44 protein-coding genes and 1 other RNA gene (2 of these 45 running past the window's edge) are annotated in these 57,671 nt (G+C 36.8%); 21 read left to right on the top strand and 24 right to left on the bottom strand.

Translation table 11 applies throughout. The features are described from left to right. From amyA to BAZ10_RS04720, 6 genes are all read left to right on the top strand, one after another. Window positions 1–1,471 carry the 3' portion of an alpha-amylase gene (gene amyA / locus BAZ10_RS04745; RefSeq protein ID WP_078771078.1) on the top strand. 5 nt of this gene lie to the left of the window's left edge, so the window shows 1,471 of its 1,476 coding nt (coding positions 6–1,476); the start codon falls outside the window, past its left edge; its stop codon occupies window positions 1,469–1,471. A gap of 179 nt (window positions 1,472–1,650) precedes the next feature. Next, a complete protein-coding gene (locus BAZ10_RS04740; protein WP_245803751.1) occupies window positions 1,651–2,502 on the top strand; it encodes a helix-turn-helix domain-containing protein in 852 nt (283 codons plus the stop codon). Between the two features lie 254 nt (window positions 2,503–2,756). Further along, window positions 2,757–3,305, top strand: coding sequence for a hypothetical protein (locus BAZ10_RS04735; RefSeq protein ID WP_009091284.1), 549 nt, complete (start codon window positions 2,757–2,759; stop codon window positions 3,303–3,305). A 68-nt stretch (window positions 3,306–3,373) separates the two neighbouring features. Next, window positions 3,374–4,177: a fimbrial biogenesis chaperone gene (locus BAZ10_RS04730; RefSeq protein WP_078771077.1), complete on the top strand. Its 804-nt coding sequence runs from the start codon at window positions 3,374–3,376 to the stop codon at window positions 4,175–4,177. Next, on the top strand, window positions 4,170–5,195 hold the full coding sequence (locus BAZ10_RS04725) for a hypothetical protein (RefSeq protein ID WP_078771076.1): 1,026 nt from the start codon (window positions 4,170–4,172) through the stop codon (window positions 5,193–5,195). The genes BAZ10_RS04730 and BAZ10_RS04725 overlap by 8 nt, the downstream gene beginning before the upstream one ends. Window positions 5,196–5,236: 41 nt before the next feature. Next, a complete protein-coding gene (locus BAZ10_RS04720) occupies window positions 5,237–7,993 on the top strand; it encodes a COG1470 family protein (RefSeq protein ID WP_078771089.1) in 2,757 nt (918 codons plus the stop codon). Window positions 7,994–8,464: 471 nt separating this feature from the next. Here BAZ10_RS04720 and BAZ10_RS04715 read toward each other — a convergent pair whose 3' ends face one another. The 4 genes from BAZ10_RS04715 to rpoB form a co-directional block, all read right to left on the bottom strand. Next, window positions 8,465–9,739, bottom strand: coding sequence for an alkaline phosphatase family protein (locus BAZ10_RS04715; protein WP_078771075.1), 1,275 nt, complete (start codon window positions 9,737–9,739; stop codon window positions 8,465–8,467). Between the two features lie 127 nt (window positions 9,740–9,866). After that, complete coding sequence (locus tag BAZ10_RS04710; RefSeq protein ID WP_009091273.1) at window positions 9,867–10,172, bottom strand: DUF3467 domain-containing protein; 306 nt, start codon at window positions 10,170–10,172, stop codon at window positions 9,867–9,869. 89 nt (window positions 10,173–10,261) lie between these two features. Further along, window positions 10,262–14,524, bottom strand: coding sequence for a DNA-directed RNA polymerase subunit beta' (gene rpoC, locus BAZ10_RS04705; RefSeq protein ID WP_078771074.1), 4,263 nt, complete (start codon window positions 14,522–14,524; stop codon window positions 10,262–10,264). A 114-nt stretch (window positions 14,525–14,638) separates the two neighbouring features. Next, window positions 14,639–18,463, bottom strand: coding sequence for a DNA-directed RNA polymerase subunit beta (gene rpoB / locus BAZ10_RS04700; protein ID WP_078771073.1), 3,825 nt, complete (start codon window positions 18,461–18,463; stop codon window positions 14,639–14,641). A gap of 557 nt (window positions 18,464–19,020) precedes the next feature. On the opposite strand from rpoB, the gene BAZ10_RS04695 reads away from it, so the two are divergent. Next, window positions 19,021–20,604 carry a beta-N-acetylhexosaminidase gene (locus BAZ10_RS04695; RefSeq protein ID WP_078771088.1) on the top strand — a complete coding sequence of 528 codons (1,584 nt, stop codon included), beginning with the start codon at window positions 19,021–19,023 and terminating at the stop codon, window positions 20,602–20,604. 272 nt (window positions 20,605–20,876) lie between these two features. On the opposite strand, the gene BAZ10_RS04690 is transcribed toward BAZ10_RS04695, so the two are convergent. The 7 genes from BAZ10_RS04690 to BAZ10_RS04660 form a co-directional block, all read right to left on the bottom strand. Next, complete coding sequence (locus BAZ10_RS04690) at window positions 20,877–22,289, bottom strand: BT_3987 domain-containing protein (protein ID WP_078771072.1); 1,413 nt, start codon at window positions 22,287–22,289, stop codon at window positions 20,877–20,879. 84 nt (window positions 22,290–22,373) lie between these two features. Beyond that, entirely contained in the window at window positions 22,374–23,471 is a 1,098-nt protein-coding gene (locus BAZ10_RS04685) for a BT_3987 domain-containing protein (protein ID WP_078771071.1), read from the bottom strand. A gap of 33 nt (window positions 23,472–23,504) precedes the next feature. Continuing rightward, entirely contained in the window at window positions 23,505–24,608 is a 1,104-nt protein-coding gene (locus BAZ10_RS04680) for a BT_3987 domain-containing protein (RefSeq protein WP_078771070.1), read from the bottom strand. Between the two features lie 11 nt (window positions 24,609–24,619). After that, entirely contained in the window at window positions 24,620–25,750 is a 1,131-nt protein-coding gene (locus tag BAZ10_RS04675) for a DUF1735 and LamG domain-containing protein (RefSeq protein ID WP_078771069.1), read from the bottom strand. Between the two features lie 12 nt (window positions 25,751–25,762). Beyond that, a complete protein-coding gene (locus tag BAZ10_RS04670; RefSeq protein ID WP_078771068.1) occupies window positions 25,763–26,791 on the bottom strand; it encodes a glycoside hydrolase family 18 in 1,029 nt (342 codons plus the stop codon). Window positions 26,792–26,814: 23 nt separating this feature from the next. Then, window positions 26,815–28,413 (bottom strand): RagB/SusD family nutrient uptake outer membrane protein, encoded by a 1,599-nt coding sequence (locus tag BAZ10_RS04665; protein ID WP_078771067.1) that lies wholly within the window; start codon window positions 28,411–28,413, stop codon window positions 26,815–26,817. A gap of 19 nt (window positions 28,414–28,432) precedes the next feature. Then, window positions 28,433–31,465 carry a SusC/RagA family TonB-linked outer membrane protein gene (locus tag BAZ10_RS04660; protein ID WP_245803750.1) on the bottom strand — a complete coding sequence of 1,011 codons (3,033 nt, stop codon included), beginning with the start codon at window positions 31,463–31,465 and terminating at the stop codon, window positions 28,433–28,435. A gap of 340 nt (window positions 31,466–31,805) precedes the next feature. Between BAZ10_RS04660 and BAZ10_RS04655 the strand changes: the two genes are divergently transcribed. Beyond that, window positions 31,806–35,219 (top strand): glycoside hydrolase family 2 TIM barrel-domain containing protein, encoded by a 3,414-nt coding sequence (locus tag BAZ10_RS04655; protein WP_078771066.1) that lies wholly within the window; start codon window positions 31,806–31,808, stop codon window positions 35,217–35,219. On the opposite strand, the gene BAZ10_RS04650 is transcribed toward BAZ10_RS04655, so the two are convergent. After that, window positions 35,216–35,554, bottom strand: a complete 339-nt coding sequence (locus BAZ10_RS04650; RefSeq protein WP_078771065.1) for a helix-turn-helix transcriptional regulator — start codon at window positions 35,552–35,554, stop codon at window positions 35,216–35,218. The two genes, BAZ10_RS04655 and BAZ10_RS04650, sit on opposite strands and share 4 nt — an antisense overlap. Before the next feature lie 246 nt (window positions 35,555–35,800). Here BAZ10_RS04650 and BAZ10_RS04645 point away from each other — a divergent pair, with 246 nt between their 5' ends. Genes BAZ10_RS04645 through BAZ10_RS04630 form a run of 5 tightly spaced genes read left to right on the top strand, consistent with a single transcriptional unit; the run spans window position 35,801 to window position 37,089 of the window. Continuing rightward, window positions 35,801–36,190: a hypothetical protein gene (locus BAZ10_RS04645; RefSeq protein WP_245803749.1), complete on the top strand. Its 390-nt coding sequence runs from the start codon at window positions 35,801–35,803 to the stop codon at window positions 36,188–36,190. Next, complete coding sequence (locus BAZ10_RS18995; protein WP_165689677.1) at window positions 36,187–36,351, top strand: bacteriocin-like protein; 165 nt, start codon at window positions 36,187–36,189, stop codon at window positions 36,349–36,351. The genes BAZ10_RS04645 and BAZ10_RS18995 overlap by 4 nt, the downstream gene beginning before the upstream one ends. A 41-nt stretch (window positions 36,352–36,392) precedes the next feature. Then, window positions 36,393–36,581 carry a bacteriocin-like protein gene (locus tag BAZ10_RS04640; RefSeq protein WP_078771064.1) on the top strand — a complete coding sequence of 63 codons (189 nt, stop codon included), beginning with the start codon at window positions 36,393–36,395 and terminating at the stop codon, window positions 36,579–36,581. Between the two features lie 23 nt (window positions 36,582–36,604). After that, on the top strand, window positions 36,605–36,844 hold the full coding sequence (locus BAZ10_RS04635; protein WP_078771063.1) for a bacteriocin-like protein: 240 nt from the start codon (window positions 36,605–36,607) through the stop codon (window positions 36,842–36,844). 32 nt (window positions 36,845–36,876) lie between these two features. Then, window positions 36,877–37,089, top strand: a complete 213-nt coding sequence (locus tag BAZ10_RS04630; protein WP_078771062.1) for a bacteriocin-like protein — start codon at window positions 36,877–36,879, stop codon at window positions 37,087–37,089. 92 nt (window positions 37,090–37,181) lie between these two features. On the opposite strand, the gene BAZ10_RS04625 is transcribed toward BAZ10_RS04630, so the two are convergent. Further along, window positions 37,182–39,536, bottom strand: a complete 2,355-nt coding sequence (locus BAZ10_RS04625) for a PDZ domain-containing protein (protein ID WP_078771061.1) — start codon at window positions 39,534–39,536, stop codon at window positions 37,182–37,184. A 140-nt stretch (window positions 39,537–39,676) separates the two neighbouring features. Between BAZ10_RS04625 and BAZ10_RS04620 the strand changes: the two genes are divergently transcribed. Continuing rightward, window positions 39,677–42,004, top strand: a complete 2,328-nt coding sequence (locus tag BAZ10_RS04620) for a glycosyl hydrolase family 95 catalytic domain-containing protein (RefSeq protein WP_078771060.1) — start codon at window positions 39,677–39,679, stop codon at window positions 42,002–42,004. A 56-nt stretch (window positions 42,005–42,060) separates the two neighbouring features. On the opposite strand, the gene BAZ10_RS04615 is transcribed toward BAZ10_RS04620, so the two are convergent. From BAZ10_RS04615 to BAZ10_RS04605, 3 genes are all read right to left on the bottom strand, one after another. Beyond that, entirely contained in the window at window positions 42,061–42,255 is a 195-nt protein-coding gene (locus BAZ10_RS04615; RefSeq protein WP_034870634.1) for a hypothetical protein, read from the bottom strand. Between the two features lie 146 nt (window positions 42,256–42,401). Beyond that, window positions 42,402–43,313, bottom strand: a complete 912-nt coding sequence (locus BAZ10_RS04610) for a dihydrodipicolinate synthase family protein (protein ID WP_078771059.1) — start codon at window positions 43,311–43,313, stop codon at window positions 42,402–42,404. 19 nt (window positions 43,314–43,332) lie between these two features. After that, entirely contained in the window at window positions 43,333–43,800 is a 468-nt protein-coding gene (locus BAZ10_RS04605; protein WP_021347083.1) for a cupin domain-containing protein, read from the bottom strand. 101 nt (window positions 43,801–43,901) lie between these two features. On the opposite strand from BAZ10_RS04605, the gene pdxR reads away from it, so the two are divergent. The 6 genes from pdxR (at window position 43,902) to BAZ10_RS04575 (ending at window position 49,936) form a co-directional block, all read left to right on the top strand. Then, window positions 43,902–45,320: a MocR-like pyridoxine biosynthesis transcription factor PdxR gene (pdxR, locus tag BAZ10_RS04600; protein ID WP_078771058.1), complete on the top strand. Its 1,419-nt coding sequence runs from the start codon at window positions 43,902–43,904 to the stop codon at window positions 45,318–45,320. Window positions 45,321–45,370: 50 nt separating this feature from the next. After that, window positions 45,371–45,946 carry a Crp/Fnr family transcriptional regulator gene (locus tag BAZ10_RS04595; RefSeq protein ID WP_078771057.1) on the top strand — a complete coding sequence of 192 codons (576 nt, stop codon included), beginning with the start codon at window positions 45,371–45,373 and terminating at the stop codon, window positions 45,944–45,946. Window positions 45,947–46,012: 66 nt separating this feature from the next. Next, entirely contained in the window at window positions 46,013–46,957 is a 945-nt protein-coding gene (locus tag BAZ10_RS04590; protein ID WP_078771056.1) for a ketopantoate reductase family protein, read from the top strand. A gap of 239 nt (window positions 46,958–47,196) precedes the next feature. Beyond that, a complete protein-coding gene (locus BAZ10_RS04585) occupies window positions 47,197–47,790 on the top strand; it encodes a Crp/Fnr family transcriptional regulator (protein ID WP_078771055.1) in 594 nt (197 codons plus the stop codon). 66 nt (window positions 47,791–47,856) lie between these two features. Further along, entirely contained in the window at window positions 47,857–48,477 is a 621-nt protein-coding gene (locus BAZ10_RS04580; RefSeq protein WP_245803748.1) for a hypothetical protein, read from the top strand. A gap of 484 nt (window positions 48,478–48,961) precedes the next feature. Next, on the top strand, window positions 48,962–49,936 hold the full coding sequence (locus BAZ10_RS04575; RefSeq protein ID WP_078722329.1) for a ribonucleotide-diphosphate reductase subunit beta: 975 nt from the start codon (window positions 48,962–48,964) through the stop codon (window positions 49,934–49,936). Window positions 49,937–50,045: 109 nt separating this feature from the next. On the opposite strand, the gene BAZ10_RS04570 is transcribed toward BAZ10_RS04575, so the two are convergent. From BAZ10_RS04570 to BAZ10_RS04545, 6 genes are all read right to left on the bottom strand, one after another. Beyond that, window positions 50,046–50,708: an SMI1/KNR4 family protein gene (locus BAZ10_RS04570; protein WP_165690090.1), complete on the bottom strand. Its 663-nt coding sequence runs from the start codon at window positions 50,706–50,708 to the stop codon at window positions 50,046–50,048. 149 nt (window positions 50,709–50,857) lie between these two features. Continuing rightward, window positions 50,858–51,589 (bottom strand): SIMPL domain-containing protein, encoded by a 732-nt coding sequence (locus tag BAZ10_RS04565; protein ID WP_078771053.1) that lies wholly within the window; start codon window positions 51,587–51,589, stop codon window positions 50,858–50,860. Window positions 51,590–51,609: 20 nt separating this feature from the next. After that, window positions 51,610–52,395, bottom strand: coding sequence for a hypothetical protein (locus tag BAZ10_RS04560; RefSeq protein WP_078771052.1), 786 nt, complete (start codon window positions 52,393–52,395; stop codon window positions 51,610–51,612). A gap of 1 nt (window position 52,396) precedes the next feature. After that, entirely contained in the window at window positions 52,397–53,122 is a 726-nt protein-coding gene (locus tag BAZ10_RS04555) for a carboxypeptidase-like regulatory domain-containing protein (RefSeq protein ID WP_078771051.1), read from the bottom strand. Then, entirely contained in the window at window positions 53,119–53,862 is a 744-nt protein-coding gene (locus BAZ10_RS04550) for a hypothetical protein (RefSeq protein ID WP_245803747.1), read from the bottom strand. Before BAZ10_RS04550 ends, BAZ10_RS04555 begins: the two co-directional genes overlap by 4 nt. A 26-nt stretch (window positions 53,863–53,888) precedes the next feature. Continuing rightward, entirely contained in the window at window positions 53,889–54,653 is a 765-nt protein-coding gene (locus tag BAZ10_RS04545) for a hypothetical protein (protein ID WP_078771049.1), read from the bottom strand. A gap of 214 nt (window positions 54,654–54,867) precedes the next feature. Between BAZ10_RS04545 and ssrA the strand changes: the two genes are divergently transcribed. Then, window positions 54,868–55,267: a transfer-messenger RNA gene (ssrA, locus tag BAZ10_RS04540) on the top strand. Between the two features lie 180 nt (window positions 55,268–55,447). On the opposite strand, the gene BAZ10_RS04535 is transcribed toward ssrA, so the two are convergent. Both BAZ10_RS04535 and BAZ10_RS19215 read right to left on the bottom strand, forming a co-directional pair. Next, entirely contained in the window at window positions 55,448–55,987 is a 540-nt protein-coding gene (locus BAZ10_RS04535) for an antirestriction protein ArdA (protein WP_078771048.1), read from the bottom strand. Between the two features lie 1,290 nt (window positions 55,988–57,277). Then, window positions 57,278–57,671: the final stretch of a hypothetical protein gene (locus tag BAZ10_RS19215; protein WP_245803746.1), read on the bottom strand. 914 nt of this gene lie beyond the right edge of the window; the window shows 394 of its 1,308 coding nt (coding positions 915–1,308); the start codon falls outside the window, past its right edge; its stop codon occupies window positions 57,278–57,280.

Below are 57,671 nucleotides of genomic sequence, written 5' to 3'. Positions count from 1 at the left end.
TGGAACAATGCTTCAGTATTTTCACTGGTATACGGACGGAGACTCTTTTCTGTGGAAAAATCTTAAAGAAACATCAGAATATCTAAAGCATATAGGGATTACAGCAGTATGGCTTCCTCCTGCATATAAATGTGCTAGTGGAAATTATTCCGTGGGCTATGATCCTTACGATTTATTCGATTTAGGAGAGTTTAATCAGAAAGGGAGTGTAGCAACTAAATATGGAACCAAAGATGATTATTTGGCCGCTATAAATAGCCTTAAAAGCAAAGATATTCAGATCATTGCAGATATTGTACTAAATCATAAAGCTGGCGGCGATGAACTTGAAGAATTTCAAGTAGTGGAAGTAAATACCGAAAACCGAAATGAAGTAATATCGGAACCTTTTAATATTAAGTCATATACAAAGTTTAATTTTTCTGAAAGAAATAAACAGTATTCGGAATTTATCTGGGATTTCACCTGTTTTTCTGGTGTTGAATATGCTGAGGGGATTGATGGTATGCATGTATATAGAGTTATCAATGAATTTGGAGATGGTTGGGATGACGTGTTGAGTGATGAAAAGGGTAACTATGATTATCTGATGAATAATGATATTAATTTCCGGAATCCAAATGTTATAGGCGAACTGGATTATTGGGGAAGATGGTATTATGAACAGATTGGTTACAGTGGTGTAAGACTGGATGCTATAAAGCATATTACACCGACTTTTTTTAAAGACTGGTTGTATAAACTTCGTGAAGCCACAGAAGAGAATATATTTGCTGTAGGCGAATACTGGGCTCCGAACGACCTGACTCTCCTTGAAAAATATATAGAAGTAACAGAGGGCTGTATGAATCTTTTTGATCCTGTATTACAATATCATTTTCATTTAGCATCTGTGCAGGGATCAGATTATGACCTTAGTAAAATATTCGACGGAACATTAGTACAAAGTCAGCCGGATAAGGCTGTAACACTAGTAGACAATCACGATACCCAGCCGTTACAACAATTGGAAGCTCCGGTTGAACATTGGTTTAAACCTTTAGCTTATGCATTGATTTTATTACGTACAGAAGGATATCCCTGTATATTCTATCCGGACTTATTCGGAGCACATTATGTGGATAAAGATAAAGAAGGTAATGACTGTGAAATTTTTCTTGAGAAGGTAGAAGAGTTGGAAATTTTACTAAATATTCGTCAGAATAATGTCTGTGGTGTACAGCGTGATTATTTTGATCATCCGGATTGTATAGGCTGGACGTTTGAAGGGACTGATGATCTACCAGGCTGTGCTGTTGTAATCAGTAATAATGGTCCGGGGGAGAAAATAATGGAAATTGGTACAAAATATACCGGAAAATTCTTTTGTGATGCTCTGGGAACAGTAAATGATCATATTGAAATTGATAAAAATGGGCACGGAAAATTTTCAGTATCGGAAAATGGTATTAGTGTATGGATTATGCTGTAAAAAATGTTATGTACTAAATATATAGCGGTTTTATGCCCCCTTTTGTATACTAGTTTTTAGTATATTTTCTTCTAAAAAAAATAAATAATCTTCAAAAATTGTTAAAAATTAATCATATATATATAATTATTATATGAAATAAATAAATACGGTTATATTTGCATCTGTATTTGGCTTTTATGAATGGGGAAATGCAAAAGGACTGGGGTATTTATCGACTAAAAGATGCTGATGACCTGGATGTTAGTATTCATCCATTGGCATACTCCATTCTGTATACTGCGACAGATCATTTAAACATCATTATTAAGGATAAAAGTATAAGCATAGATCCGGAAACTTTCTATTTCCTACCTCCCAAAAGTTCTTTTTCCGTTATAGAGAAATATAAGAAAGCTGTCCTCATCTGGTTTAAACCCGAAGTCTTTATGGACCGGCTAAAATTTCTTTATTATATTACAAATTGTTTTTTCTTTCAGAATCCTTTGGGGGTCGCAGCTAAAAATAGCTTTATACCGTACAAGTTCATTGTTAAAAACTACGCAAGACCACTTCAGACGCCGGGAGCTAATCCTTTGATTAAAAGAAATTTGCTGGCTAATTTTATAGAATTTATTCTCATAAGAGCACAGCTGGACTTTGATCCGGGTTTTGAAAACGGTTCCAAAAATGTTTATGATCAGGAAATAGCGAATAAATTTAGTAAACTGCTTGATGAGCAGGTAACCTTCAATCTTGTGGTAAGCTACTATGCGGATAAACTTAATATTACAAAACGAAGGTTAGACAAAGCAACACAAATTATTTATGGTTGCTCTGCTAAGAGTCTTATTACGGGAAGAGCCTTGGATAAGGCGAAATCAATGTTAAGGTCGACTTCAATACCTGTTAAAAATATCAGCCTGGAATTAGGATTTTCACAAGAGTCAAATTTCAATAATTTCTTTAAACTTCATATCGGGATGACACCTATGCAATACAGAATAAATGCCAATGCAATTATTTTTGGGGAAAATACGGCCCTGAGCTAAGTGTTATATTTTCAGTACATACACTTTTATTAATGCCTCATAAAACTAGAAAATATACTATAACTACCTCGTAAGTAGGCTTATAGGCAGTATTAATAAAAATTAATTTTTGTCGTTTTACATAGTTTTTTTGTTGTTTTTCATAACTAATAGATAGGATTTCCACTCTAATTTTGCACCCGCTATCAAAGGTAGTATGAATGCGTTTGCATAAAATGCATTTTTTTTAAAAAGAAGAAGATTTTATTAAAAGTATGAGAAAATTTTATTACCTGTTAGGCCTTACTTTCGGCCTTACATCAATTAACGTAGCTGCACAGAAAACTGGCGATGCAACAGTTAATGTTAGACTTTATCCAATCCAGACGATTGTGGTAAATGGTTCACAAAAAAATGTAAACCTTGACTACAGAACATCAGACGATTACAAGAAAGGTGTAGCTTTAGATGAAGCAGATCACCTTACGGTATACAGTACCGGTGCATTCGCTGTAAATGTACAGTCAAAAGATGCTCAGTTATCCAGTGTAAACACAAGCATCACAGAAAAAATTAATGCAGCGGATATTAAACTAACGCCGACTGCAGGTACAACGAATCCATTATCAGGTTCAAAACTTAGTACTGTAACATTATCTACAACCCCGACTGAATTAATTTCCAGTAACATCGGTGGTGTTGACAAGACCTTTAACGTAAAATACTCTGCTGCTGGTGCAGACAGCTATCTGAACAAGTATTTTAATGTGGAAAATCCTACGACTTATACGACTGTTGTAACCTACACTATTGTAGCTAAATAACATTATTTTTTTTATAACAATATTTAAGGCACTTAGGATATTAATCCTAGGTTGCCTTTTTACACGATATGAAAAGAATTCTGGCAAGTTTAAGCTTTTTATTATTTTTCCTGGCTGGTATTATTGCAAAGGGACAAGCAGGAATTACTGTGAGCCCGCCGCGCAATTATTTTACCTCTAATGCAGGAGAGAGTAGTACGAAAAAAGTTCTGGTAACTAATCCGAGCAAAACAACCACATTGGAGTTAACGGTCTCTCTGAATGACTGGACATACGACGAGAAAGGTAATAATGTTATATCGGAGCCCGGAACTTTAGAAAATTCGGCAGTAAATTGGGTTAGCATAAAGCCCCAGTCGTATTTTAGTCTGAATCCCGGAGAAACAAAAGAACTGGAAATTACCGTTACACCTCCGGCAGTACGGAAAGATACATTAGCTGTTCATACCTGTCTTATGTATATTACCCAAACCAATCCCGTTGATGCTATTAACGAGAAAGGAGCCTTGGTAAAAGTAAGTGTAAGAACAGGAATCAAGATCTATCATCGTTATTCTTCTCAGCGTGAACCTAATATGGATTTCACAGATTATAAATATGAAAAGGATAGTAAAAGTCTGGTTTTAGAAATTGTAAACCAGGGAAATGTATGGACAGATGGTACCATTCATACAGAGATGATTAATCAGCAAAACGGAGCAAAATATAATCTGGAAGATGAAATTATCTATACACTTCCGTCTGATAAGCGTATTGTAAACATTCCGTTACCGAAAGGTCTGGAACGTGGAAAGTATATTGTGACCTCTACATTTACTTATGGTGATGATAATGTAATTAAAATGGCAGAGCTAACCTTCATCAATGAATAGACTTTTTATCTGTATATTTTTTCTGCTCAACTTTATGCAAGTCTCTGCTCAGAGATTGTGGATAACTCCGTTTAATACCGGATATGCTCCGGTGAGAAGCTATAATGGGGCTATAATTAGTAATCTTGTTCAGATTCAGGTTCATGCCAATGGTAGTCAGGGACTTCAGATGCAGAACTGGTCTATGAGTTACAGAGTTGTAGGTACTATTAGCAATGGGGGGCCTAAATATTTTCCTGTTGAGCGACTGAAGTTCCGCTTTAACAGTGTGTCCAGCAATGGTGTGAACGACCAGGGAAGTAGTCCTAATGCCGGGAACTTAGGATTGAATACCAATCCTATTCCTTTTCAGTACACCAATTCGTATTTTGTCAACAATTCGCCCTATAACCTGCAAATTGTTAACAGGTATTTTATGATGACGCTTGGGTATGATGTGATGATAGACGGAGGTGCTTATCTGGAGGAATATTCTTCATGGAATAATTATACGGTAAATATTATCATAGAGATAAGGAACAGTAAAGGAGAAATCATAGACTCCGAGCCAGTATCTTTTCAGATGCAGGTTCACCCGGACGATTCACCACCGAAACCAGCAGAAGAATATGCTATTTTGCTGGATCCATCTGCTAAAAATGTTCTTTTGGAATTTAAAACTCCCGGCGATTATGCCAATGGAGTATCAAAAACATACAGCAGAGCATTGTCTGTAATCTCTACTACAGGTTATGCAGTACAGGTGAATAGTCTGAATAATGACCTTACCAGTACATCTAACCAGAGCCTTCCGGTAAATGCAATAAACCTAAATATAAAGGATAGCCAATCGCAGACAGTAACGGGTAGTGTAAAATTATCCAGCAGTAAGCAGAATATTATTACAAGTATGATTCCTGCGAAGACAGAAAAGTATTTTGATCTTACCTATTCTACACAGGCAGGGGACATCAGATTTTTTAATCAATCTCAGGAACAGTATTCGGGAACCCTTATTTTCAGTCTTATTCCACAGTAAAAATTTTGAACTTTTTCAAAAAAATTATATTAACCATATTTGTGGCGGGGATAACCATGTGTTATGCCCAGAAAAGTGCTGTCAGTATAGAAACAGATCAGAAACTTAGTGTCTTCAATGAAGATATGGTAAGTGTACTCCTTAAGATCAGTAATAATACAGAGATCGAAAGAAATCTTGATGTAGATATACAGACGGTAAAGGGACTGAGAGTTATTAACAATATATCCTCTATACATCTAAAGGCTAATGAAAAAGCTTTTTTACCTGTAAAAATATTTGTAGAAAAGAACCAGCCTGCAGGAACAGCAACTATAAAATATGCTATAACAGAGAGCAGTCTAACTTTAGCAACTGCTGAAACCAGTATGACGGTACAGTCTAAACGCGGGTTGAAAATTGTAGCTAAAGAACCTCAGGTACTGATGTATAAAGTGGGCGATTCTATAAAGATTTCCACACAGGTTTATAACAGCGGAAACAGAGAGGAGAATGTAGAAGTAATTGCCAGTTTTCCGCAAGCAGACGGGCGCGATCTTAGTTTTAGCAAAAAAATAAAACTGGAGCCGTTTGTTAATAAAGAAGTCAGTTTCTCTAAAATAGTGGATAAAGATCTCCTGAAAATGGAGCTTTTTACAGTAAATGTAGCAGGGCTAAATACGGATAAAGAATTCTTTGGTAATGCTATTATTATCGTACAGAATGCCTTGGGGAACAGAAAATATGTAGATCCTGCTTTTATCAATTTTTACAGACCAGCATATCAGGTCAATCATATCAGCCTCAGTAGTCGGAATGCTTTTCTTAATTATGATTCCTCTTATAATCTCGATTTGCATACCGAATTTTATGCCGGTGGTATAAAAGGAATTGTTAATGTAAACGGAACTTATTGGAGCAATAATAGTACAAAACCTCTATTTACAAATACCTGGGTAAGATTAGAAGGAAAAGGTGTAGGTGTACAATTGGGTAACCTGAATGCAAGTGATCTGGAAATAAACCTTGTGGGGCGTGGGGCTGAAGTTTCTGTTAATCCATTCACCAACAAAAGATCCGTGATTCGTGTTGGAGCTGTTGAAAAAAGCTATAACCTGATTGATCCATTGGATCTTAATAATTCTTCGAGAGGATACTCTACCTATGCAAAATCATCCATTAGCCTCAATGAGAAAGAGTCTCTGGATAATTCTGTTATTCTGGATAATGACCCGTATCAGCGGAGCTTTATCCTGATGAATGAATACCATTACAATAATAACAAACAGACGTATTATGATCTCAGATTGGGATATGGTTACACATCTACAAAAGGTGAAGTATCACATACGGCATCTTCTGTAGCTGCGGGGCTAAATCTGAATACATCATTCAATAAATATACATTTAGTTCTAACAATTATTATAGTAGCTGTTATTATCCGGGAATTCGAAAAGGAAACACAGTTTTTGAGGAACGCTTGTTCAGGAATTTTGATAAATTCAATATTTGGGTAGGGTATAGCCTTAATAATTATAATCCCAAAAGCATAGATCCGCAATACCAATATAATACAGTTGCTAACCGAAGCAAGGTTGAAATGGGAACCAGCTTTACGATTGCCAGAAACACAAAACTTAGTATTATACCGCAATTGAGCACAGAACGATCCAATGTGTTTGTCAACAGCAGCTTTCAGAGTGTAAATGCGGACTTTAATACCGCTTTTATCAATACCGCATTCAACTATACCAGTCCGGATTATAAAAGCAGCATTAACCTTGTTCTTTCGAATGGTTATTCCAGATATGTTGGATTTACTTCTAATAGTTTTATTTACAGGTTACAGGCTAACTGGTATTATAAAAATTTTATGCTGAGTGCCAATTATCAGAAAGGTAACTTTATGCTATATGAAGGTAATTATAACAATAGCCTTAGTGACAATACAGAGAGAATTTCCGCCATTGCCAACTATAAAATAAGCCTGCTTAACAAACGTCTCAACTTGTTATTTGGCTCCATATTCAACTCTGATAAATTTATTGGAAAAAGTTTCTCTTTTAATACCAATCTCGATTACCGTATTTTATCAGGAACTAAACTGTTTGCCAGCTATAATCTGAATAAATACCTGAACGGAGTATACAGATCTGCTAATAATTACTATCAGGTGGGTATTATCCAGGATTTACCAAGTTTTGGAGAAGAGAAGAGTAGTGGTAAAACAGGAAATATAGAATTGTTTTTCTATTATGATCTTAATAATAACGGACAGTACGATCCTTCTGTAGATCTTCCGGCACAGGATCTGAAAACTAAAATTAACAATACCCTGTTTATCACGCCAAAGAACGGAAATATAAAGTACAAAAAAGTACCTTATGGAACGTATATGATAAAAGCAATGGAAGATAAATGGTATGCCGATGACATGAGGGTTACTGTTGACAGGAAAGATGTATTCCTAACAATTCCGCTGCAGAAAACAAGTATGGTAAAAGGAAAAGTACAATATCAGGAAACTACTAAAACACAATTTGAAGTAGTAGAAGTTTTATCGGGACTTCCTGTAGTATTCCAGAATAATCAGTTTAAAAACTTTGTTTTCTATACCAATGAAAGAGGTGAATATTCTGCATATTTACCAGTAGGCCATTATAAAGTATTTATAGATGGTAATGCATTGCAGAAGAATGTATATGTAGAAGCTAATCAGACCGCTGATATCACTGAGGGAAATACATCGGAACTGAATCCTTTTATCCTAAAAGTTAAAGAAAGAAAGGTAGAAGTGAAGCGGTTCGGAATCAAGTAATAATTTGCTTTATAGATGTTAGTATACTAATGCGAGTAGAAATCTTGATCAAGGGATATTTTTAATACATATCAACATTTAATGTATTTATGATTGAGATCCGAGCGGGACGCTCGAACCAACGAGGGATAGTTCTTATAGATATTAATGCTGGCGCGAGGATCCTGCTCGTGCCAAATATTGTTACACTACATATCAACCTTTAAAGTATTTATGATTGGGATCCGAGCGATATGCTCGAACCAACGAGAGAATTTACTTTTTACAAATTTCTAGGTTTTAAAAACGTATGAGCTGTCAGGCTGAGCGAAGTCGAAGCCTAATTATTCAGGCATTGCTTCTTAATACTGGGACGATGATCCTGCTCGTGCTATATATGGTAAATTATCAATACAATTATTATTACAAAAAATTGAACTCCGTTTAGCCTGATAAAATAGATAAACAAAAAACCGGCATAAGCCGGTTTTGTTATTTTTTATTGAGTGTTTTTCCCAGTACTTTGATGTTTCCATCTATAGGTGCTGTAATTTTCAGATCCAGAATCTCAGCGATAGCAGGATAGATATTTATATTTACAAAAGGTCTTATCTGCTGGTGTTGTTTAAATGCAGGACCCCAGGCAAAGTAAGTAGCCTTCATTTCCGGCACTTTATACGGATTGTAACCATGTTTTCCTACCGGAGGATTTCTACCCGGATCTACCATAGCTTTTGTTCCGTTAGGTACCAGGATAATATCACCGATTCTTCTGTTTTTATTATCCGATTTGCTGTAGTGTAATCTTCCCGGGAAGTTTTTCGCCAGATATATTTTATAGCCTTCGTGCTTTTCTTTTCTTAGCGCTTTATAAAGAGGCAGGATATCTGCTTCGTTTTTTGCAGTAATTCTTACAAAGGTGTTACTGTTCACTACTACAAATTTATTTCTGTCGATAATGGAAGGAACTGTAATATAATCTTTAGGATCTACTTTTATCATTCCGTGATCGGAAACAAATACAAAATTGATAGGAAGATTAAGTGGCTTCAATCCATCTACCAGCTTCTGAATAGCACCATCTATATAATGTACAGCATCTTCCGTTTGTTTTGCATCCGGTCCGTAATGATGACCTTCATGATCTACTTCAGGGAAATATAAAGTAATGAAGTGAGGTCTTTTCTCTTCAGAAAGCTGTAACCAGTTTTTAATAATTCTTACTTTATCATCATCCGAAAATTTTTCGTGATATGGATAGTAATAAGAAGGTCTTGTACCTCCGGCTTCACTCTCGGAGCCCACCCAGAATAAACTGGCAGCTACCATTCCTTGCTTTTCGGCCAATCCCCATAGTGGCAATCCTCCGTACCAGCTACCATCTGTAACTGTTTTACTGCCTATCTTGTACATTTCTTTTCTGTTCGGATCATAGAAAATGTTATCCACAAGACCATGGTGAGAAGGGTACAAACCTGTTATAATGCTATAGTGGTTTGGAAAAGTAATGGAAGGGTAGGACGGATACATTCCGTTTTTTGCCCATATCCCATTTTCAGCCAGGTTTAATAAGTTTTTAGTATTATACTTCTGCATATAATCGTATCTGAATCCGTCTGCAGAAATAAGAATTACATAAGGTTTTTGCAGGGTTTCAGGAGCATTTGTTCTTCCGGATATTACAACCTGTGTTGTATCCACTGCAGGCTTTTGTGAGTAGCCTAGGACAGCTAACACTAAAGAGCCTATAACAAGAAACTTCTTCATTAACATAAAATTTTATCAAAGGTAAAACATATAAAAGCTTTGCCAAAGGCTTAGGGGGATTAAATTTTCGTCAAATAAAAATCCCCGTCGAAAGACGGGGACTTATATATTAAAGTAGTTACTTTAATTAAGCTTGAGGAGTGTTTTGTCCTAATACGAAAGGCTCAACTTCTTTGATTTCTCCGAATTGTTGCTCGTAAGAAGCGATGTTTTGCTGAAGCGCATTAAGAACTCTCTTAGCGTGTAATGGAGCTAAGATAACTCTTGATCTAACTTTAGCTTGCTGTACACCTGGCATTAACTGGATGAAATCCAAGATAAATTCAGATGGAGAGTGGTTAACTAAAGCAAGATTTGCGTAAACACCAGCTGCTACCATTTCATTCAGTTCAATGTTGATGTTTCCGTCTTGTGGATTTTGGTTGTTGTCCATTTTTGTTAATTATTTTTGTTTAAAATTTAAAATTTGAGATTGTGAAAGTATAAAAATAAATTCAAATCTCAAATTTCAAATTATTAATTTTAATTTATATCCTCAAATTCCTTTGTAGAACCTACAATGATATTCTGATATTGCTTAAGACCTGTACCTGCAGGGATTCTGTGACCTACAATTACATTTTCTTTAAGACCATTCAGATCATCTACTTTACCAGACACTGCTGCCTCGTTAAGTACTTTTGTAGTTTCCTGGAAGGAAGCTGCAGACATGAAGGATTTAGTTTGAAGAGCTGCTCTCGTAATACCTTGTAATACAGGCTGTGCTGTTGCAGGTAAAGCTTCTCTTACTTCAACTAATTCCTGATCTTCACGCTTCAACTTAGAGTTTTCGTCTCTTAGTTCTCTTGCAGTAATCATCTGACCCGCTTTGAATTCTTTAGAATCTCCTGGGTTAATAACTACTTTAAGGCCGAATACTCTTTCATTTTCTTCGATGAAGTCATTCTTGTGTTCAAGGCTACCTTCAAGGAACTGAGTATCACCACCATCAACGATTTCTACTTTAGTCATCATCTGACGAACGATGATCTCGAAGTGCTTATCATCAATTTTTACCCCCTGTAGACGGTAAACTTCCTGAATCTCATTTACTAAGTATTCCTGTACCGCAGTTGGTCCTTTAATGCTTAGGATATCATCCGGAGTAACGGATCCGTCAGAAAGTGGAGAACCTGCACGTACGAAGTCATTTTCCTGAACAAGGATCTGGTTAGATAATTTTACAAGATATTTCTTGATCTCACCAGTTTTAGCTTCAACAACAAGTTCACGGTTACCTCTCTTGATTTTACCATAAGATACTACACCATCGATTTCAGTAACAACCGCTGGGTTAGATGGGTTACGAGCTTCGAATAATTCGGTAACTCTTGGAAGACCCCCGGTGATATCCCCTGCTTTCGCAGATTTTCTTGGGATTTTGATTAAGACTTTACCAGCCTTAATTTTCTCACCATCGTTAACCATCAAGTGGGCACCAACCGGAAGGTTGTATGATTTCTGCTCAACACCTTTAGCATCTACCACTCTAAGAGTAGGTACCGCTTTTTTGTTTCTGGAATCAGAGATTACTTTTTCCTCGAAACCGGTTTGTTCGTCAATTTCCAATTGGAAAGAAACCCCTTGAATAATATCTTCGTATTCAACCTTACCTGATGTCTCAGCAATGATTACCGCGTTATACGGATCCCACTTACAGATAAGATCTCCTTTTTTCACTTTATCACCAGGTTTTACAGCAAGCTCGGCACCATAAGGTACGTTTGCGTTCATAATTACTGTTCTGGTTTCGTTATCCATTACCAAACGGAATTCAGTAGAACGGGAAACAACGATATCAGTTGTGTTACCATCCTCACCTTCACTCTTAATGGTTCTTACTTCGTCCATTTCTACAATACCATCACGTTTTGCAACAATAGATGGATTTTCAGAAATGTTACCCGCAGTACCCCCTTGGTGGAAGGTTCTCAATGTTAACTGTGTACCTGGTTCACCAATGGATTGTGCAGCGATTACTCCTACAGCTTCACCCATGTGGATCATCTTACCAGTTGCCAGGTTTCTACCATAACACTTCGCACAGATACCTCTCTTAGTTTCACAAGTTAACGGAGAACGAGCTTCTACAGATTCAATACCTGCAACTTCAATTTTCTTCGCTAATTTCTCGTCAATAAGTTGATCTGCTTCTACCAATAATTCATCAGTCTCAGGATCATAGATATTGTGAAGAGAAACTCTACCTAATACTCTTTCAGAGATTTTCTCAACGATTTCGTCATTTTTCTTCAATGGCGTAATCTCCACACCTCTTAATGTACCACAGTCGTCAACAGTAACGATAACGTCCTGAGCAACGTCTACCAAACGACGAGTTAGATAACCCGCATCGGCAGTCTTAAGAGCGGTATCCGCAAGACCCTTACGTGCACCGTGGGTAGAGATAAAGTACTCCAAGATGGAAAGACCTTCCTTAAAGTTAGCTACAATCGGGTTTTCGATAATCTCCGCCCCAACTGAACCTGCTTTTTGTGGTTTTGCCATTAGACCTCTCATACCGGATAACTGACGAATCTGTTCCTTAGAACCCCTCGCCCCAGAGTCAAGCATCATAAATACTGAGTTGAAACCACCTTGGTCAGATTTCATTCTGTCCATAATCATTTCAGTAAGCTTCGCATTGGTATTTGTCCAAACGTCGATTACCTGGTTGTAACGTTCAGTATCGGTAATAAGACCCATGTTATAGTTAGCCTTAATCTCGTCCACATTTTCAACAGCATTGGCAATCATGGTTTTCTTTTCAACAGGAACCACGATATCTCCAAGGCTGAATGAAAGACCTCCTTTGAATGCGTTGGTGTAACCAAGATCTTTCATGTCATCAAGAAACTTCACAGTAGTAGGGAAATCAGTTTCATCCAAAATTCTACCGATAACGTTTCTTAATGACTTCTTAGTCAATAACTCATCAATATAACCTACTTGTTTTGGTACAATCTGGTTGAATAGAATTCTACCAACAGTTGTAGGAGTCAGTCTTGTTACTAATTCACCGTTTTCTTTAACTGGTAAACGGCATTTTACTTTAGCGTTCAATGATACTTGTCCTTCTGCATAAGCAATCTCTACCTCTTCAGGTGAGTAGAATGCTAAGCCTTCTCCTTTTACTTTGTTTGTATCTGTTGAATGCGCTTCTTTGGTCATGAAGTAAAGACCCAATACCATGTCCTGAGAAGGTACCGTAATTGGAGAACCATTCGCAGGGTTCAGGATATTTTGGGAACCTAACATCAATAACTGAGCTTCCAGGATCGCTTCAGGACCTAGTGGTAAGTGTACTGCCATCTGGTCACCATCGAAATCGGCGTTGAATGCCGTTGTTACTAATGGGTGAAGTTGGATAGCCTTACCTTCGATCATCTTAGGCTGGAATGCCTGGATACCTAAACGGTGAAGGGTAGGTGCCCTGTTCAGAAGAACCGGGTGTCCTTTCATTACGTTTTCTAAGATATCATAAACAACAGGTTCTTTTCTGTCAATGATTCTCTTAGCAGATTTTACAGTTTTTACAATACCTCTTTCAATTAGTTTTCTAATGATAAATGGTTTGTAAAGCTCAGCTGCCATATCTTTTGGAAGACCACACTCGTGTAGTTGCAAGCTTGGACCTACAACAATTACCGAACGAGCAGAGTAGTCAACCCTTTTACCTAATAAGTTCTGACGGAAACGACCTTGCTTACCTTTCAATGAATCAGAAAGAGATTTCAATGGTCTGTTAGATTCAGACTTAACAGCAGAAGATTTTCTGGTGTTATCGAATAATGAATCTACTGCTTCCTGAAGCATACGCTTCTCGTTTCTTAGGATTACTTCCGGAGCTTTGATCTCTAAAAGTCTCTTCAGACGGTTATTTCTGATGATAACTCTTCTGTAAAGGTCATTTAAATCGGAAGTAGCGAAACGTCCACCATCCAATGGAACTAGTGGTCTTAATTCTGGTGGTATAACCGGAAGAACACGCATTACCATCCACTCAGGACGGTTGATCATTCTTGTATTAGCACCTCTCAATGCTTCTACAACAGAAAGTCTCTTTAATGCTTCAGTTCTTCTTTGTTTTGATGATTCGTTGTGCGCTCTGTGTCTTAGGTCATAAGAAAGCGCATCAAGATCGATTCTTCTCAACATTTCCTCGATAGCCTCAGCACCCATCTTCGCAACGAATTTGTTAGGGTCTGAATCATCCAGGTATTGGTTTTCTTGTGGAAGAGTATCTAAAGTATCAAGATATTCTTCTTCAGTTAAGAATTCCATTTCGTCGAAATCGGAACCATCAGCTTTTCTAGCGATACCTTGTTGGATTACTACATATCTTTCGTAGTAGATAATCATATCCAATTTCTTGGAAGGTAAACCTAGTAAGTAACCAATTTTGTTTGGTAAAGAACGGAAATACCAGATGTGTGCAACAGGAACAACCAAACTGATGTGCCCGATACGCTCACGTCTTACTTTTTTCTCAGTTACTTCAACCCCACAACGGTCGCAAACGATACCCTTGTAACGGATTCTTTTATATTTACCACAAGCACATTCGTAATCCTTTACAGGACCGAATATTTTTTCGCAGAACAAACCATCTCTTTCAGGTTTGTGTGTACGATAGTTAATCGTTTCTGGTTTTAGAACCTCTCCTCTTGATTCCTGAAGAATAGACTCTGGAGAAGCTAAACCAATAGTGATTTTACTAAATCTACTTGTTTTATTTTTTGACATTGTTTTTTTTGATTTAAAGATTAAAAGATTGAAAGATTCAAAAATTAGTTTTGAAATAGCTTTCGCTCTCAAATTTGGAGTTACTTAATTTTTTAAATAATTAAATCTTTTAATTTACTCCTCCAATCTTACATCTAGTCCTAGACCTTGTAACTCGTGAAGTAATACGTTGAAAGATTCAGGGATACCTGGTTCAGGCATCGCTTCTCCTTTCGCGATAGCTTCATAAGTTTTTGCTCTACCGATTACGTCATCAGACTTCACAGTTAAGATTTCTCTCAAGATGTTAGATGCACCAAATGCTTCTAGTGCCCAAACCTCCATTTCTCCGAAACGCTGACCACCAAACTGAGCTTTACCTCCTAACGGCTGCTGCGTAATCAATGAGTATGGTCCGATTGAACGGGCGTGCATTTTATCATCAACCATGTGTCCTAGTTTCAACATGTAGATTACCCCAACTGTCGCAGGCTGTGTAAATCTTTCACCTGTACCACCGTCATATAAGTAGGTATTTCCGTAAGCCGGAAGTTCTGCTTTTTCAGTGTACTCAGTGATCTGATCTAGCTCGGCACCATCGAAGATTGGTGTAGCAAACTTCAATCCTAGTTTTTTACCAGCCCATCCTAATACGGTCTCGTAAATCTGACCGATGTTCATACGGGAAGGTACCCCTAGTGGGTTAAGAACGATGTCTACAGCTGTACCATCTTCAAGGAACGGCATATCTTCTTCACGAACGATTCTGGAAACAATACCCTTGTTACCGTGACGTCCTGCCATTTTATCCCCTACATTCAGTTTACGTTTCTTAGCGATGTAAACTTTTGCTAACTTCATGATACCTGCTGGTAATTCGTCACCGATAGAGATTGCAAATTTCTCACGGTTCTTAACACCCTGAAGGTCGTTGTACTTAATCTTGTAGTTGTGGATTAACTGTTTGATTAATTCATTTTTATCTGCATCAACCGTCCAATCAGACCCGCTTACGTTTACGTAATCTTCAACACTAGAAAGTAACTTTTGAGTAAACTTCACACCTTTACCGATAAGTTCTTCATCAAGGTCGTTTTTCACACCCTGAGATGTTTTACCGCTAACAAGAATGTTTAGTTTTTCAAGAAGTGTATTTCTCAGATCGTCGAATTTCTCTTTGTATCTGTTTTCAACTTCTTCAAGCTTAAGCTTCTCTTCAGTTCTTTTCTTTTTGTCTTTAATATTTCTGGAGAATAACTTCTTGTTGATAACTACACCTCTTAATGAAGAGTCTGCTTTCAATGAAGCATCTTTTACATCACCAGCTTTGTCACCAAAGATTGCACGTAAAAGTTTTTCCTCCGGAGTTGGATCAGATTCACCTTTTGGCGTGATTTTTCCGATAAGGATATCACCAGGCTTCACCTCAGCACCGATACGGATCATACCGTTCTCATCAAGATCTTTAGTAGCTTCTTCAGATACGTTTGGAATATCAGCTGTTAGTTCTTCCATACCTAATTTGGTATCACGAACTTCTAGTGAATATTCATCTACGTGGATAGAAGTAAACCAGTCTTCACGAACAACTTTCTCGTTGATTACAATCGCATCCTCGAAGTTGTACCCTTTCCAAGGCATGAAGGCTACTACTAAGTTTCTACCTAGTGCTAATTCTCCTTTTTCAGTTGCATAACCTTCACAAAGTACTTGTCCTTTCGCTACAGTGTCACCTACTCTTACGATAGGCTTCAATGTAATAGTTGTACTCTGGTTGGTTTTTCTGAACTTAGTTAGTTTATAAGACTTAGTCGCAGATTCGAAGTTTACTAAATCTTCATCCTCGCTTCTTTCGTACTTAATTGTAATTTTATCAGCATCCACATACTCTACAATACCAGTTCCTTCAGCATTAATCAAAATTCTGGAGTCAGTAGCTACTTGTTTTTCCAAACCTGTACCTACAATTGGAGCTTGTGGTCTTAATAATGGAACGGCCTGACGCATCATGTTAGATCCCATCAACGCACGGTTCGCATCATCATGCTCCAAGAATGGAATCAATGATGCAGAAATACCAGAAATCTGGTTTGGTGCAACGTCGATAAGGTCTACCTGACCCGGCTCTACTACAGGGTAGTCACCGTCCAGACGAGCAATAATTCTGTCTGTTTCGAAGTCTCCACTGTCGCTTAGTTCCACGTTCGCCTGAGCAATTACTTTAGCTTCTTCATCCTCTGCATTTAGGTAGATTGGATCAGCATTTAAGTCTACTTTACCGTTTTCTACTTTTCTATATGGAGTTTCGATGAAACCAAGGTTATTGATCTTAGCATAGATACCCAGAGAAGAAATCAAACCAATGTTTGGTCCTTCAGGAGTTTCGATAGGACAAATTCTACCATAGTGAGTATGGTGAACATCTCGAACCTCGAAACCTGCTCTTTCTCTTGATAAACCACCAGGCCCCAGTGCAGATAATCTTCTCTTGTGAGTGATCTCTGATAATGGGTTGGTTTGGTCCATGAACTGAGAAAGCTGGTTGGTACCAAAGAATGAGTTAATTACTGATGTTAATGTTTTTGCATTAACAAGATCTATCGGTGTAAAGATTTCGTTATCTCTAACGTTCATTCTTTCCTTAATTGTTCTTGCAATTCTGGAAAGACCTACACCAAACTGTCCGGCTAATTGCTCTCCAACAGTTTTAATTCTTCTGTTAGAAAGGTGGTCGATGTCATCAACCTCAGCTTTAGAGTTTACCAATTCGATAAGGTGTCTAACAATAGCAATGATATCTTCTTTTGTTAAAACTTCAGTATCGATTGGGATATTTAATCCTAATTTTTTGTTCAGACGGTAACGGCCTACTTCACCAAGAGAATAACGCTGCTCAGAGAAGAATAATTTCTCGATAATTCCTCTTGCAGTTTCCTCATCTGGTGGATCTGCGTTACGTAACTGTCTGTAGATATATTCTACCGCTTCTTTTTCGGAGTTGGTAGGGTCTTTTTGTAAAGTGTTCTGGATAATAGAGAATTCGTTTCCATTTTCTTTGTGGATAAGAATTGTTTTTACACCAGATTCAAGGATAAGATCCAGGTGCTCTTTTTCAAGAATAGTCTCTCTGTCCAGGATGATTTCGTTTCTTTCGATAGAAACTACTTCACCGGTATCCTCATCTACGAAGTCTTCGAACCATGTGTTCAAAACTCTCGCAGCTAATGTTCTTCCTTCTACTTTTTTAAGTGCAGCTTTAGAAACTTTTACTTCTTCAGCAAGGTCGAAGATCTGAAGGATATCCTTATCAGATTCATAACCGATAGCTCTTAAAAGTGTAGTTAAAGGTAATTTTTTCTTACGATCGATGTAAGCGTACATTACGCTGTTGATATCCGTTGTAAATTCCATCCAGGAACCTTTGAAAGGGATAATTCTGGAATAGTACAACTTGGTACCGTTTGCGTGGTAAGTTTGTCCGAAGAAAACCCCCGGTGAACGGTGTAACTGAGTTACGATAACACGCTCTGCTCCGTTGATGATAAATGAACCACTAGGAGTCATGTATGGTACCGGACCTAAATATACGTCTTGTACTACTGTTTGGAAATCTTCATGTTCCGGGTCAGTACAATACAATTTAAGTCTTGCTTTTAATGGTACACTGTAGGTGAGACCTCTTTCTACACACTCGTCGATAGAATAACGAGGTGCATCTACTAAATAGTCAAGGAATTCTAATACAAACTGGTTTCTTGAGTCTGTAATAGGAAAGTTTTCCTGGAAAGTTTTGTAAAGAGTTTCATCCAATCTAGCTTCCGGCAGTGTATCAAGCTGGAAAAACTCCTTGAAAGACTGGATCTGAATGTCCAGAAAATCAGGAGTTATAACTTTCCCTTTGGAAGAGGAGAAGTTAATTCTTTGGTTTTCCCGAGTTTTTGGCGTCTGTGTCTTGCTCATAAAACGTTTTAGAAAAGGGTTAAAAAATATTTTGATTTGTAAAAAATATCAGAAAGAAAGACAAAAGGATAGATTGAAGACGAAAGACTTTGATTTTTGGGCTCATCAGAATAGCCTCTCAACCTTTTCTTGTTCCGGATGTCTATTTTTCTAACTGCAACGCTGGTATATCTTTTCACAGCGTAATGCAAAATACTTTTTTGAGTTTTGAGAAATTAGAATATCGTATATAAACGCAGAAATCCCTCACGCGATAGCGCAAGAGTTATCAAAAATCTGATTTATAAAAAATAAAATAAGCCCAAAACGAAATGCAAATATACGATAATTTTTTGTAAATAAAACAATTACACTCTAATAAAAAAAGAAAAAATATTGTTTTTAAAAATTATATGAGATATTGAATTGTAATGAAGGTTGTTGATATAATGATAATGATGCTTAATTGTTAATATTTGAGTGTGTTAATCTTCTTTAATATTTATTTTATTTATTAGATTAACTTATTTGATTTATTATGTATGCCATTTTTTATTAACTTTAAAAAAAACAACACTATGAAAGCATTTAACAAATTAGTATTTTTTATAGAAATACTAACAATTGTATTAGCAGTAAAAGTAAAGGCTATTAATATAATCCCTCAGCCGGAATTTGTTTCAGAAAAACAAGGAAACTATATTCTTAAAAACAATGTTGGTATTTATACCAGTAAGGGAATGGATAATGAAGTCGCTTTTCTTATTGGAATATTGGAAAATGAACAGGCTTTAAAATCTTCAAAATTAAAATCATCCAAGACAGCTGATATTCGTCTTCTTATTAATAAAAAATTACAAAAAGATTTAGGCAAGGAAGGTTATAGGTTGCGGGCAGATGCAGCAGGAATTTTAATAGAAGCATCTAATTCTACAGGAATATTCTATGGTATCCAAACATTAAGACAATTGTTAAAAAAAGAAGCTAAGCATACCGAGCTGGGGTTTGTAATGATTAGTGATCGCCCTCGGTTTTCGTGGCGGAGCTACATGCTTGATGAGGGTAGAGCCTATAAAGGAAAAGCTGTAGTGAAAAAAATGCTGGATGAAATGGCATTATTAAAAATGAATGTTTTTCATTGGCATCTTACAGAAGATCAGGGCTGGCGTTTAGCGATTGAAAAATATCCTAACCTAACCAGAATAGGGGCGAAGAGAGATTCAACACAAATAGGAGGATGGAATAGTACTAAGTATGATGCTAAGCCATTGGAAGGTTATTATACAAAACAGGATATAAAAGAAATTGTGGCTTATGCTGAAAAATTACACATAAATATTGTACCAGAAATAGAAATGCCAGGGCATGCCAGTGCCGCGGTTGCATCATATCCCTGGTTAGGGGTAACAAAACTCCCTATTAAAGTACCTGTAAATTTTGGAGTAAAGTATGATATATTCGATGTTACAGACCCAAAGGTAATTGATTTTATTCATGATGTACTGAATGAAGTGATGAATTTGTTTCCTTCTGATGTGATCCATATTGGAGGTGATGAGGTAAAGTATGATCAATGGAATAAATCTCCTTCAGTACAAGCCTATATGAAAAAACATAAGTTAACTTCTCCAGCAGACCTTCAGTTGTCTTTTACCAACGATATATCCGGCTTCTTGGAGAAAAAAAATAAACGAATGATGGGGTGGAATGACATTATGGGAGCTAAGCTACATGATTATAATCTGGATGCACCTCCGGTAACAGGAATGCTTTCAAAGTCTGCTATTATTCAGTTTTGGAAAGGAGATCTGGTTATGATAAAAGAAGCCGTATATAATGGATATGATATTGTCAATTCTTATCATGAATTTACTTATTTGGATTACAGTAGTATTTCCCTGCAAAAAGCTTATGAATTTGATCCTGTTCCAAAAGATCTGGAGAAGAAGTATCATAAAAAGATACTAGGCTTTGGTTGTCAGATGTGGGGAGAATGGATTACATCTCTGGATGATATGTATCAGAGAACATTTCCCCGTCTGGCTGCTTATGCAGAAGTTGGTTGGACAAAGTTGGAGAATAAAAATTTTGAACGTTTTCAACAATCTTTGCCTTATTTTTATAATCAATGGAGTGGTAAGGGGATAAGCTTTCAGAAATAATTGGTTTAAAAAATTATAAAAATTTTGGTAAGGCTTTAATCTTTGCAAAGACTATTCTGGGATATAGTATGATAAAAATATTGATATCTTAAAAAAATAAACAAGATCTTAGAGTCTGTTATAATGTGATTTCATTTTAGTATACAAAGCCTCTATCTTCGACTTTAAAATAGTAAAGCCTTGTGTTGGTTTTACAAAAAAGTGCCGGAGCTATATTTGCTTTTTGCTCCGGCACAACCTTAATATAAAGATGAAAAAAGTGTAAACTGTTTTTACTCTATTGCATTGAGTTCTCCTATGCCTTTGAATGATGAAATATTATCAAATTTTACATAACGTGTCTTCACAGGCTCTATAAATGATACCCATCCGATGTAAGGGTTTTGTGGAGAGCCGCCTATATTTCCATCGTTTTCATAAGTGCCTTGTTTGGTCCAGTTGATTCCATCGTTACTGGTGTATATTGTGAAATATTGAGGAAATAATGCATATATACCATATAAATAAGTTGGTGTCAAAGAAAAGCCTTTTAAAGTACGAGAGGTACCCATATCTAAAGTAACTGATGATGAGTTGTTAAAGCTTGAAATCCATCCTGTACTGGCATCTCCGTCCAACATCATTGATGCATCTGACTCGTATTCTGAGTTTGCTGTTATAGACCAGTTACTGCGGTCTATAGTGTTGCCAATAACAGGTGTCCCGGAATTAACATTGTTTAGAAAAATACTTATTTTTAAATAAACCACATCGTTGGCGGTAGGTAGGCCAGATTGAGTGCTTGATTTTACTGGTAATAAATATTGTTTCTGAGCATCCAGCTGAGCCATAGCGTCTGTAAATTGTATTTCTAACTCATTAGAGGAGGTGTTGCCTTTTGCTATGTTTAGTGAAGTTGTACTTAGTTTATAGGTACTTTCCGGTAACATCTGGAACTGAGTTCCGTTGGTGCTGTTATAGACAGAGACAAGAGAATTATCTATACCTATTTTTATTGATGTGTCGGTATTTATGATACTATTTAATGAAGCCGATAGTTTTGGATTTGCACCACTGATTAAGACAGTATTTCCTGCTTTATTAAATAGTACATCATCTGTAGTTTTTCCTGTTGAGGTTTTAAAGCTATAGGATACTTCATTAAATTTTACTTCTACAAAAATGGTATTTCTGTTGGAAGTAAGTGTTGCATTTTTATTATCCATGCTTTTTATAGATACCGGAAGCAGATAGGTCGCATTTTTATCCTTTATTACAGAGGGATCCTTCCATGTTAATGCGAGCATTTTGTCTGACATACTTTTACCCGCAGGAATATTAATAATCTCCGGAATACTGTAAGAGCCTTTTGGCAATAACGGAAGTGTTTTTCCGTATTGTTTTTTATAGGCTTCGATAAAGGAGATGTCGGACTCAGCAGTGACGGTTAGTTGTGTGTTACTTGTAACTTCTCTGGTAGCAACAGCAAAAAACAAATCGTTGTTATCTGCAAGAAATTTTCCCTGTAGTATAGGAATAGGGGTACTTATTAATACCTGATCTTTGTTATTATTGGCTTGTAAATAGATTTGCAAGGCGTCTTTAGAAGATGCAACTGTAGTGTCATCTTCGCGACAGGAAAATAACAGAAAACTCCATAAGGATATGAAAATAATGCTGTATATATTTATGTTAAATGTTTTCATAGTGTGCTTTTTTATTGTTTTTTAATATTTGTTAGTTACAAAAATCTCATATTTATTATCTTTATAAGATACATGCAGATAGTGCTATTCAGCAGGCATTCGTACATCTGGTATCCATTTAAAATTATTTCCCGCTATCATATCATTTCCGTTTTTAGAATAGTCTTTAATCGTAGTGCCTTTTCCGTCATTACATTTCCAATAGCCTTCCAGTCCTGGTGTTGCAGGATCTACAGTATACATGTTATTTCTTATCTCCGCAGGTGATCTTACAACATTCCAAAAACGAATTTCATTCACCTGCTTTGTTCCATAGCTGCCTCCAAAGCCTATGGATTCAAAATCAAAAGAAGCTGATAATGCATTTGTCATTGTCGGGACTCCGTCAATATACCATATAACAGAACTGCCATTATATACAAGAGCAAAGTGATACCATCGATTGGCTGTAAGGCTTTGCTGAGGAGAGAATTGTGATCCTGCAATTTTTACCTGTAGCTGATTAGGTTGTATTACCACATCGCCAAATCTGGTATATACTTCAGTTGGGTAAGAATATATTAATGTTTGATTGTTACCTTTAAGGTCTTCAGCTTTAGCTCTCCATTCCATTGTCCATGCTCTCAAGCCTTTGTAGGTTTTTTTATATTTTGTATCAATAGAATTATTGAATCCAAGTTCTGCTACAGAAGTATATAATACGCGATCTATTAGTATATAATAGGTTTTTGCGGCGTCTAAAGCAGGAGAATTTCCTTCTGTGGCTGTAATCGTAATAGCAAGTGCATATTTGTTAATTTCAGGCAGATTGACAATATCTTTTACAGATAGCTGAGAGGGATCAGAAATGTATTTCCCTTTTTCTATTGTAAATGAGTTGTTGTTAAAGGTATAGTAGCTTGTGGGCAACATCTGGTAACTCGTGCCATTCTCCTTGTTGTACTGATCCAGGGCTTTGGAATCTATTTGTACGGTTATACTGGCTTTAGTATCCATAGGTTTGGCTGCTCTAACTGTAATGGGCATAATGACTCCGCCTTTGTCTATAGAGATATTAGTAATATTGGTTCCGGAAGCCCCTTCAAAGTATATTGCATTGGGGGATGTTGTCATTTCATCATTAGTACAAGCATAAATGATGAATAGCAATATTATACCAGTATATTTTATCAGATTTTTCATAGATAAATGTCATTTTTAATTAAATTATAATTATTATTCAGCGGGCATCCGTACATCTGGTATCCATTTAAAATTACTTCCCGCTATCATGTCATTTCCATTTTTAGAGTAGTCTTTAATTATGGTACCTTTTCCGTCATTACACTTCCAATAGCCTTCCAGTCCTGGTGTTGCCGGATCTACAGCATACATGTTATTTCTTATCTCCGCAGGTGATCTTACAATATTCCAGAAACGAATTTCATTCACCTGCTTTGTTCCATAATTACCTCCAAAGCCTATAGATTCAAAATCAAAAGAGGCAGATAATGCATTGGTCATTGAAGGGACACCATCAATATACCATATAACAGAACTCCCATTATAGACAAGAGCAAGGTGGTACCAGCGGTTTGGTTGTGAGCTTTGTTGTGGAGATAAAGCAAGTCCTCCTATTTTTACTTGTAAGAGATCGGGTTTTTCTATTACTTTTTCAAATCTGGTATATACTTCGGTCGGGTAGGAGTATATTAATGTTTGATTGTTACCTTTAAGGTCTGCAGCTTTAACTCTCCATTCCATTGTCCATGCTCTTAAACCTTTGTAAGGTTTTTTGTATTTTGTATCAATAGAATTGTTATATCCGAGTTCTGCTACAGAAGTATATAATACCCTGTCCATTAATATGTAATAGGTTTTTGCAGCGTTCAAGGCATGTGAATTTCCTTCTGTACCAGTAATCGTAATGGCAAGCGCATATTTGTTAATCTCAGGCAGATTAGCAATATCTTTTATGGATAATTGAGAAGGTTCGGAAATATATTTCCCCTTGTCTATAGTGAATGAGTTATTACTAAAAGTATAATAACTTGCTGGTAAGGATTGATAGCTTGTACCATTCTCCTTGTTATATTGCTCCAGAGCTTTGGGATCTATTTGTACAGTTACACTGGATTTGGTGTCCATAGGTTTCGCTGCACGGACCGTAATAGGTATTATAGTTCCGCTTTTGTCTATAGAAATATTAGCAATGTTGGTTCCTCCGGAACCTTCAAAATAAATAGCATTAGGGGATGTCGTCATTTCATCATTAGTACATGCGTAAATGATGAATAATAATAACAGCAGTATGCCAGTGTATTTTATCACATTTTTCATAAATATTATTCTTAATTACTGCATTTTACACCTTGTACCCATTCTATATTATTGGAGGCAATAGCGTCCCTTCCATTACCCGTAAGATCTTTAATTGTTCTGCCATCATTACTTTCGTTAAATTTCCAATAAGCTATTAGTCCTTCCGATTTTGGGTTTACGCCACAAGCTCCATTTGTCAGTTCATTACGGGATAAGGCACGAGACCATATCCTGGCTTCACTTATAGCACCATCTATGTATCTTCCACCTGCTGAAAATCCAAAATAGAATCCTGTAGGATCAGTTAGGTCTACAGTTCGGGCAGCATTTCTGGAAGAAGCAAGTTCTCCATTTACATAAATTCTTATTTGTGTTCCGTCATATACTGCAGCAACATGATACCATATACCTGTTGAAAATGCTGATGATGCAGTTGTAGCTGTATTGCCTCCGGCCATTTGTAACTGGTTAGGCTGTATTGTAACATCTCCAAAACGTAATAAAAAATTTTCCTCAATCCCCATCAAAGAACTGATAAAAGGCGAGTTTACCTGAAATCTGTTTACGAGTACTCTGGTTTCATATGTTATCGTTTTCATAGCATTTAAGCCCTGATTATTTTTAAAAAAGTCTACTTTGAAAGCATTTCTGGCAAGGGATGTAGCACGTGTAGTAATGGTACGATTGGTAATTACATATAATGATTTGGAAGCCTGGAGTAATGGAATACTGGTAGTATTTACTATTGTAACAGGGACTACATATTTCTTATCGGTTGGCAAGCCTGTAAGACTTTTTATTTTTAATATTCCTGTGTTGGAAATATACTTTCCCTTTTCGATAGTATATTTACTATCCTGAAGAGTATAATAATCTGCAGGCAATGCTGTGTACTGAGTGCCATTCTTCTTGTTATAGTCATCTACTGTACTTTCATCTATCCGAACAGACGCTTGAACCTCATTGTCTACAGGTTTTGCTGCCCGTACAGAAATTGGCACGCTTATATCACTGTCTTCTATATTAGCGGTAATAACATCTTTACCTAAATTGCCTTCAAAGTAAATAGCATTTTCAGAAACAGGTACTTCATTGTTGGTACATGCATAGCAGAAAAGAAGACATATGGCAATACTTATATTTTTAAGTGTATTTTTCATGATGAGTTTATTTTATTTGGGCTTTGGAGCCGGATTCATAATCTGTATCATTTTACGGGTATATTTATATCCCGGATAGTTTCCATAGTCATATTCTATATGATAAGACCCGGCACCGCCCTTTGATCCTTGTTTAGGATTCCAGTGTGCCAATCCGTACATTGCTGGTATTATGCCGTTTACAGGATCGTTAAAGTCAAAGCCTCCGGTTTTCCATAAGCTTTCAAAATTTTCAGTAACAATATATTGTTCTGGACGGGCCCAGGAAGAGATGGCATCATAACGGCTCTGTAGTATGCCTGAATTGGTAGTACCATAAGATTGTGTAACGGCATAGTTAACATGTCTGCCGGCTTTTGTAGGAACGAGGTCTATTTCTCCGTCAATTAGTAACATCTTTCCTGTTCCGGAAACCGGACCGAAATATTTTCCTAAAGCTTCTATGAAAAGTCCAAAGTCATCTCTGCTTTTAGTGATTTGCCAGGTATTGCAACCACAATAATTAGTCTCATGGTCAAAGTCTATCCCATCCAGTCCTTTGGCAGTAACATCGTCATAAACCATTTTGGCAATCTTATCAAAGCCTTCTTTTAGTTTATCCTTGCTTTGTCTATCAAAATAAGTTGCCTTAAAATCTTTTATTAATCCGTCAAAAAAGAAATCGTCTGTAAAATTTACTCTTACGATTTTAGTACCTTTCACCTCCTGTACAAATTTCATTTCTTTGTATCCGGGAGAATCTTTCTCTGGAAATCCACCCCACATGCTCACAATATCCAGACTGTCCGGGATTCCTGTCCATCTGTTTTGCATGGAAGCTTCCAGATTTGCAAGTCCCGAAGGTCCATACCAGCCAAATGCAACCTGGTGAGGTGATTTTTTATAGGCTCTGAGATTAGTATAGTATTCATCCGAGTTTTTTGGGACTGCATCTACATTTTCAGGTTCAGGTCTGTTTTCAGCCGTGCATCCAAACAGTATCAGAATACAACTGATCAATATTGTGAGAATTATAAGGGGTATAATACGAATGTCTTTCATTGTTTTAATTTTTTCAGGTTAGCTTAATTTTTTTTGTCCCACCATAATCGGGTTCCCCCATTGTCAGTGCCTCCCAAAGCGGTGACACCGGAGGCTACACCCTGCGGATTGTCTCGGTATTCCGAATTAGGAAAAGGCATTCTGCGAATTTGTTTCGATGTATCTATTGTTCCACCACTGTAGTTTACAACAACAGGGAAAATCTTTGGATAGCCAGTCCGGCGGAACTCACTCCAGGCCTCCTGTCCGTTAGGAAATACAGCAATCCATTTCTGGGTGATGATGCGCTCCAGTTTTTTTTCAAAACTATCGGTCTCATTCCATTTAACCGTTATAGTACTGAGAAGTGTACTTCCTGTATTAACGTTGTTCGATGAGCTTACAGGATCTCTGTATGCTGCTGCTGTACTGCTGCTGTCATTAAGGTAGTTATCCGCCCCACTGACTCCTGCTTGCTGGAAAGAGGTACGTACGCCGGTTTCATAGAGGTCTTTGGCAGTGCCGCCCATATTCCATCCTCTTAATGCACCTTCTGCTCTTGCAAAATAAGTTTCAGCTGCTGTTAACCAGGTTAAGGGACTGTTTTCCTCTAGTTTTATAGTAGAAAACGGAGTGTATAACGCTTTGTTGGAAATTTGGATTCCATTTCTTATTCCAAAATAGCCTGTTGTTCCTCCAATAGTTACCGGATTGAAGTAAGATGATATTCTGGGATCTTTGTAGCCTTTTAAGAAGGATTCCATATTCGCGCCCATCCGGACATCATCATACAAATAGCATATAGCTGAAATAGGATTTCTGATCAGGTTTGTTGGAGAAGATTTGATAGCAGCGCTTGCATCGGCAGTTTTTATAACTCCTATCGGATGATTGATTGCTGATTCCGCATACAGTTTTGCTTTTGCCGGGTCAGCATACACGATTCTTAAAGCAAGTCTTAGTTTCAGTGAATTGGCAAACTGAATCCACTTGCGGATGTCACCCTGATAAATTAAATCATAATTAGCGAGAATTTTTGAATTTGGAAAATTCTGAGAAAAAGTTGTTAATACACCAATCGCATTATCCAGTTCTTTGAAAAAAGAGTCATAAATCGCTTGTTGCGAATCGTATTTGGTACTGACAACACCTGCTTTTATACCTGAATAAGGAAGCGGACCGTAAGTGTCAGTAGCTCTGTGAAAGCCGGCTACTTTTATAATATCTGCCAATGCAACTGTTTCGGGGGTTGTTGCCCTGTTTTTTATTTCTGTCCATCCGGCAAGATTTCCGAGATAAGCGCGCTTAAACATTTCTTCGTACCATCCGGGAACCAGCCCGTAGTTAGAATTATTCTGCCCGCCATTCCAATTGTTGCTAACGCCCATATAGCCGGAATAAATATCTCCCTGAAGATTGTCGGTGAGTTGGTATTGGTTTATTTCATCCGTGCCATTACTTCCTGCTGGAAGTACATTCTTCTGCATCTGAAGAAAGAATGCTCCTAGCTGATAATAGTCGCGTTGCAGCATGTCTTCGGTTGGCTGTGTGGGATCGGTATTGAAGTCTGCATATCGATTGGTACAAGCGTATGCTATAGCTGTCAAACCCACTAAAATTATATTTTTTACAGGTAATTTCATCTTTAGTTTTGTTTTTGTATTAAAATTCTAGTTTTAGTGAGCAACTTATGCTTCTAAGGCTGGGCTGCATGAAATAATCTATCCCCTGATAATAAGTGCCCACGGATGCAGTGTTTTCAGGATCGAAAGGAGCTTTGTTGTAGAACATAAATAAATTTCGCCCACTTACATTTATAACAACATTGTTGACAAATTTTATCCAGGGTGTACGCAATCTGTATGAAAGAGATGCTTCAGCTAGTCTTACGTTAGTCATACTGTATACGTAATAAGCACCAACACCTGCCTGTGGACTGCCTGTTACCTGATAGAATTTCTGAGCGTCTACTTTGCTACTGTTTATCAAAACGCCGCCATTTTCCCGTGCCAGCGCGCTGGATTCGGATACCCCAAAGAAGTCCATAACTGCTTGTGTTTGTGATACTCCTACACCGCCAATTCTCGCGTTTACTAAAAATGCAAATGTGAAATCTTTATACTTGAATTCATTTCGCCATCCCAAACGGTAGTTTGCGAGTGAGCTACCTGCCTTGATAAAATTATCGGGGTCAGCTTCAATTTGTCCTGAATTAGGATCTACATATACATTTCCCTGGAAATCCTTTTTTAAGGTGTTCACATAAATATCTCCCATAGTGCCTCCTTCTGTAAGAACAGTACGGTAGCTTCCGGTGCCACCCATATTAAGTTTGTCCAGTGTTATTGTAGTGCCACTGTACGGGTCGTAATAATCTTTGAGCAAGCTCACAACTTTGTTTCTGTTTAATGAGAAGGTAGCTTGTGATCTCCATCTCAGATCTCTGTTAAATACAGGGCTTTCCCATGCTAAAGAAGCTTCAATACCTCTGTTGTCTACCTGGCCTGCGTTCACAAATATGGAACTGAAAAGTGAGGTTCCTGAAAAAGTAGGTCTGAATAGTTGATTGAATGTTGAAGAAGTATAAGCTGTAGCAGTAAGCTCCAGTTTATTTTTCAAAAATCGGGCATTGATTCCTACTTCTGAGGAACGGGTGCGCTCTGGTTGAATACTATTGGAAGGTCTTGTTCCTGTGGTTCCGATATTACTTCCCACAAATGGAAATGTAAGAACTGTGGTGCCTCCTGGTGGGCTGTTACCAACCTCACTATAAGATCCTCTTATTTTTAAATATGATAGAATGTCTGATTTAACTTTAAAAATATCGGTAACAATTGCAGAGAGACCTACAGCAGGATAGAAGTAGTAACTTTTAGTACTTCCATAGAGTCGGGAAGGCCAGTCGTATCTCCCGGTAAGGTCTAAGTAAACTAACTTGTTGTAGTCCACCGTGGCGCTTGCAAAAACGGATTGTGTCTGGTCGCGGGATTTTGCCTCGTATGGAGGAGTTGTCGTAACTATATTTTTTAATGTGAAAAGATTGGCTAATTGTGAAAGATTTCCAGTTATAGTAAAGGTTTCATACTGATTGTCCGTAATAGCCGTTCCTAAATTTGCGTTGATGCCAAATTTCCCGAAACGACGATCCATATTGGCAATAATATCACCATAGATTTGTTGATTATTTTGAGGGTTTCTCGTATAAGCACCTAGAAGTCCCGCAAATAAGCCGTATGTAGAAGCGTATAATTTGGTTTCGGAATTCATAGCAGAATTATCAAAATTCATCCGTCCTGTAACATTTATCCCTTCCGCAATATTGACTTTTAAAGCTCCTGTAATAATATAGCGGTTTATCTTATTGGTAAATATATTCCGGTTTACAGTCCAGTAAGGATTTTGTAAAGCCATTCCCTGGTCTCCGTAATCCCAGTATTGGGTTTCGAAGTTTCTTTCCGGATTGTAACGTTCGTATATTTTATACTTTTCTATATCTGTAGTTGCCGGCATCAGATAAATGGGAACTATCGGATTGTAATATAAACCCTGAGTCGTCATATTCTGGTCATTCTGATTGATATAATTGAATGATAAATCCAGTGTCGCCCTTTTGTTGAATAAGGATGCGGAGTTACTGGCTGTGAAATTATAGCGGCTGAATTTGTTCTCAGGAATAATTCCGTCTGCATCCTGTCTGGAGGCGGAAACGTAGAATGTATTGTTTTCTGATCCACCACTTATTCCAATTGCGGTAGTATAATTGGCTCCTGTCTGGAAAAAGTTAGCAGGATTATACATGGGAGTTGTCGTAAGCTTATCTCCCCAGCTGAACATGCTTCCACCTGCATTGGCTCTATAAGCTTTCTGAAAACGAGGTAATATAAAAGGATCCATAACACTTAGAGTATTGGTGAAAGATATTCTTGGCTTTCCGCTCTGCCCCTTTTTAGTCGTGATAAGGATTACCCCATTGGCAGCACTACTGCCATATAATGCTGCCGAAGCAGCTCCGGTAAGTACAGAAATATTTTCAACATCTTCGGGGTTTAGCATAGCAATTCCACCAAAAGATGCTCCACGACCACTGTAAAACCCTGAGGCTTGTGGAGCTGCAAAAGAAAGATTGGGCATAGGAATTCCATCTACAACATACAAGGCATTGTTGTTTTGTGTAATAGATGTTGTCCCCCTAAGGACAACTCTGGATTCAGCTCCAATACCTGATGCAGAAGATTTAATGTCTACACCGGCAACCTTGCCCGCAAGGCTGTTCAGAATGTTTCCTTGTCCGCCGTCGACAATTTCGGCCCCGCTTACTTTCTGTACATTGTAAGTAAGGGCTCTGGATTCTTTTTTGATTCCTAATGCAGTTATTACAACTTCATTAATTTGTTGTGCTTTTTCAGGAGTAGTTGAAAATAGTGTGATACTGATTGTTGTTTTTCCGCTTGTCGGAATCTCCTGAGATTTGAATCCAGACATAGAAATTGTAAGAACAGCATTTTCTCCCGAAGCTGAAATGCTGAATTTTCCTTCCTGATCGGAAGTACTTTTGTTGTTTGTCCCTTTTTCAGTGATTATTGCCCCGGATAGCGGAAGGTTATCCTCTCCTGTAACAGTACCTGTGACCGTTTTTTGAGCATAGATTAAAACTCCTGTAAGGAAACATAACAAAATGAAAAATGATTTTTTCATGGTTAGTGCTTTTTTTAGTTAATATATTTATCGCTTTCATCTCCTTTATGAATAAGATATTTTAACCTAGCTTTTAGCTTTTTTGTTAAAATATGTTCACAAGAAATGTGTGATATTTAATAAAAAACACCATTATTTGTTATTTATCCTTTATGGATTATTTGTTTTGTGTAAAGCTAATTTAAAAATTATTTCAATTAGTTTGATATATTTTCAAATATTTATTGATTTTGTTATGACATTTTTATCTTAGTTGTGTGCAATCGGTTGTATTCGTTAGCTTTACAGTAATTTGTATTAATTTAAAATTTAATACTTTAGCCTTTCAAATAACCATGTAATGAGACATTATTTTTTTTCTAGGGAACTCCTGGCTGGAGTCCTTACATTAGTTACGGTCGTTATTCAGGCTCAGGAACTACCTTACTGGAAGAATGCCAGTATTGTAAAAGTTAATAAAGAATATCCACGGACGCTCTTTATGACTTATGATTCCAAAAGCGAGGCTTTAAATACTAAATTCGAAAATAGTAAATATTATAAATCGCTTAATGGTACCTGGAAGTTCCATTTTGCGGATGCTTATAAACAATTACCTGAAAATATTACTGATTCTGCGACAAGTACTTCCGGATGGAAGGATATAAAAGTACCGGGAAACTGGGAGGTTCAGGGATTCGGAACGGCTATTTATGTTAATCACCCTTATGAATTTGTAGAAAGGGATCCTAAGACAAGACTGCCTAAACAAGCTCCACCTTATATGCCGGAAGAAAACCCTGTAGGAGTTTATCGTAGAGATATTGATATTCCTGCAGAATGGCTGAAGGACAGAACTGTTTTTCTGAATATTGGTGGTGCAAAGTCCGGTACTTATGTTTATATCAATGGTAAAGAAGTAGGTTATAGTGAGGATTCTAAAAATCCGGCAGAGTTCAGAATTAACGAATATGTGAAGCCCGGTATTAATAAACTTGCCGTTAAAATATTCAGATGGAGCACCGGTTCTTATTTGGAAGCACAGGATTTCTGGAGAATGAGTGGTATTGAAAGAGATGTTTACCTGTGGTCTCAACCGAATGTGTCTTTACGTGATTTCAGAGTGAAGTCTACTTTAGATGATACTTATAAGAACGGAATCTTCCAGTTGGAAATGTCAGTTGCGAATTACGGTAATGGAGATCTTATAGAGAAGGCAAACTATACACCGATTAAGCCAGCAAGTCCTGTGTTGGGTTATGAACTGCTTGATGCTAAAGGTAAGGTTATCGCTTCGGCTTCGGCAACAGTAAGTGTAAAAGGAAGAGGGGAGAATGATTATAAATTTCCTGAAATCAAAATTCCGGGAATTTCAACATGGACTTCAGAATCTCCAAACCTGTATAAGCTGGTAATGACGGTACAGAATCAGGCGAGTACACAAACCGAAGTAATTCCGTTTACCGTAGGATTCAGGAAATTTGAAATAAAGGAAGTAGAAGGTAACGGAAGAAAAGATCGCTTGTTTCTGGTGAACGGACAACCTATAAAATTTAAAGGTGTTAATATTCACGAACATAATCCGGCGACCGGACATTATGTAACCGAAGATATTATGCTGAAGGATTTCACATTGATGAAGCAAAATAACCTCAACTCTGTCCGCTTAGCCCATTATCCACAGTCCCGGAAGTTTTATGAATTGTGTGATGAATTAGGACTTTATGTATATGATGAAGCTAATATTGAAAGTCATGGAATGTATTATGGGAAAGAATCTCTGGCTAAACACCCGGAATGGCAGAACGCCCATCTGGACAGAACCATCAATATGTTCGAACGCAATAAAAATCATCCTTCAGTAAGTTTTTGGTCATTAGGAAATGAGGCCGGAAACGGAGTGAATTTCGATGTGACCTACAGATGGCTGAAAGAGCGTGAGAAAGATTTTATGAACCGTCCGGTAAATTATGAAAGAGCAATCTGGGGCTATAATTCGGATATGTATGTGCCACAATATCCAAGTGCAGCCTGGTTGGATAAAACCGGGAAAGAAGGATCTGACCGTCCGGTGATTCCTTCAGAGTATTCGCATGCAATGGGGAACTCCAGTGGTAATCTGGATTTGCAGTGGCAGGCAATTTACAAATACCCTAACCTTCAGGGAGGTTACATATGGGACTGGGTAGATCAGGGTATTGCACAGAAAGATAAAAACGGGAAAATGTTCTGGGCTTATGGCGGTGATTTCGGAAAAGATATGGCCAGCGATGGAAACTTCCTGATCAATGGTATTGTAAATCCGGACAGAACTCCTCATCCGGCAATGCAGGAAGTAAAGTACGTTCACCAGGATTTTGGTTTTGAGGCAAAAGATCTTTCTAAAGGATTGTTCAGTGTGAAAAATCGCTTCTATTTTACAAATACCCAGGATTATATCCTGAAATATAGTGTTATTGAAAACGGTAAAATTATAGCTGAAAAAGTAGTTCCGATGAATCTTGGAGCACAGCAGAGTATGGATGTGCAGATTCCGGTTAGTTCATTGAAGCAAGGGAGGGAATATTTTGTAAATTTTGATGTATATACAGCAAAAGCAACAACGCTGGTTCCTAATAACTTTAATATTGCCCATGGGCAATTCAAACTGCCTTCTGAAATTGTAAAAGAATCTTACAGACCGGCAACTGCATCGCAAAATATAAAAACGGACCAAAAAGGAAATATAACGATTATAACCACAGGGAAAGCTGTGTTGACTTTTGATAAAGCAAAAGGTATTCTAAGTTCTTATAATGTTAATGGTAAAGAATATTTTCAGGGGGGATTCGGAATTCAGCCCAACTTTTGGAGAGGCCCAAATGATAATGACTACGGAAGCTCGATGCCGAAACGTCTTCAGATCTGGAAAGAGTCGAGTAAAGATTTTAAAGTAACGGAAATTAATGCTGTAAAAGAAAATGATCATGCATTGCTAAATGCGACTTATCTGTTGCCTGCCGGTAATCTGTATAAGGTGCAGTATAAAATTTATCCGGATGGTGTGATGAAAGTAAATGCGGAGTTTACCTCCACTTCGATGGAAGCAAATAATGTTGAAGCTTCAGAAGCTACACAGATGGCAACCTTTACTCCGGAAATGAAAAAAGCCAGAGAAAATTCGTCCAAACTGGAAGTACCGAGAATTGGGATACGCTTCAGATTACCACAGTCTATGAATAAAATTCAGTACTATGGGAATGGCCCTGTGGAAAACTATACAGATCGTCAGTCCGGAGCCAGAATAGGTATTTATAATACAACAGCAGAGGATATGTATTTTCCTTATGTGCGTCCGCAGGAAAATGGTCACAGAACATTTAACCGCTGGTTCTCTCTTACAGATACCAAGAATGCTGGATTGTTAATTATTGCTGATGATACAGTAGGCTTTAATGCTTTAAGAAACTCTGTAGAAGATTTTGATTCCGAGGAGGCTAAAAACAGACCTTACCAATTCAATAACTTTAGTTCGGAAGAACGTGCCGCTAATTCTGATGAAAAAGCAAAAGATATGCGTCCGCGTCAGACCCATATAAACGATATTGCACCAAGAAATTTCGTAGAAGTATGTGTGGATATGAAACAGATGGGGGTTGCTGGTTATAATAGCTGGGGAGCTAAACCTCTTACGGAATACAGTATTCCGTCTGACAAAAATTATAAATGGGGTTTTACAATAGTTCCTGTTAAAAATACTCAGGAGATTGCTGAAAAAGCAAACCTGAAATATTAATTTAAGGCTTTTGAAAGTAGGATAAGTAATTCATTCTGCTGCCTGATAAGTCCGATTAGTTCGTTCTGATTCTGGATAATTGCCGAAATAGCCTCTTCCGTTATTCTGATTTCTTTTTCTGAATCAGCTGTACGGAGGGGGCTTTCGTCTATAAGTTCTTCAATATAGATATTGTAAAACTGTGACAGTTTCAGAATATTATCCAAAGACGGTTTCGTTGCACCTGATTCCCATTTGTTATAAGCTGTTTGTGATATTTGTAAAGCTTCAGCCAATTCTACCTGGCTTAACTTTCTGAAATTTCTTAATTTTCGCAATTTGGTGTTTAGTTTCATCTTATTTATATATTATAATGCTTGTGCTAATCATATGTTTAAATAGTTGTGTAAAACATTAGTTAATTAAAAATAAAACTAATGTACATTTTTTATCTCAAGAATAATTCACATATTTGGGAAAATATTATATATTTATTTAAAGCTATAATAGTATTTGTGTGTATAAATGGAAAAATAGTATCCTTTTTCTTATTATTTGTTGCTAACATCTGTTTTGCTCAGATAGCTAAAAAGCAGAATGAGATGAACGTGAAAAATAAGATGGAGGCAAGGCAACTTCAGGATCCTTCTGTGCCATCACCTCCGGTAAATAGTTTTCCGGCTCAGTATCCCAAAGGAAACAGAGTTTTTCTTCAGCTTGTGGAAAAAAATATAAATAAAGAATCTCTAAAGGGATTGCCCAAGAAGCTTGAGACTAAGATTATCATTAAGATTAATGATGATGGGACGGTATTAAATATTTCCACATATGGAGAGTACGAAGTTTTTAATAAGGAAGTTGAAAATGCAGCAAAGAAAATCGGAACAACAAAATGGACTGCAGGAAAGAGCAGACAGGGTGAAAATGTTAACGATCTTGTTAAACTACCTTTACGCTTGTTAATCAATAAAATACCAAATAAAACATTATGAAAAACCTTAAGAAAATTAAGAGAACAGAGCTTAAAGCTATTACCGGTGGAGGCGAGCCTTTACCAGACGGTTGGGGAGTTTGTTTTGTAAATGATGAACCAGTTTCTACTCCGTGCAATCAATTATGTCCGGACAGAACACAGCCTTTTTGTGCATGGTAAACCCGGGAGCAAATAATTAATAAAACACCAAATAAAATATTATGAACAATCTTAAAAAAATTAAAAGAACAGAGCTTAAAGCTATTATCGGAGGAGGAGAGCCTTTGCCAGATGGATGGGGAGTTTGCTATGTAAAAGGAGAGCAAGTTCCTACTCCATGTGATCAATTATGCCCTAACAAAATGCAGCCTACTTGTGCATGGACGGATCCGGGAACAAATAATCAATAAAACACCAAATAAAATAAAACATTATGAAAAATCTAAAAAAACTTTCAAGAACAAATCTTAAAGAAATTCAGGGCGGCGCCATTATTGGTGGTGGAGGAAGTGGTATAGGTGGTTGCGAAGCTCACTGGATTCCCGGAGATCAGCAACCAGAACCTGGTATGCCATATGATTGCGGATGCAGAGGATTGAAATGGTGTCCGGGAATGGGAGCTTGTGTTCACACAAATCAGATACCTAGATCACAATGCGAAACTGGTCTTTAATAAAATAATTTTTAACACCAAGCAAAAACATTATGAAGAATCTTAGAAAACTTTCAAGAAACAATCTTAAAGAAATTCAAGGCGGAACTTTTACAGGTGGGTGTAATTCTCATCTTGTTACAGTAGATGAAGCTCCTGGTGAAGGAATGCCTTATGACTGCGGGTGCAGAACACTGTTGTGGTGTGAAAAGTTAAGTGCATGTGTACAATCAGGACAATATGCTAAAAGCTGCAAATCATTGTAATAAGACATGTTGTACATAGATAATGGCCGGAAGAAATATCCGGCCATTTTATTTTTCAAAAAGTTAAGTATTACTTTTTTTACTTAATCAGCTTATTTTAATAATAATATAACCTGTATAGGTTGCTGATTTCGTATAGCTTCAATCTTTATCTGCCCTTTCCATTTAGAAAGCTGATATATATTTAATAAATCTTCTGCTTTTTTTATTTCGGTGCCGTCCATCATTCTTATGACATCTTTTTCCTGTAATCCTACTTTTTTTAACGGGCTATTCGAGTCCAGTTTTAAAATGATTCCGCCATTTTCATCAGGGAGTCCATAAGTGGACCTCTCCCCAAGACCTTCTACCGACTTTATTGTAGCATTTAGAAAATCAATAGTTGTTACTTTTCTATTGTTTTCTGTATTGTTTATCAGCACAGGAAATTCTGGTTTGGCAGCGATTTGCTTTAATCGTGGAATCTGTACACCAAATTGATCCATTGGAAAATTTTTAAAACCTATACGCAGAGCCGGGGAATTATTCTTTACTCTGTAATTGCCAATCTGAGGATTGATAAAATCAGGGTTTCCTGAGATACTGTGTTGATCAGTATTTCTTTTTTGTGCAGCTTGTAAAGCTTTTGTGTCCGGGAAAAGGTTATAATCTATATTCTTTCCCCAGTCTTTTATTTCATATGGGGCATAAGGTGCCATCACGATATTACGAGTAAAGTAATCGTCACTGTTTCTGAACCATGCGTGCGGGTGAAAACTATTGTTAACCATAATGTTGTTCTCGGCTTTACGTTTAAAGCCTTCGCGGAATTTGAGTCCGCCATTCAGCATCACATTGTTGTAAATATGATAATTGGAAGATCCGTCATCCAAATCGATATCCCAGCCATGATCACAGCGGAATCTGTTGTTGCGGATAACAGTGGTTTGATTGGCATCCAGTAAGATCAGCTCTGGGTGGGCAGTGGTAATGCTATCCATATATTTTCTGTCGGGACTCCAGAAACGATCCCTTCCCCAGGAATTAAAAGCGCCATGATCTCCGGTTTCCAATACTGTATTGAAGACATCATTGAATTCCAGAATATGTCCGCCAAAAGCGCCATCACCAATATTAATACCGGCTCTTGGTGTATTGTATATGCTGTTATGTCTTACTGTAATATTAGCTGCAATGTCAATTTGTATACCTGTAGCCTGTTTTTCAATCTTGCCTATATCATGAATAAGGTTATTTTCTGCAATACATTGCTGTGGGTAATGATTGGACTTAGGGCCGGGTGTTTTATCCAATTGTCCATAAGGTACATAATCCTCGTACCGGAAAGAAGGGGAACGTACAGCATCCGTTTCTCCTACAAAGGCAATTCCGCTGGCGCCGGCTCCACTAATATGGTTGCCACTGATGGTGTTGTTTTTATTATACCCGCTTAGCATAATAGCATTGCCACCTACATCTGTGAACTGACAGTCGGTTACTTTTACATTCCGGGTATTTTCCATGGATATAACTCCGCCTCTGTAGATGGTCCAGTCGCTTCGCAAAAGAGGCTCTTTGGTATCCATAAAGCTTCGTTCGTTATGCAAGAAGCCAATGTTCTTTATTTCTATATCTGATAGTGGTGAACCTTCTGTGCCTTTTATCTCGATGCTGTTTTTTAATCGGGAAACTGTTATGTTGGTTTGAGAAAGGTTTATTCCTTTTGGTGGATAATAATAGAGCAATCCTTTTTCTTTATCGGCGAACCATTCACCGGGAGCATTTAGCTCTTCGAATATATTTTCCACAAAACGGAATTGTTTGTGCAAAGGTGAAGGCCGGTTATTTTGCCAGCCGCCTTCCAGTTTTAGGTTACCTTTTTCATCAACATCGATTATACGATAATGAAATCCTCCCCATTCTCCTGAATGGAGTCCGTGAACATAACCTCCTGCAGGATTTTTCCATTGCTTCACGCGTTCTGGAGCTATAGCATCTGCTGAGGTTCCGTTGAATACTCTGGCATTGGCATCATAGTCAGGATAACGGGCCAATATCTGGAGCTTTTCATTTGCATAAAGCCTTTCAGAGCTTATATCTTGTGGAATAGAGGTGACATAAATATCATTTTTATAAGGCTTCCAGTCGGTCTTTAGTAATTGTCCCGCACTTATGAAAGCCTGCTCTCCGGGATAGGAACTTATTAAAAGAGACTTTGTTTTTAGTGTTTTATTATCCAGAACAATGGGCTTCTGAAGATAATAAATACCTTTTCTTAAATAAATAGTAAGCGCTTTTCCATCTGCTTTTTCAATTTCCTGTACAGCACGTTCCGGAGTTTTGAAAGGTTTGGTTAAAGTTCCGGGATTATTATCACTTCCGCTGGAAGAAACATACACTTTTGTCTGAGCATAGGGAAATAAAATCCCCAGCAGACAAAATAATAATAAGGTTAGTGTGTTTTTCATGGTTGGTTATATTGTTTTTTTGTAAATATAATTTAAAAAATTAATTTACAGGCATTTGTGTTTTTTTATTTGGTGTTTTAAAGCTTATTCGCTAAGAATAATTTCATAGTTTAGTAAAAACTTTTATACCATTATTAACCATGCGAAAATCACCCTCCGATTCCGGTGACAGAGTGTTGCTTTCTGTTACCGCAGAAAAGAGTCTTTTTCTGTTTAATACCCTCATTTTTATTTTTTTTATAGTTCTGGATCTCAGAGCTCAGTCTCTACCTCAGCATCGGCTTGAGTTTACAAAACTGGCGATCCGTTGGGACGAAGGTATCCCTTTAGGGAATGGAATACTGGGATCTCTGGCCTGGGAGAAAAATGGGAAACTAAGGCTTTCACTGGACAGAGCCGATTTATGGGATGAACGAGAGGCTCTGGATATTTCCAAGCTAAATTTTAAATGGGTTGAACAGCAGGTTCTGAAGAATGATTATAAGCCTGTTCAGGAGATAGGGGACTGGCCTTATGATAATACACCATATCCCACAAAATTACCTGCTGCAGCTTTACAATTTGATATAAAGAATTTAGGAACAGTGATCTCGAATCAGTTGGAGATTGCAACGGCATTGCATAGCGTGAAATTTAGTTCCGGAGTAGTTTTCCAGAGTTATATACACGCAACCCAGCAGGCAGGATATTTTAGTTTTGATCATATTACTGATGAAAACCTAATGAATGATCTGTTACCAAAACTGGATGTACATAATTATAATTCAGTTGCTACAGCTGAGAGTGACAATAGCCATGCGGGTGAAGGTCTCGAAAAGTTAGGCTATGCTAAAGGAAAGGTTAAGGAAGAAGAGCATACCATACGCTATCATCAGCCTACTTATAATGGTAGATTTTTTGAAGTTTTAGTAAAATGGAAGAAAATAGGAAAAGATAAACTGGCAGGGAGTTGGACAATTTCCGATAACCAGCCGGCCATACTTTCTTTACCTCAGCAATCAATAACGAATTCCGGTGAATGGAAAAGCCATGTGAAATGGTGGCAGGATTTCTGGAGTAAATCTTCGGTAAAACTTCCGGATGAATTGATTGAAAAACAATATTATCTGGAATTATACAAACTGGGAAGTGTAAGTCGTAAGGGAGCGCCGGCGATTACATTACAGGCGGTATGGACAGCGGACAACGGAAGTCTGCCACCATGGAAAGGCGATTTTCATAACGATTTGAATACTCAGCTTAGTTATTGGCCAGCTTTTACAGGAAATCATTTGCAGGAAGCAGTATCTTTTACAGACTGGTTATGGAAGATAAGGCCGGTAAGCCTACAGTATACCAAACAGTATTTCGGCGTAGACGGGCTGAACGTTCCGGGAGTTGTTACACTAAACGGTGATCCTATGGGTGGATGGATTCAGTACTCGCTTTCTCCCACGGTAAGTGCGTGGTGTGCTCAGTACTTTTACTGGCAGTGGAAATATTCTATGGACGATCGTTTTCTTCAGCAAAAAGCTTATCCCTATGTTCATGATGCAGCTGTTTATATGGAGAATATTACCCGTCTGAAAGATGGTGTGAGAAAATTACCGCTAAGCTCTAGCCCGGAGTACAATGATAATTCTGTTAATGCCTGGTTTAAAGACTGGACCAATTATGACCTTTCATTAGCGCGGTTCCTGTTTTCAGCAGCTTCGGAAATAGCGAAAGCTTCCGGGAAAGAGGATGAAGCCATGCATTGGAAAAAAATATTAGAGGAACTGCCTGATTATAATGTAAATGAAACAGGACTTACAGTAGCTCCTGGACAGATTATGGAATCATCTCACAGACATTTCTCTCCTTATATGGCTGTTTATCCTTTAGCATTACTGGACGTAAATCGGCCTAAGGACAAAGAAATTGTAGATAAGTCTATTCAGCATATAGAAAAGCTGGGAACCCGTGCCTGGGTAGGTTATTCTTTTACATGGATGTCTACATTGTATGCACGGGCTTATCAGGCAGAAAAAGCAGTAAAGCAATTACAGATATTTGCCTCTAACTTTTGCTCACCAAATAGTTTTCACCTGAATGGAGACCAGAAAGGAGGACAATATTCCGGATTTACGTACCGTCCGTTTACATTGGAAGGGAATTTTGCATTTGCTCAGGGAGTACACGAATTATTATTACAGAGCCGACAGGGATATATAGAAGTTTTTCCGGCAATCCCCAAAGACTGGAAAAATGTGAGTTTTACTAATCTGCGTGCGGAAGGAGCAGTGTTAGTAAGTGGTAAAATCGAGAATGAAAAGCTTATTACTGTGAAGTTATTTTCTGAAAAGGGTGGAGTATTGAATGTAAAGCTGCCTAATGGAAAAATACAACTGGTAGAAAGCAAAAATGCAAAAGCAGAGGTTCTGAATACAGACAAAACGGTAATCAACTTTAAACCCGGTGGTTGGGTTAGTTTACAGATCTACCGATAATATCCATAAAAAAAAAGTCCCGGAATATTCGGGACTTATCATTAATTAAACTGTTCTTACTTCTTTACGGGAGCTTTTTCCTGCTTCACAGGAGCTGTTTTTTCAGCCTTTTTCTCAACCTTTTTAGCAGTTTCATGTCCTTTCATTTCCTTTTTAGCAGGTTCAGACTTCTTCTGTGCTGGAGTTGTTTGTTGTGCAGTTGCATAACCTAGTCCAAGAACTAGTGATAATGCCATTAACGTGTTTTTCATTGTACTATTGTTTTAATGTTAGTACTGCGAACCTACAAAGAATTTTCATTACCTGTATGCGCTTAACCCGCTGTTTAACTGTAAATTAACACTTTTAAGAATAGTTTAGCGCTTCTTAAAAAATGATAAAAGGCCAAAAGTGCTTTCTATAAGGCTTTTTCAGCAGTTGTAACAGGAGTCTGGGTACGGGAAAGAATAAGTCTAAGTTCCTCTGTTTCTGCTTCTGTCAAAGGCTTTAGCGGACTTCTCAGGGTTCCGCCGTCTTCACCCAGAATATGAAGTCCGGCTTTAATAGCTCTAGGTAAACCTTTAGCTACTATAAACTTCAGTAAATCCAGCTGTTGATAGAAGAGCTGTTGGGCTGTTTCCAGATCATTGTTCTGTATTGCATTATATAGGCCAATATTAAGTTCGGGGATAAGATTCGGAGCAGCTGTACACCAACCATTGGCGCCTGCAGAAAATGCAGCCAGGGCTAGAGGATTGGAGCCATTGTAAAAAGCAACTTCCTCGCCCAGCTCTTTTCTTAAATAATGCATGCGTTGTACATCCCCCGTACTCTCTTTAATCATAGTAACGTTCGGGATTTCCAGTAACCGCTTTAATAAAGCAGGAGACATGTCGACACCACTTGTTGCAGGATTATTGTAAGCCATAATAGGAATAGATATCTTAGAGGCCACAGCATCGTAATGTTCTACAATTTCGTCATCAGTGAGTTTCCAGTAGCTCATAGGGATAATCATTACTGCCGTAGCTCCGGATTTTTCTGCAAATTGTGCATGATATACAGTTTTCTCTGTTGTCAGGTTAGATACACCGACCAAGGTAGGAACACGTCCGGCAACCTGCTGAATAGTAGCTTCAGTTACAGCTTCTTTCTCTTCATCGGACAAATAAGGTAATACTCCCGTGCTTCCTAATGGTGCAATAGCATGAGATCCTGATGTTACAAGGCGTTCGGTTAATTTTCTGAATAACGGAATATTCACCTTTTCATTTTCGTCAAACGGAGTTATAGGGTATGCTATAACACCTTTGAATAAAGTATTTTTCATTTCGTTTTTTTTATGTGGATTATAAATCTCTTCCTTCTTCCTCACGAAGGGCTACGCCCAGATTCTGTAGTTGTGGAGCGTTTTCACAAGCAATGTACTTTGCAGATTCTGTATCACTGGTATTTTGGTGTCTGTGCCACGCCCATGATGGGATATAGACTGCATCTCCCGCTTCCCATTCCACACGCTCGTCTTCTATTTCGGTCCATCCTTTTCCTTCTATTACATAAAGTACGGTTTCATAAGTATGGCGGTGACGATTGGTCAATTGTCCGGGTAGTAAACCGCCAATAGTCATGCTTACGTTTTTACTGGGAAGGTCTACAAAAAATACCGGATGTTTTCTTTCTGTGGAAAACTGATTGTGGACTCCTTCATTTTCCACATTCTTGTGGATAACATGGGTTGGCTTTACATAGACTGGCCTTGCAAAAGTCTGGTGAAAGTCTTTGGAACTGAATTGTTTTGTTTCTTCTGATTTTGACATGATTGATAATATTAATTGTGTTTTTGCATTATTGCTTAACAAAAGTATTGTAGATTTGGACTATTGAAATGATACAGTTTTTATAAAATAAGATAGTCCAGATGTTGAGACCGTGGAAATTAGAAATACAATTAGATTATCAGTCTGATAAAGCAATATATCTTCAGATTGCTGATGCTGTAATAGAAGATATACAATCCGGAAGGCTGAAGAAGGGAACGGCTTTGCCAGGCAGTCGTAAACTGGCACAGGATCTGAAAGTAAATCGGAATACAGTAGTAGAAGCCTTGAATGTTCTGTTAAATGAAGAATGGCTGGTTGCTAAAGAACGCCGGGGAACCTTTGTGTCAGATATTCTCCCGGTTTTATCTAAGACAACGAAACCAAAACATGATTCTGTAATTGAGAAAAATGAAAAAAGTGTATTCAGGATTAATTTTGATGACGGACATCCGGATAGTAAAATTGCTCCTGTTGCAGAATTAGCAAGAGCCTACAGACAGATTTTTAGCAGAAAGGGAAGATGGCAAATGATGGGCTATGGAGATGAGTTCGGGGATGCTGAATTTCGGAAGGCTATTGTACAAATGGCTAACCACCAGCGTGGCATGCAGGCTAGTGAACATGAAGTATGTATTACACGGGGAAGTCAGATGGCGATGTATCTTACTGCGCATTCATTATTTGAAAAAGGAGATTATGTAATTGTTGAAGAACCTGGATATAAGCCGGCATGGAAAGCTTTTGAAAGTGCGGGGGCCAGAATATTGCCTGTTAATGTGGATAAAGACGGACTTATTACCGATGAGGTAGCAAAGCATCTGCGGTCTGGCAAGAAGATTAAGGCTGTTTATACTACTCCGCATCACCAGTATCCTACAACAGTAACGCTAAGCTTGCAAAGAAGGCTGGAACTGATACATCTTTCCAATGAATTTGGATTTAGTATTATCGAAGACGATTATGATAATGAATTCCACTTTGGCTACCGTCCGGTTTTACCTTTGTCCAGTTATACAGAACTCAAAAACTATGTATATATAGGGACAATGAGTAAGGTTGTTGCGCCGGCATTAAGAATAGGCTATTTGATTAGTAATAATAAAGAACTTCTGGAGCGGGTGGGAACTCTGAGGAAAATTATAGATGTACAAGGAGATGCGATTATGGAGCAGGCTGTATTGCAATTGATTAATGATGGTACAATTAAGCGCCATTTGAAAAAGGCAACCCATTTTTATAAAGCTAAAAGGGATTTTGCAGCCGAATTGCTTGGAAAACATTTGAAAAGTAAAGTGGACTATCATATTCCGGAGGGCGGATTGGCATTCTGGATAATGCCTAAAAAGCAAATAGACTGGAATACCGTTTCGGAAGTACTGAAAAAGAAAGGTATTCGTATTGTAGCATTGGATCATTATCAACAGGAACCACATGACAGAGGTATACGCCTAAGCTACGGAGCGGTTTCGGAAGAACAGCTGGAAGAAGGTATAAAAGAGTTGGCAAAGTTTCTCTAATGTATTCCTAAAGGTATTTTATCCAAACTATTTTTATTTATTTGAAATTTATGAGTAAATCGGTTATCAATGATTATTTCCATTCATTGTTCACTATAAAAAAAGAAGTTGTTGAGAAGATAACAGAGACTTTCAATCATTTCGAGCTGGACAAAAATTTAATTTTACTGGACAAAGACAGTATCAGTACCAAGACTTATTTTCTGGAGAAGGGTTATGTGCGCTCTTATATCCTGAATGAGGATAATGAAGAAGTTACCACGAATATATATGAGGCACCTTGCTTTGTCAACGATTTTTTATCATTTTTCAGACAACAGCCTACAAAAGAAGTATACCAGACAGTGACACCATGTAGCTTCTGGGAAACGGGATTAGAAAATGTACAATCTAATTTTCATAATATTCCCGAATTCAGAGAGTTTAGCAGGCTTTTGTTTGTTATTAATTATTATGCTATTAATGACAGGCTTATTGCCATGTCCAGTCAGAAAGCAAAAACCAGATATATGAATTTATTACAGCAGAAACCTAGTGTATTTCAGCATGTTCCGTTGAAAATTATTGCTTCTTATCTGGGAATTAAAGATAGTTCGTTAAGCCGGATCAGGCGGGAAAGAGTGTAGCCTGTAATTTCTTTGCATTTGTCAAGTAATTGTATACTACTTAATACAGATATTTATCAAAAAAATATGAGCAAGAAAAATATTGTTGTAATAGGCTTGGGCGGTGTTGGAGGCTACTTTGGTTTTAAAATGAACCAGGTAAATGAAACAACGGAAAAATATGAAATAACGTTTGTCGCCAGAGGAGCAACATATGATGTTGTAAAAGAAAAAGGTCTTACATTACTTTCTCCTGAGCATGATAATGCTGTTACCAGACCAAATGTTGTATTGGAGAATATCGCTGATATCAAAAAACCGGATCTGATTTTTATTTGTGTAAAAGAATATGATCTGGAAAATATTTGTCAGCAGCTTATTCAGGTAATTACACCGGATACTATTCTGTTTCCTATGATGAATGGTGCGGATATATATGACAGAATACGAAAGATTATTCCGGATCACGTGATTTTGCCATCTTGTGTTTATGTAGTGTCGCACATTAAAGAAAAAGGAATTGTAGAGCATAAAGGTAAATCAGGTACTCTTATTTTTGGACGTGATCCTCAGTTAATATCTGCAGATATTGACTGGATAATTAGTCTATTGGAGGAAAGTAATATTAATTATAATTTTAAAGATAATCCACTGACAGACATTTGGGAGAAATTTATTTTTATTGCCAGTTTTGGACTTGTCACAGCTCTGCATAATTCTTCAATCGGATCAGTTTGCACTAATAAAGAGCAGAATGAGCAAGCAGTAGAAATCATGGAAGAAGTAAAACTGATTTCCAAGGCTAAAAGTATTTATTTGCCAGAAGATATTATTGCTAGAACCATGGAAAAGGCAGCTGGATTCCCTCCGGAAACACCTACTTCTTTACAACTTGATGTTCATTCAGATAAAGGAAGTAATGAACTGGAATTATTTGGCGGAGCGGTTATTAATTATGGTAAAGAATTAGGAGTGGATACGCCTGTAACACTAAAAATATATAAGGAAATACAAGCAAATATGGTGAAATAATTTGCTGACATATTGGAAGAATCTTCGGGAGATCAATACGTTTTCCGAAGAGTTCTCGAAGTGCTCTAAGACCTAGACATTCGTATGTAAATGTAAGGAATAGTAAATCTGAAAAATGATCTGTTATTTCTTTTGAATTATTCTGAAACGTAATAATTATGGGTTGTTAAATGCTTTTAGCTACCTATGGACTACAATATTTACTTAAATTTACTCTTTTAATTTTGTGAACCTTCTGAATGGATAAAATTATTGGACAGCTAATAGCGCATTTTAAAGAGATTGTTCCTCTGGATGAAACGGATATTAATGCTATTATCCCCAAATTGGAAATAAAAGAACTGGATAAAAAGGATTATCTGATTCAGCCGGGACAGGTTTCCAGACATATGCGTTTTATTGCAAAAGGGAGCCTGCATTCTTACTATACAGATGAAGATGGGCGTGAGCATACGGCACAACTCGGAATTGAAAACTGGTGGATTAATGATTTGTACAGTTATCTGAGTGAAAGCGCCTCTCGAATGTATATTCAGGCAGTTGAAAATACTACACTTGTTCAGATTCATAGGAATAATCTTGAATTGTTATATAAAGAAGTTCCTAAAATATCGGAATTCTGGAGATTGAAAATGCAAGGTGCTTATCTTATTCTACAGGAAAGAACTTTTGAAAATATGAGGTTCGATGCTTATACCCGATATCGGACATTTGTAAACAGTTATCCGGATATAGAGCAGCGTTTTCCACAGTATATGATAGCATCTTATCTTGGAATTACGATAGAATATCTAAGTGCATTACGTAAAAAACATATTGCAGACCGTTCTTAAGATATCTTAATTTTTATCGTTTATGTTCAATCTAGTTTTGCTCCTGTAAATAAAGAGAGCAAAATAATGACGATTAAACACATGGCAATAGCAGTATTTGCATTGCCTCTATTTCAGGTAAAAGCACAGCAGCTAACATATACACCCGATATTGTTTTAGGGCATCGGTCATACACTTATCTGCATAATGTAAGCTATCAGTTTAATGATAAACTAAAAATCAATAATCTCACCCTGTTCGATACAGAATATACCAAAGACAGGGAAAATATATTTTTTATCAGAAATACAGTATCCTATAATCTGACGAAGAAAATTTCATTTCATGCGGGGTTTGGGATGAAAAATCCGGGAGCATTTTTTACAGCCTTTGCTCAGTACCGGATTGCAAAGCCAACTTATTCATTTTCCTATTCTGTAGGAGCCACTTACCAAAAAGGATTTACCCTGGAACAATCAATTTCCGCAGAATATGCACCTTATCTGAATGATGATTTACAAGCCTACTTTAATGTTTTAGCTATTGCCAATCTTAACTTTGATGGTTATCAGAGAGGACTGCAGTTTTTTCGACTGGGACTGAAACAAAAAAAGCTGAGTTACGGTGTTGCCATTAATTTAGATCAATGGAATAACTCTAAAAAAACGCTGGAAAATATAGGCGTTTTCACTAAATATAGCTTTTAGGATATATACTGACTAAGAAAAAAATGGCGGTAGAAAATAATTTACGGATACCTCTATAAGCCTTTGCCTGTTTTGAAACTGAGTTCATATTTTTTACAGGACAAATTATAGTTTTCAGAACCCCATAACAGTACTTAAAAATATCTAAAATCTCCATTAAATCTTTTTTATAGCCTTGTTGTTTATGTTTTAGTGCTTTTGTTAGCAGGTAGTTGTTGTTTTTCGTTTAACAGCTGGATGACATTTCTTTAGGCTTTCCCAGTAAAAAATGTATTAAAGTTGGGTTCGTGATATATTCTTGATGTTTGTGGATAACTTCATAAGTCGGGCTGTGAAAAGTTCCTTTTTGCAGAGGGTGTTTTTTTCGAATTTTGTAAAACACATACAGAACAGAATACTGATTGTTGCAATAATAATCCAAAGTAAAGGTGTATTCTGATCCGATTACCAAAACAGAATTTATTCATTTTTAAAATATATTTATATGGGAATTTTTGACAAGAAAGTAAGCTATAAACCATTTGATTATCCTGAAGTACTTCAGTTTATTGAAGCCATCAATAAATCGTACTGGGTGCATTCCGAAGTCGATTTTACGGCTGATATTCAAGACTTCCATTCTCAGTTAGAACCACATGAGAAAAATGCAGTAAAAAATGCACTTTTAGCAATTGCTCAGATAGAGGTTTCGGTTAAAACTTTTTGGGGAAATCTCTACAACCATCTGCCGAAGCCTGAACTAAATGGCCTTGGAGCAACTTTTGCAGAATGTGAATTTAGACATTCCGAAGCTTATTCCAGATTATTGGAGGTGCTAGGGTATAATGATAATTTTTTGGACCTGGTAAAAGTACCGGTAATTAAAAAACGTATTGATTTTTTGTCTGGGGTTCTGAAACATGCTAATTCTACAACGCCTAAGGAATATGTGTCTTCACTCCTTCTATTTAGTATTCTGATTGAGAATGTATCACTATTCTCACAGTTTGCTATTATTTTATCTTTCACAAGGTTTAGAGGACATTTGAAAAATGTTTCCAATATTATTGCATGGACATCTGTGGATGAACAGGTACATGCAAACGCAGGAATATTCCTGATTAATAAAATAAGGGAAGAGCAGCCAGATCTGTTAACCGATTCTGATATCGAAGATATTTATAAATTGGTAGACGATTCGGTAATGCTGGAGGGTGAAATTCTTGACTGGATTTTTGAACAGGGCGAATTGACTGTGTTTTCAAAGAATGATTTGCTGAACTTTATGAAGTACAGAGTAGATGACAGTCTGAAAAAGATTAATATGGCAACCCGATATAATATTACTTCTGAACAATACAAACCAATGATCTGGTTTGAAGAAGAAGTATTCGCCAATGCTATGGACGATTTCTTTGCAAAAAGACCAGTGGACTATACCAAACACGATAAGAGTATTACCGCTGTCGATTTATTCTGATTTAATTAAATGAATGATATAATAAAGAGATCCGGATTTTTACGTTCGGATCTCTTTGTTATTTAATACTTTGAGAGAATTTTAATTTTATATCAAAATCCATATTCTGTCAGTTTATAATTCTCATGAGCTCTTTCGTTTCGTCCAGTCCCTGTTTTAGAAGTGCCATTTTTTCATTTTCATCATTCATCGTTACAATTTGAAGATTTACTTCTAAAGAATTATATGTTAAATTTAGTAACCATTTGGAAAACGTTGGATACTCATACCAATATAACTCCTCTTCGTGTTCATCATACGTCAGGTAATAAACTTTAGGGTCTTGAGAATTATCAATATCAAATAAATAAAATTCATAGCCCAGCCAGCCACTAAAAACAAATTTGTTTTCTAATTGGGCGGGATCATACCGGATGTATTCTAGGAAAACAGAAAAGGAGTCATTAAGGGTTTCTAATCCTTCTATGGAATAATTCTGGGAATCATAAATCGTAATTTCACCAGGAGCCAAGTATCTTAAGAACTGAATATATGCATGAGGAAATTCAAATTTATATTGCTTTTTGAATTTAATAACTGCGAGTTCTGTATAGCCGGTAAATTTTGTTTTTTCATCCTTTAAATACAATTCAGAAATCTTTAAAACATGGTTGATAGCTATGTCAATATCAGATTTAGCTCCTTTAATCGGAGAACTATAATATTGATTTTTTTGAAGGATTTTCCTGAATTTTATTCTTTGGGGTTCTTTTTTTTCACCTTCTCTTTTCAAGGGTGTATTTTCTCTATGATCTCTGATATATTTAGATCTGATTATGTAGAATATAAAAATAACGAAAATAACAGTTGATGTAATATTTATCAATGATTTAAATAATGTTAGATGATTAGGTATAGTTAGTGACAGCGCAAAAGAAGGTATTAATCTACCTGATATTCTAATTTTATGGTAATGCTTGCTTCTTTTTCTTTGGAAGATGTATTGAATGCACCTCCCCATGAATAGTCTTCTCCGGAATTAGGTGCTGTAATTTGTATAACTCCCATGCTGGCTTTTTTCAGACTGCCAAGACTGGAACCTGCATTTTCTGCAATCTTTTTAGCCCGCTCTCTGGCATCTTTGGTTGCATCGGCAATCATTTGTTGTTTTACATCTGCAAGTTTGGTATAAAAATACATCGGCTGGGAAGAGGTAAGTTCTATCCCTTTATTAATGATTTCGGTAACTGTTCTGGATAGGTTTTCTATTTTACCAACCTCTTTAGATTCTATAGAAACAGACTGGGTAAGGTTGTAGCCTGCAAATTCTCCTTGTCGGTAACTGCCATTAGCATCTATAACCTGTGCATATTGTTTCTGAATATCTACAGCAGAGAATACAATCTCTTCAGACTTTACACCTTTAGACTTCAGATAATCCAGAATCATTTGGCGATCTGCTGCCAGATTATTATATGCTTCCTGTAGCTGGTAGCCACTTTTGGAAAAAGAAGCACTCCATGTAATAAGATCGGAAGTAAATTTCTTTGCTCCTAATCCGGTTACAGATATAGTGTTTTGAGATTTATTTCTGTTCTTAATTGCATTTCCCAGAAATGCTGCGGCAATAATAAGACCTAATGCTGCAATGCCTACGGTGATGTAATTTTTCATTGGTTTGGTGTTATATCTGTCTAATTTACAGATTTTTGTTGTATTCCGTTTAAAAAAGTTTCAGCATTCTCACTCAAGAAATTGCGGATAATATTGTAATTGTTTTCTTTAAGCTCTTTTTCCAGATTGTTCTTTTTCAGTACAAAAACAATAAAGCCAGTTACCTTATCTTTAGGAATACCAAGACTTTCAAAAAATTGTGTACCTATAGCGCTGTAGATAGTTCCAACATTATTTATCATCCGCAGTGCAGGATCATTCTTTATTTTTTTAGGTTTGTTTCTTTTACCAAAAAGATCAATGACTATGCTGGCACCGCTAAGAGGAATTTGATTGTTAAAAGTGGATGGGATACGCAGGGTAGGTCTGATTTCGTTAGGGTCAGGAGCCATATTGAGGGCCATTGTCAGTTTTTTTTTGAGATCTTCCAACTCTTTGTCTCTGTACAGTTTTCCTAAATCAGTTTCCAGATGTCCTGTTGGTTTGTACCCAATTTTTACTTCTTCTATAGTCTGAATACGTGGTAGTAAGCTGATCATAAATTTTCCTTTGAAGTCATCAGCTTTTAGTATTTTGCTTTGTCTTTCAAATCTGTTTGCAAGTACCCTTATTTCATCTCCCTGCTTAGCATTGATACTAAAAACACCATAGTCATCAGCAAGAAGATTCTGATTATTTTTCATGTTAATAACAAAGGCATTGGGAATAGCATTTCCGTTTTCATCCACAACTTTACCTATCAGAAGACTTTGTGCATGGATGCTCCATGGAATAACAATAAGCATAAAAAATAGAATTGACTTCATATTATGGATTGGATTTTGGTTTTCTGAATTCTTCTGTAAAAGGCAAAGCTGCCAGCTCCAATTGTTCTTTGGATGGCTTTCCGCTGATAATTTTTTTGCCTATAAGATATTGTATAAACTCTGTACGCTTTTCCAAAGGAATTCCGCTTTGTTCCCAGAAGTCATCTCCTGGCAGCATTACCAGCTTGGTCAGGTATTCCTGCTGGTCTTCATATTTATATAAGGCTTTTATTCTGCGGGCATCTCCGGAAACGAGTTTGTAAAGGTTATTGAGATTTACAGCAATACCTATCGGAATTACAGGAATCTTTACAGAATTTTTTAGGGTAGGAACTTTTTCTCTTGGTTTTTCCGGTGGCCCGGGAATGCCAATTTTCTTTTTCATGTGCTCTATCTGTGATTTAGAAAGAATATTTACTCCTGCAATTTCCCGTACAGAGGGATTCATTTTTATTTTTTGTTCCTGTTTCAGAGCAGATTCGGATACAATTATTTCTCTACGGTTGTACTGATTTGTCAGTATTCTTATTTCATCTCCTATAGAAGCTTCAATCCTGAACCGGCCTTCTGTATCTGTATAAACTGCTTTTTTGTTCTGCATATTGAAAATCTGAACACCTGGCAATGGAGAGTCTTCTTCATTCAGTATTTTTCCTGAAACAAAGGTTTGTGCTGTAATACAGCTATAACTGATAAAAAAGAGTATAAAAAGTAGTTTTTGTTTCACTGGCCTTTCTGATCAATAAGTTTTCTGAAATCTGGTGCATACCGCGAAAGCGCAAATTCTACAGCTGTAATATTTCGTGCCTTAATAGGAGTAAGGAGGTTTTCTTTTCCCATAACGAACTGGACAAATTCCTTTTGTCTGTCTTTAGGTATTTTATTTTCTTCAAAATAATCGTTACCCAAACTCTCTGTTACCCAGGTTAGGTTTTCTTCAGCATCTTCATAACGATAGAGAGACCGCATACGGCGAGCATCTCCGGATAAATTTTTGTAGAGATTATTCAGGTTAAGGTTACTTAGAGCATATCTTAAAGATCCCACCTGTTTTGCTGTAGGAGGTGGTACTTCTCTTGGTTTTTTAGGTGGAGGAGGAAGGCCTATATTATTTTGCATTATTGCAACCCGTTCTTTCATGGATATTTTGTCAAGCTGTACTCCTGCAATTTCTTTTACAAACGGCGCTAACTGTATGGTTTGTTTATTTTTGAAATTTTCCTCGGTCAGTATGATATTTGTACGTACAAAATGTGTGGAAACCAGCCGCACCTCATCTCCGGGACGGGCGTCTACGCTAAAATCCCCCTCAGAATTAGAGACAACAGAAATTCCGGTTCTCATATTATATACCTGTATTCCGCCTTGATTCTGTCCTTCATCATTTATAGTTTTACCGGAAAAGGTCATCTGGCTTTTTCCCCAGACGAATAAGAAAACGGATAGAAACAGTAATAACTTTTTCATATATTTTTCAGTAGTCCTATTTTGTTTCATTTGTTTTTTTTAATTGCCTTTATAAAATCATCCTTTTTTTCCTCCATCTGTACCTTTATATTTGTCAGATCCTGGTCGGTATATATTCCGTACTTTAATAATTTTGAGATATCAAACCCTACCAATGAGTAAGAAATAAATCTGTCGACTCTGGACTGCGGAATTTGCATGGAAGTAAAATAATCTTCTCCTAAGCTTTCTCTTATCCAATTCATCAGGTGATATTTGTCTCTTTTGTCCCGTATATCACCAACCGGAAAACCTCCTTTTACTATTCCTGTATAGTCGAATGATTCAGGTATTTTTGCTACAGGTTTTGTTATCATCTTATTTTCGCCCAAAGCTATGGATTCTTTTATATGTTCATCCATCCTTTCTTTTTTCTTATTCCGTGGTAGCCTGTTTATATCTTTCAAAAAATCTCCTGTAGGTTTAAATCCTAATTCTACTTTCTCTATTTCCCGCACTACAGAAGTAAGTTTTATTGTTAAGTTTTTGCCAAAATCCTCATGCGAAATTACCCTGAAAGCTCTTTCAAAATGGGCAGAAATAAACCTCAACTGATCTCCGGAGTTGGCAATAATACTAAAGTTGCCCTGTTCTCCCGATATTATTTCATCTCCTGTGGTTATATTATAAACCCTGATTCCAGAAAGACTCTTTCCTGTTTCATCATAAATATACCCACTAATGCGTTGCTGAGCATGTATAATATTAAAAAAAGGCAAAAAAATAAAGATAAAGAATAAAGTCAGCTTCACCCGCAATAAGTTTTATCCAAAACTATTCTAAAAAAGGAATTCTGAAAGTATTTTAACCCGAATTAACAGAGTTTGACAGAAATTAAGAAAGCTGCAACCATAGCAGAAAAATAAGATAGGTAACCTGAGCACAAGATTTAGGATAGCAGAATAGTATCATACAGGCAAACTCTATATTATGGAGTATTTTTCTTATCTTTGCAATCCTTATCACGGGGCTGACTGGTTTCGACAGCAGGACCAATGGGTAAGTAAGCATGCAGAGAACCGTAGCGCGATCTCTTTAATCCCTTGCTACAGAATTTTAACTGGCAACGAAGAGTTCGCTCTTGCAGCTTAATAATCGAAGTTTAGTAGATTCAAGCGTTTCCCGAAGATAGTAAGGAAGCAAGATGTCTCGCCATCGTCTCGTTCTGCGACGTTGGATTCCGGGATATAGTAATGCGGAAATAAGGTACAGGAAGCTTCGGCCTGTACACGAAAATCTCAGAAGATAAGGTGAAAGTTGTGCGTTTTCTCACTGCTTTTTCCCGACAATTAATAGAAAACTAAGCATGTAGAAGGCTTATGTATTGCCTGTTTGGACGAGGGTTCGAATCCCTCCAGCTCCACTTTTTAATAAAAGAGAATGTTGTAAAATTCTAAAAATGAATCACTTGCAAATTCTCTTTTTTCTTTTTGTACCCAAAGTTGTACCCAAATTTTTAAAACACAATTTTCTTAATCTCTTTTAAGTTAATTAACGCTATATAAACTTTAGATGTAGATAACAGAGGTATACAGTACAAATATAGTTAATAACTCCTAAAATAATGATTATTACTTGTACTATAATCATACATCACATTTCTTGCAGTACTTTCCCAATCAATACAAATATAAGAAGGTATATTTTGCGGTATATCTCCCGTTTCTTCCAAAAGAGACTGAACAAAAGTTTCATCATCCGAATATTCACCAATATAACAGTCGTTAATTCGGTCAATAACTTCGTTTAAATCGCTTATTCCGAAACAATCGATAAAAGATTCTATAACTTCCATATCATAGCCAGAATCGCTTATTTGACCTATTATATCATAAATGTCATTAGAGATATAAGATTCACTGATTAACCCGAGAGAATTGATAAAAGAAGGACATTCGTAATCCTGAAACATAAATTCTGGATCGGTTTCGTCCTGATGTAGTTCTTTCATTGCTTCAAGTAGCTCATCGTAATCCGAATAATCGGATAAATTAAGCCATTTACCAAATAAACTTCCTTCGTTGTACTTTTTGTAAGTTCCTACATAGATACAGGTAGTATCAGGACAATTTAATAACTTTGTCATGTCAATGATTTTTAATTGCGTTAAAGATTTATTGATTTTGCCTTGTTGTGTTACCGCACTTCAAGGCTTTTTTATATTTATATCTGTAGAAAAGTAGAACTGAAAAACGTTCTAACGTACTGTAATAAAGTCAATAACCATGCCAGTTGACAGGGGTTTAGTTTAAAAATCAATGGTTTTAAAAATATTTTGACAGTCTTCGAGTATATAACAAAAACAACTGTACAAAAAACAGTTTTCAAGTTGGCGGGGTATAGGAAAAAACTAGATGCTCAGACAGGGCAAGTTCTTATAGTGGGTCATGTGTCTGCACGCTAAATTTAGCCCAGAACTGTCATAGATAAATATATATAACCTCGTTGGCTTTTTTTACAGTCAGTTGATGCTAGTAAGGGTATGGGTGGTTACTGTAGGTTGTATATCAATACTCTTCAAATATTATATAATAGCAGTTTTGAATTTCTGGAAATGAGTTGGTGGGGGATATGAGAAAAGGTTATACATATACACGTCCTATTTGGCGCAGATTTGTAACAAATACTATATAACAGTTGAAGTAAGTTGGTTAGAGCTTGTATAAAAAGTAGTTATCATAATGTATCTGTATGATGTAATTTGTACTAAATTGTTACAAATACTATATAATAGTAGTTTTAAAATTTTGAAAGTGAGTTGGGTGGGGATAAACTAAAGGAGAGCATGTATTATTGTCGTTCCGCACGGAGAGATAATTGTGTAAGATAAGATTATTGGTCGTATATTAGTTAAATAAGTGGTAAGATATAAACCAGTATAAACAAAACATAAGATAGAAATGCACACAGCAGGATTCTAATAAAGAATACCCTGAATGCTATCAGGGTATTAGTATCAATAAAAAAGGATAATATTTTATTCTTTCTTTAAAGGTTTAAAATTCCAGATTATTAAAGCTAATGAGCTAATAATAAATATCCCCGATGTTATGATGAATGTCACTGTTGGTTTATAGTCTTCTAATATTTTAGAAAAGAGAATAGTTGCCATACATAACGAAATAAAACAAAGTATTAATATATACCGATCTTTATACGCCTTACATTTATAAAAAATGATCAATACAGCAATAATAAGTATCATAATTATGAACCAAAAAGTTTCTTTACTTGTATGAGATACTGAAAGTTCACTTATATATAAATATATTGAAATCAACATTACCATTATATTAGGCATTGCTTTTTCATTTACTCCAGTAGTTAGTAAAAATGAAATAATAGAAATAAATTTTAATATTTTCATAATAATTTATTAATTACAAGTTCTTTGTGTATTTGGCCCTTTCCCTTTTTCTTTAATTTCTCCATTCCCAAATCTTCTTATAATATTATTCGGAGTACTAGGATGAACAGGTGGATTTTTTTCTCCTGCAATAGTCATTACAAGCATAGCAAATGTTGAGCAATTTGTATCACTTATATTATAATCTCTTTGGTCAAATACTAAAGCAGCATCAACTATTTGCCTTAGTTGATCCGATGAAATTTGGCCATAGTTCTTTCTCGATGTATAAGTAGATTCACTATTATCTCCCATAATTCCATCTGAAATTATAGATTTAGAGATCTTACCATCTGGGTTATTTGGATAAAAGCCAAATGTTAAAACATTGCTGCCTTGAGTAATCGAAATGAAAGCATGTCCT

The sequence above is a fragment of the Elizabethkingia occulta genome (assembly GCF_002023715.1).
In the GTDB taxonomy this organism is placed as follows: Bacteria; Bacteroidota; Bacteroidia; order Flavobacteriales; family Weeksellaceae; genus Elizabethkingia; species Elizabethkingia occulta.
Note: the sequence above shows the minus strand (reverse complement) of the source record. Positions and strands in the feature narration are given on the sequence as shown.

Bases quoted from the DNA above. Each gene is read 5' to 3' on its own strand.
- BAZ10_RS04625 (WP_078771061.1), bottom strand. From the start codon at position 39,536: ATGAAAAACACACTAACCTTATTATTATTTTGTCTGCTGGGGATTTTA.
- BAZ10_RS04740 (WP_245803751.1), top strand. From the start codon at position 1,651: ATGAATGGGGAAATGCAAAAGGACTGGGGTATTTATCGACTAAAAGAT.
- BAZ10_RS04610 (WP_078771059.1), bottom strand. From the start codon at position 43,313: ATGAAAAATACTTTATTCAAAGGTGTTATAGCATACCCTATAACTCCG.
- BAZ10_RS04580 (WP_245803748.1), top strand. From the start codon at position 47,857: ATGACGATTAAACACATGGCAATAGCAGTATTTGCATTGCCTCTATTT.
- BAZ10_RS04650 (WP_078771065.1), bottom strand. From the start codon at position 35,554: ATGAAACTAAACACCAAATTGCGAAAATTAAGAAATTTCAGAAAGTTA.
- BAZ10_RS04605 (WP_021347083.1), bottom strand. From the start codon at position 43,800: ATGTCAAAATCAGAAGAAACAAAACAATTCAGTTCCAAAGACTTTCAC.
- BAZ10_RS04680 (WP_078771070.1), bottom strand. From the start codon at position 24,608: ATGAAAAATGTGATAAAATACACTGGCATACTGCTGTTATTATTATTC.
- BAZ10_RS04550 (WP_245803747.1), bottom strand. From the start codon at position 53,862: ATGAAAAAGTTATTACTGTTTCTATCCGTTTTCTTATTCGTCTGGGGA.
- BAZ10_RS04575 (WP_078722329.1), top strand. From the start codon at position 48,962: ATGGGAATTTTTGACAAGAAAGTAAGCTATAAACCATTTGATTATCCT.
- BAZ10_RS04730 (WP_078771077.1), top strand. From the start codon at position 3,374: ATGAAAAGAATTCTGGCAAGTTTAAGCTTTTTATTATTTTTCCTGGCT.
- BAZ10_RS18995 (WP_165689677.1), top strand. From the start codon at position 36,187: ATGAAAAACCTTAAGAAAATTAAGAGAACAGAGCTTAAAGCTATTACC.
- BAZ10_RS04710 (WP_009091273.1), bottom strand. From the start codon at position 10,172: ATGGACAACAACCAAAATCCACAAGACGGAAACATCAACATTGAACTG.
- BAZ10_RS04560 (WP_078771052.1), bottom strand. From the start codon at position 52,395: ATGAAGTCAATTCTATTTTTTATGCTTATTGTTATTCCATGGAGCATC.
- BAZ10_RS04670 (WP_078771068.1), bottom strand. From the start codon at position 26,791: ATGAAAGACATTCGTATTATACCCCTTATAATTCTCACAATATTGATC.
- BAZ10_RS04715 (WP_078771075.1), bottom strand. From the start codon at position 9,739: ATGAAGAAGTTTCTTGTTATAGGCTCTTTAGTGTTAGCTGTCCTAGGC.
- rpoC (WP_078771074.1), bottom strand. From the start codon at position 14,524: ATGTCAAAAAATAAAACAAGTAGATTTAGTAAAATCACTATTGGTTTA.
- BAZ10_RS04675 (WP_078771069.1), bottom strand. From the start codon at position 25,750: ATGAAAAATACACTTAAAAATATAAGTATTGCCATATGTCTTCTTTTC.
- BAZ10_RS04655 (WP_078771066.1), top strand. From the start codon at position 31,806: ATGAGACATTATTTTTTTTCTAGGGAACTCCTGGCTGGAGTCCTTACA.
- rpoB (WP_078771073.1), bottom strand. From the start codon at position 18,463: ATGAGCAAGACACAGACGCCAAAAACTCGGGAAAACCAAAGAATTAAC.
- BAZ10_RS04630 (WP_078771062.1), top strand. From the start codon at position 36,877: ATGAAGAATCTTAGAAAACTTTCAAGAAACAATCTTAAAGAAATTCAA.
- BAZ10_RS04735 (WP_009091284.1), top strand. From the start codon at position 2,757: ATGAGAAAATTTTATTACCTGTTAGGCCTTACTTTCGGCCTTACATCA.
- BAZ10_RS04725 (WP_078771076.1), top strand. From the start codon at position 4,170: ATGAATAGACTTTTTATCTGTATATTTTTTCTGCTCAACTTTATGCAA.
- BAZ10_RS04535 (WP_078771048.1), bottom strand. From the start codon at position 55,987: ATGACAAAGTTATTAAATTGTCCTGATACTACCTGTATCTATGTAGGA.
- pdxR (WP_078771058.1), top strand. From the start codon at position 43,902: ATGTTGAGACCGTGGAAATTAGAAATACAATTAGATTATCAGTCTGAT.
- BAZ10_RS04690 (WP_078771072.1), bottom strand. From the start codon at position 22,289: ATGAAAACATTTAACATAAATATATACAGCATTATTTTCATATCCTTA.
- BAZ10_RS04620 (WP_078771060.1), top strand. From the start codon at position 39,677: ATGCGAAAATCACCCTCCGATTCCGGTGACAGAGTGTTGCTTTCTGTT.
- BAZ10_RS04565 (WP_078771053.1), bottom strand. From the start codon at position 51,589: ATGAAAAATTACATCACCGTAGGCATTGCAGCATTAGGTCTTATTATT.
- BAZ10_RS04590 (WP_078771056.1), top strand. From the start codon at position 46,013: ATGAGCAAGAAAAATATTGTTGTAATAGGCTTGGGCGGTGTTGGAGGC.
- BAZ10_RS04640 (WP_078771064.1), top strand. From the start codon at position 36,393: ATGAACAATCTTAAAAAAATTAAAAGAACAGAGCTTAAAGCTATTATC.
- BAZ10_RS04695 (WP_078771088.1), top strand. From the start codon at position 19,021: ATGAAAGCATTTAACAAATTAGTATTTTTTATAGAAATACTAACAATT.
- BAZ10_RS04635 (WP_078771063.1), top strand. From the start codon at position 36,605: ATGAAAAATCTAAAAAAACTTTCAAGAACAAATCTTAAAGAAATTCAG.
- BAZ10_RS04645 (WP_245803749.1), top strand. From the start codon at position 35,801: ATGAACGTGAAAAATAAGATGGAGGCAAGGCAACTTCAGGATCCTTCT.
- BAZ10_RS04665 (WP_078771067.1), bottom strand. From the start codon at position 28,413: ATGAAATTACCTGTAAAAAATATAATTTTAGTGGGTTTGACAGCTATA.
- BAZ10_RS04685 (WP_078771071.1), bottom strand. From the start codon at position 23,471: ATGAAAAATCTGATAAAATATACTGGTATAATATTGCTATTCATCATT.
- BAZ10_RS04595 (WP_078771057.1), top strand. From the start codon at position 45,371: ATGAGTAAATCGGTTATCAATGATTATTTCCATTCATTGTTCACTATA.
- BAZ10_RS04585 (WP_078771055.1), top strand. From the start codon at position 47,197: ATGGATAAAATTATTGGACAGCTAATAGCGCATTTTAAAGAGATTGTT.
- BAZ10_RS04660 (WP_245803750.1), bottom strand. From the start codon at position 31,465: ATGAAAAAATCATTTTTCATTTTGTTATGTTTCCTTACAGGAGTTTTA.
- BAZ10_RS04615 (WP_034870634.1), bottom strand. From the start codon at position 42,255: ATGAAAAACACGTTAATGGCATTATCACTAGTTCTTGGACTAGGTTAT.